A 57,671-nucleotide genomic window follows, 5' to 3' on the forward strand; every position below is an offset into this window, starting at 1 on the left:
GACGAGAGTGATCCGGATGTGTACAACATCAAACTGAGCCAGCACCTCGCTTCCATTAAAAACCATATTACGCAGCTGAGCCAGAAAGCTTATGATGATTACGGAAAGTCTCTGGACTTTGTTATGATGTTCATCCCAAGTGAACCTGCTTATATTGCAGCCATGCAGGCCGATCAAAATCTTTGGAACTATGCTTATGAAAAAAGGATCTTATTGCTAAATCCAAGCAATCTGATTACTTCTCTGAAACTTATTGCAGATCTCTGGAAACGTGAATATCAGAACAAAAACTCATTGGAAATTGCTGAACGAGGGGCCAAACTTTATGATAAGTTTGTAGGTTTTGTGGAAAACCTCGAAAAGGTGGGGAGAAACCTCGATCAGGCCAAAAATGTCTATAATGATGCTTACAAGCAGCTTCACACCGGCAATGACAATCTGATCATCCAGACCCAGAAATTGAAATCATTGGGGATTAAAAATAAAAAAGACCTTCCGCCAAGCCTTATTGATAACGGTAATATTGTAGAAACAGATAACCCACAATTATAAAAACCATAATTGAGACTGAAAGATTCTTTTTATAAAGCTAGCCTGCATCAATCATAAATTTTGCATAATTTTGCGGAATGTTGATAGAAAGCTTTCAGAACGATAAAATAAAAAATGTCACTAAACTCTTAGCTGACAACCGTTTCCGTAAAAAATCAAAAGTTTTTGTTGTAGAAGGAAAGCAGGAAAATGAAAGGGCATTAACCTACAGTTTTGAACCTGTAGAGTTTTTCATCTGTGAAAATATCTTTAAAGGAAAACTTCCTGATGCGAAAATTCATTACGTCAGTGAAAAAGTATATGAAAAAATAGCTTACAGAGGAACTTCTGAGGGAATCATAGGAATTTATATGGCGAAAGAAACCCTTTTATCTTCATTTAGTCCGAAAGAAAATGCTACGATTATTATCGTGGAAGGTGTAGAGAAACCGGGAAACCTAGGGGCTATTTTAAGAAGCTGTGAAGCTTTCGGTATTGATGCATTGATTGTAGCAGACGGAAAAACCGATTTTTACAACCCAAATGTCATCAGATCCAGCGTAGGCTGTCTTTTCGGAATGGAAGTTTACCAGGCTGAAAATGAGGAAACTCTTGAATTTCTTAAGAAAAACAGCTTCAATATCTACACTACTCTTATGGATGAAACCGCTGAAGATCTTTATAAAAGAGATTTCACGCAACGTTCTGCTGTATTATTTGGCACTGAACATTCCGGATTAAGTGATTTCTGGATCGGAAAAGGAAAAAACACCCTGATTCCAATGGCAGGAAGCATCGATTCTTTGAACCTGAGCAATGCCGTAGCCATAACGTGTTATGAATCTTTAAGACAGAAGAAAGGATAAATTTCAGAAAGGAAGGAAGATGGATGGTGGAAGAAGTTGTATCAGCCTGAGGAATAAAAACTGGCTGCTTCTTTTAAGAATTTCCCCATAACAATACATCAGGCGTAAAACTTAAAAGAAATTATTTTTTAGCCACACTGTTAAACAAAGATAAATAACAACAAAGCATAAAAAAACCGTCTCACTGGGTGAAACGGTTCTTTTATTATTTAAGCTTAAGCTAAAATTATTTCTTAGCAGCTTCTTTTGTAGCATCTTTAGCAGCATCAGCAGCTCCTTTAGCATCAGCAGCAGCTCCTTTAGCAGCATCAGCAGCTCCTTTAGCATCAGCAGCAGCTCCTTTAGCAGCATCAGCAGCTCCTTTAGCGTCAGCTTTAGCAGCATCAGCACCAGCAGCAGTTGTAGCAGCAGCAGCATCTTTAGTAGCTTCAACACCAGCAGTAGCAGCTGAATCGATTACTTTAGCAGCTGAATCAGTTACGTTAGCAGCTGAATCAGTAGTAGCAGCTGCAGAAGAATCAGTTGTTCCTTCAGTAGCAGTAGCTTCAGTTTTTTTACAAGCAACTAGAGAGATTGCAGCGATAGCAGCTACGAATAATGACTTTTTCATAATAAATTAAATTTAATTTTGTTAATATTGTTTTATAAAATTTTCTTCTGTTCTGTTATTTGAACAAGACAAAGGTATAGCAGATAGAAAAGTTGTTTATGAAAAATAATTGTAATACCTTTGTAAAATAGTTTTACAAAAAAACATAACTGATAATCAACAAATTAATTATTAAACAAAAAATTGACAGATTTAGATCTATTGCATTTTGAACAGCTTAAAAAGGACGTTCAGGCACAATATTTAAAAGAATACACTCCTTCCCATGATGATATTTCAAAATGGAAGGGGATTGACATTATCTATTTCCAGGAAGACCTCCGCAAAAAAGCGAAAGGCAACATCAGTGAGAAGTCATTTTACACTTATTTCAAAAACTCACCTGTAACCAAATTACCGAGAATTGATATGCTCAATTTACTGAGTATTTATGCGGGATATGATTCATGGTACGAGTTCAAAAAACAGCATCTTTTTGCCGGTGAATTGCTTCAGGAAAATGAAGAAACTGAGGAAGAAGAAATCAATGAACTGGAAAAAACAGTTACAAATGCTCCGGAACTTCCAAAAACTGAAATTCAGCCTCAAAAAACAGAAAGCAAACCTCAGGAAAACACTGATTTACAAAAATATAATACTGAAAATCAACCAGTTAATCAAAAAATATCAACAACTGAAAATACTGAAACAGCACCAGCATTACCAAAGAAAAATTTCTTTAAAAAACATGTTTGGGCTATTATCTCTTCAGTTTTAATTACGATTACAGGACTTCTTGGTTTTAAAGATGAAATTTTTTCCAAAACCTATAAATATTGTTTTGTAGATAAGGACAGGGGAACTTCTGCGATCAATACTCTTAATATTATGGTGATGAAAGACAATGAATCTCCCATCCTGTATAAAATAAAACCTAATGAGTGCTTTTATTATTCCACAAAGGATAAAAACCTGAAAATGGTAATCACCTCTCCCCTGTATGAGCCACTTACTGTAACCAGAAGCCTGGAAAATGCTCCGGAAGAAGAGCGTATAGAGCTGAAACCGGATGATTATAAAATGGCGGCTTATTATTTCTCGGTAAAAGATGCCAAAGGAAACCCGGAACTGCTTAAACAGAAAAGAAGCCAGCTGGAAAACCTGATCAGCAATACTGCGGTCATTTATCAGATTTATGATAATAATATTTACGGGATTGAAAGACTTGACAAACAAAAGTATATCACGTTGGTAACCACTCCTACTACTTCTTTAAAAAACCTGAATCTTATAGAAATGATTAAGGATAAAAAAGGAAAAATAATATCTATCAAATTTAAAATTGCATCCACAGATGAAAAAAATAAATAACTTTTTACTTCTAGCAGTACTTATTATTGCATTGGCTGCCTGCAATAACAAAAAAACAGAATCAGTCAGCGATCTTGATAAATTAAGAAACAGCAACAATACTAAAAGCTACCCTGCTGTACAGATAGACAGTATGCAGATCATCAACTCCATTACTCAGCAAAAAGTACAGGAACTTCTTGACCTCTCCACTCTTTATCTGACCGGAAACAGAAATACGGAAATAGACACCGCCATTTACTCCCAGATGGAAAGCTATTTTCACAAGCCGGATTCTTTGACATTTAAAAAACTGTTCAGAGAATTAGATAGTCTGAAAGTAAAATCGATAAAAGTAAATAACCTGAATGTTTATAAAGAGTTTTATAAAAAAGACACCTTAGATTATGCCAGATTCAATGTGGAATATTTCGATGACAAAAAGAAATCATTAGGAACTTTTGAAAAAAATGCCCAGTATATTCTGTTATTAACTCCGTCTAAAATGCAGAAAGAGTTTAAATTCTATTTCCTGGATTTCTACTCTGCCCCGCTGAAGAAAGACAGTACTTCTTCAGGCGTCACCAAATAGTCTAAAGGGATATCATTTTCCCAGATATCATCCACATATTCGTCGGGGTTAAAGTAATTGACCCCGATTTTTTTTGCATTGTGCGAAATATTTTGAAAAAGGCTGTCATAAAATCCCTTTCCGTACCCAATTCTGTTTCCATTAGGATCACAATACAGTAAAGGCGTAACCACAAAATCAAAATTAGTTTCTCCCGAATCTTCATTAGAAACAGGCTCTGAAATTCCCCAGTTATTGGTTTCAAAGGCTGAATCTTCAAAAATCTCAATAGCAATAAGTTTATCTTCAACAATTTTAGGCACATAAACCCTGATATTTTGTTCAAAAAAATAAGTAATGAAGATTTGTGTATTAATCTCATTAAACTTCTCAATAGGAATGAAAATATGTATTTTCTGACCGTCCTTCGGATTGAAATAATCTAAAAATCTGCTGAATATATTTTCTGATAACACGAAAGCCTCATCGGAAGACAAGGCTTTTCTTTTTTGCATGTATTTTTTTCTTAGTTCAGATTTTTGCATAATGACATCAAATAATCATTCATTAATCACGGACCAATATCTTATTACCGTCTATATCTTTGAACCAAAGAAATAATTCCGGACATAATGAGGGTCTTTAGGATAAAATCTTATATAATTTATCAGACAGACGAACTCTGAACGGAAGTTCAAAAGTGATCTGATCTCCTGGTTTCGCAGTCTTACAAGGTCCTCCCTGCACATACATTTCTGTAATGACAATTTCCTGTTCACCAGTCGTTGGTCCTGAAATCAATACTTTATCCCCTACTGAAAGTTCACTGTTTTCAAGTAAAAACTGGGCGATTTTTGATTTTGAATAATAGTGTTCTGCCTTGCCGATTAAAGTTTTTTTAACAGCAATTTTCTGGCGGATATTCTTTGTTTCAGCTTTTGCCAGAGGTTTTGTTGGTAAGTCTCCAGAATTTTTAAACTTCAAAGCATCTGATTTCCCTTTTCTGAACACTTTATTCCCAACCTGCAGTCCTTTTCTTAATTTCAGCTGCTCTTCTAAAGGCAGATGTATGGTTTCTAAACATTCTGTAGAACAGCAGTTTTCCATGGCTGCTTTACATTCATCACATTGGATAAATAATAAATGGCAGGCATCATTGGCACAATTGGTATGATTATCACAAGGCTTACCACATTGGTGGCACTGTGAAATAATATCGTCTGTAATCCTTTCTCCTAACCGGTGGTCAAATACAAAATTCTTTCCGATGAATTTACTTTTTATACCTTCTTCTTTAATCTGGCGGGTATACTCGATAATTCCGCCTTCCAGCTGATATACATTTTTAAAGCCCTGATGTTTGAAGTAGGCACTGGCTTTTTCACAACGGATCCCGCCTGTACAGTACATCAATAGGTTTTTATCTTCTTTATAATCCTGTAACTGATCATTGATGATTGGTAAGCTTTCTCTGAAATTTTCAACATCGGGAGTAATAGCGCCTTCAAAATGACCTACCTCGCTTTCGTAATGATTTCTGAAATCTACTACAATCGTATTAGGATCTTCAAGCAGATCATTGAACTCCTTTGCTTTTAAGTGAATTCCTTTATTGGTAACATCAAAAGTATCGTCATTCAAACCGTCTGCAACAATTTTGTTCCGAACTTTTATCGTTAATTTTAAAAAAGAGTAATTGTCCTGATCAACGGCTACATTCAGACGAATTCCTTTCATAAAATCATAAAATTCCAGCGTATTGCGAAAAGCCTCAAACTGATCCGCGGGAACACTCATCTGAGCATTAATTCCTTCGTGAGCAACATAAATACGGCCGAGTGCATCAAGGGCATTCCAGGCTATAAATAATTCGTCGCGAAATTTTTTTGGGTCTTCAATTTTGGCATACGCATAGAAAGACAAAGTAAGACGGTCTTTACCGGCTTCATCAATAAGTTGAGCTCTTTCTTCTGCGCTTAAGGTGTTATACAGTTGCATGCTATAAACGTTTTAAGTGAGAAAAATATTTTTGCAAAGATAATCATTTTCCGGTAAAGTAATGATGGAGGAACAAGCAGCCTTTTACAGAGGATCATTTTGTCATTATATTTTTACATCGTACCTTGTACAGGACATATCGTCCACTTTATCTTTAATAAATTTTTAAGTTTTGTTAATTGGAGCGGCTGCAATTATGACATAATATATAAAATCACACAATAGCCGTTAAATTTTAGTTAAAATTGAAACACTTAGCATTAATTGCATACTTATTTAGCATTAAATTTGCTTACAATAAAACAGAAATTAATACATAAAAAAAGAAAGATATACAATGAAGAGTACTTTAAAAAAACTATTACCATTTGCAGTAGTGGGAGTTGTCTCTGGAGCTACTACCGTTGGGACAATACAATATTTTGGACAGCATAATAACAACGGCGACCAGTCCTTTTTCACAACAGCAGCACCTACTGCATCATTTGTAGGAATGAATACGGGAGCTGTGGGTGATGATTTTGTAAAAGCAGCCAAGACTACGGTTCCGGCTGTGGTAACGATCAAAAATTATCAGAGCAGAACGAGCAGCAGAGCTTCTGAGCAGGACCTGTTTGATTTCTTCTTCGGAGATCCTTTTGGAGGTGGAGGTAGAGGCCAGCAGAAACAAAGGCAGCAGCAGGCTCCGGACAATATGCCTTCAGGAATGGGTTCAGGGGTGATTATTTCTCCCGACGGATACATCATTTCGAACAATCACGTTGTAGCAGGTGCCAATAAACTGGAAGTTGTATTAAGCAACAAAAAATCATACATCGCCACACTTGTAGGGACAGACCCTAATACAGATATTTCTTTACTAAAAATTGAAGAAAAAGGACTTCCTTATCTTAATTTTGCCAATTCAGACAATATTGAGGTAGGACAATGGGTACTTGCTGTAGGAAACCCGCTTGGGCTTAACTCTACCGTGACTGCAGGGATTGTTTCAGCAAAAGGAAGAGGAATCGGAATTCTGGGAAGCCAGGGGAAAGCAGCCAATCCTATTGAAAGCTTTATTCAAACTGATGCCGCAATCAACCCGGGTAACTCAGGAGGAGCTTTGGTAAATGTAGCTGGAGACCTTATCGGGATCAACTCTGCCATTCAGTCTACAACAGGGTATTATCAGGGATATGGATTTGCAGTTCCAGCTAATCTGGCAAGAAAGATTGTTGAGGACATCAAGAAATTCGGAATTGTACAGAGAGGATTCTTAGGCGTTTCATCATTAGACCTATCGAATGATCAGCAAGTTGCGGCTTATAACAAGCAAAATAAAACCACTCTGAAGGTAGGATCCGGAATATATGTTTTAGGATTTGGGGAGAATAGCGGAGCAGAAGATGCCGGTCTGAAAAAAGGAGATATCATTACTAAAATAGACACTTATGCCATCACAGATTTTGCAGATCTTTCAATGTCAATCGGAAGCAAGCGTCCTGGTGATAAAGTTGTGGTAACATATTCAAGAAATGGTAAAGAAGCTACGACCAGTGTTACTCTAAGAGACCAGAAAGGAGGAACTTCCACCAGAACAAAAGCAGACCTTAGCGTAACTGAAAAGATTGGTGCTGAGTTTGATCCGCTTACCGAAAGATTTAAAACAGAATACGGACTGAACAGCGGTGTAGTTGCCAAAGCTGTAGCAGAAGGCGGTGAAATGGCCAAAATAGGTATCGTAGATAATTATATCATCATAGAGATCAACGGAAAACCGGTCAATTCACAAAAGGATATAGAAAAAATCCTGGATAAGTATCAGGGGAATGTACAGGTGAAATTTGTAGACGACTATGGAAGAATCTATACCAAAGGATTCAAAATGCCTTAATCAATACAGACAATAGTCTTTTCATATTAATAAAAAAAACGCTGCAGTTGATGCAGCGTTTTTTTATTTGTTTTTGTTCATTTTCTCAGCGATTCTTTTCTTTTTATTCCGCTCATAAATTACTTCTACAATTTTTCCCCCTACCCATGAGAACGGGAAAAACGTAAGGAAAATAGAGATCTTATAAAAGGTAGGATGATAAGGAAATATGATAACATCCAGCATAGCGATGAAAAGCATAATAAAGCCGATAAGGATGGCATATGCTACCTTAGCATACTTCACAATGAGTGCTGTAGCCACACCTCCAATGGTAGTTCCCAATCCTGAAATAAAAAGCAGGAACCCAAAGAAGGCATTATCATCCTTCATACTGTAAAGAAAACGCTGCCAGTGCTCAAACGGAGCAAAAGCATCGAAAGTGATCCATTGCGGAAACGCTCTTATACCAAGAGTAATAATAAGCCCAGCTATACCAAGGCCTACGAGCACCGCAATTGTATTTCTTATAAAATTCATTAATCCTGATGTGCAATCATAGAAATTTCAATATCAACGTTCTTAGGCAGACATGATACCTGTACCGTTTCACGTGCAGGGTAGCTGTCTGCATCCAGATATGATGCATAAATATCATTCATTACAGCAAAATCATCCATACTCTTTAAGAAGATAGTAGCCTTTACAACGTTTTTAAAAGTCATTCCGGCTTCCGTAAGGATCGCTTCAAGATTTTTCATTACCTGATGCGTTTCTTTTTCAATTCCTTCCACCAATTTACCAGTTGCAGGATCTACAGGAATCTGTCCGGAGATATACAATACTCCGTTGGCCATATTAGCTTGTGAATAAGGTCCGATAGCTGCAGGCGCGTTCACTGTGTTGATTATTTGTTTCATTTAGAATTTATTTTTATTAGAATTTTATCTGGATGCAAATATAAAATTTATATTTTCAAATGCCAATCCGATCTTAGAAAGGGGCATTAGGCTGCGTGAAGCTTCTGTCTTTGTACTTCAGTGCATCGCTTAAGATATTGGCTTTGATTCCGATAAAGAAATCATATACTTTATACTGTCCGAAAGGAACCCAGTTGAAATTAATTGTAAAACTTCGCTGGTCTCTTGAAAATCCAATCCTTGTATAGGCCAATTCTTTGGATACAAGATCGTAGTGTGTACTTCCGTTGATATTCCAGTAAGGAGTAAGCTTGATACTTCCGTCAAGTCCTATGGAAGCGATTTTATTTCCTAATCTTGAAGTCCCTTTTGAATAAGCATAATTGGCGTTAACATTCAAAGTCCACGCCTGATCAAAATGAGCGTAATTATCATCATCAAAATAATAATTCTCATTTCTTACTTCTCCTTTTGAGGCATACTTTTTAGCATAATCTGTCTTTTCGCCGAACAGCTCGCTGCTTAGAGGATACGACATCTGAACATTGAAGCCCTGTACACTGAAATGTCCAAAATCTTCTGTTCTGACCCCAACATTTTCTCCCGGAGCAAAAGCAATTCTATACGGCTCTAAAGCAAGACTTGTATTAACGCTAAGTTTGTTGTTAAAGAAAGAAGACTGTCCGCTGAATGTAAATACAGACCATGGGTGTGTTTTCGCTGCAAAGTTATAGCTTCCGGAGAAATTCAAAGATTCAAAGATCTTAACCTTTTTTACTCCCGTAGAATCTTTTTTAGACCTTACTTTCATCTCGACGTTGTTCCCGATACTCAATCCCAGAGCTCCCTGCATTCCGCTTGGAGGCGTTCCTACAATTCCTTTTTCGAAGATGGAATATGGGGTAAGAGCTCCCTGCGCATTGTAAAAGTTTTTATAATATCCAAAGTTCGGACTTCCGAAATCCGGAGAGTAAGTAAACCCGATACTTGGTGTCATCATATGTCTTATCGCCTGTATAGCAGATCCTTTTTTAAACTTCATTCCACCATACAATGTTGTCTGAAGACTGGCTGTTGTAGAGAAAGTGGAATACCCTGCAACATTCTTCTGTATTTCGTCTACTTCAACATTTTTTACAGGGTCATAATATTTGTTCAGGGTTTTTGTCGTTAATGCGTTATCAATATTCGCACTTAAACTGAATGTAAAATATTTTGCCAGGGTTGTATTGGTTCCTAACGCAATATTATTTTTAAGTCCTGTCTGCATTTTATCCCACATCGCTTTAGTGAAAAGCTCATTTTCCTGAGTGTTGACAAAATTAGTCAGGTTAAAGCCTGTATTTACGGTAATATTTTCAAGAAGTCCCTGTCTTACTCCTGTTTTAGATTTAAATAAGTAAAACTGGTTAATAGCCACGTTCATCTGAGGAAGACGAAGGTCTGACAGTCCCGTTGCAAAATTCTGGGCATAAGAAGCTGTTCCCGTAATGGTCATAGGCAGTTTCAGGAATCTCTTGGTAAGGGTTACCGTTGAGTTCTGCTGTGTATTCAGCACGTTCTGGTTGAAAATATAGTTATTGTTCAGCGGATTATTATAAAACTTGGTACTTACAATATCCACAGAAGCACTGAATGTAAGGAATGGATTGGCTTTTGTATCCTGTGAATGATTCCAGGTAATTCTATAGGTACTGTTTTTGGTATAATCATCCAGTCCCTTAATTCCTCTGATCATTGTTCCAACATCTGCCGTAAAACTTCCGGAATACCGGTATTTTTTCAGATAATTCATTTGTGGACGTATATTCCAGCTTCCTTTGGTATAGATATCTGCGAGTACTTTAAGGTCAAAATGTTCCCCAATCGGCTGGTAGTATCCAAGTCCGTTAAGAAAGAATCCTACATCTTCCCTTTCCCCAAAACTCGGAATCAGGATTCCGGCAGCTCTTTTTGCTGAAAACGGAAGAACGGCAAACGGCAGGATTAAAGGTGTTGGAACCTTTTCTATATACATCTGGATAGGACCGGTAACGATCTGAGATTTTTCTTTGGATTTGATCAGCTTAATATTGGAAGCCCTCATAAAATAATCCGATACCGTATCTTTTTTCTTGATATAATAATCATCGGTTGTATAATCTGCATTCCTCATAGCGAACACAGAATCGTTATATTTTTTAGTCTTCTGTGCGGTAATTACCCCTTCGCTTTCTTCAGTTCTGGCATTGTAGGCAATAGCCTGTCTGGTTTTAGTATTATAACTGAATTCGTTGGTCTCATATTTTTTTCCGCCCTGCATGGTTATTACAGGTTCGATGATTTTCCCTAATGAATCCAGTTTTCCGCGGGCATAGATCACATTTTTATTATCATCAATAGAAATATAATCTGCATCAATCTGCATATCCTGGTATTTCACCTGGGCTTTTCTGTTCAGAAATGTCATTTTTTTAGGAACATCTCTTCTCTGGTCATCGGCTTTTGTACGAAGAACATCTTCTAAAGCTTCTTTCTTTACAACTATGGTATCCTTTTTGGAAATAGTATCATTAACCGCATTTTTAGGCAACTTTTCAGACGTTTTCTGTGCTAAAAAATTGTTAAAAATTAGGATAATTAAAATTTGTAATATATTTTTGAGGACGGTTTTGGCCAATTTTATTCTATATAATTAAGGCTCAAAATTAATATAATTTTTAAAACTGTAAGATGCACAAACAAAATTTTAAAATAATTTTATCATTTCTCCTTATCCTTACCAGCACTTTTATTTTTTCGCAAAAGAAATTTATCATCGTTTTAGATGCCGGACACGGGGGAGGTGATCATGGAGCTACCAGGAATTATTCTGATATAGGATTGGTAATGGAGAAGGATGTTACTTTAGGCATTGTTCTTAAACTGGGAGCCATGCTTGAAAAAAACAGAGATTTCAAAGTAATATATACCCGTAAGATTGATGAATACCCATCATTAACGGACAGAACCAATATTGCCAACAGAAACAAAGCTGATTTATTTATCTCTGTGCATGTTAATTCTTCACCAAGCAAATCGGCTACAGCAAAAGGAACGGAAACCTTTGTTCAGGGGCCTGCACAAAATAAAGAAAACTTGGAAGTAGCGAAGCAGGAAAACAATGTAATCTACCTTGATGAAAGGGATAAGGAAACCTTTGCCTCTTATGATGCCTCTTCTCCGGAATCGTTAATTGCTCTTAAAATTCAGCAAAGTAAATATCTGGAAAACAGTTTGACTATTGGAAGCTTTATTGAAACCAATTTCGCGGCAAGCGGACGTTTTTCAAGGGGGGTAAAGCAGGAAAATCTTCACATCTTAAGAAGAAGTGCCATGCCGTCTGTATTAATCGAGACAGGATTTGTTAACAATTATGATGATGCCCAATATCTGAATTCTGACAAAGGAAAAGACGAAGTTGCAGAAAACATCTACAATGCGGTTATTAATTATAAAAAAGCTCTCGATAGAAAATCAGGAGGACCTGTTGTTACCAAAAAACCAGAACCTGAAAGACCCGCAGAGTCTCCATTGAAAAATGACTTCAGAATATTACTGATGAGCTCTCCAACTAAATACAACGACGGAGATCCGGCTTTAAAGGGACTGAACTATATTCTTCCTCTTAAAGAAAACGGACAATATAAATACTATTACGGAGTAACCAATATGGCTTCTGTAAAAGACATCAACCTCAGAACAGCCAAAGATGCAGGCTTCCGAAATGCTTTTGCAGTAGGATTTATGCCGAACCAGAAACTTCTTACAGGCTATTATACAATAGAAGTCTATACCGGCGAAAAACTGAACGGAAATTCATTTATCCTTCAGACGCTTAAAGATGTCGAAAGGAATAAAGATAACGGTATATTCTACTATACTTACGGAAAAGTATACACTCTGGAAGATGCTGTAAAACTTCAGAAAGACCTTGATGCAAAAGGAATAAAGAATACGGTGATACAAAAGGTGTATAAGTAATATAATCTCTTTTTCAAATGAAAATATAACAAAGCGGCTATAAAGTATGGCCGCTTTGCTATTGCCCCCCATTCTTTAATGTAAATATTAAAATTATGTAACCTCAGGGATAAGAATTGTTGAATTTATAGAACTCGGAAGCTGGAAGAGGGAAGTTTTGAAACTCATCAATAATAGATTGCCATCTTTTTTAGCTAATTTGATTTCAGGTTATTTAAAGTTATTTTCTCCGGATTAAAGATCTTTTAATTCAAAATTCTTTATAAATTTATACTTTAACATGGCGCCAGTCTTTTGCGGGCTTTTTACCGCTCTAAGAAAAGGCTGGTTCCCTTGTAAAAAAGCATTTAACATAACAATATCAACATCAGTTATTTATAAATTATCACTCATAAAATATACAATGAACATTAAAAATAATTTTGAAGTTAAAAACTTAATCATTACTTTTGCAACCTCAAAATTTGGCCTATTCGTCTAGTGGTTAGGACTCAAGATTTTCATTCTTGCAACAGGGGTTCGATTCCCCTATAGGCTACCAAATTTGATATCATGCCGGATTTAAAAATACAAGAAGCGAAATTGCTTTTTAAGAAAATCCACTCTAACCCAAAAAGTTATGATTTACAAATCAATGAAGACGGGATTACAGGCAGGGATGATAAAATAAGTTTCAGACTTTACAGGACCGGAGAAAGGGTTGCTTTTGAAGTAGCAATAGATAACCTTACTTTCACCAATACTACTGGAGAATGGAACAATGCTTTGATTATGTTGGGAAACACAATCAAAAAAATAGAAAAAGAACAGGAAAATTTAAAAATAGAACAAGCAATAGATAAACTCAGAAAGTACCTGTCAGAAGAAAATTAAAAATTTCTGAAAATAAATTTGGTAGTTTGAAAAAAAGTTTATAGTTTTGCACTCACATTTGAACGATATGGCAAATCATAAATCAGCATTAAAGAGAATCAGACAAAACGAAACTAGAAGACTTCGTAACAGATATTATCACAAGACTGCTAGAACAGCATTGAAAGCTTTAAGAAGTGAAGAAAACAAAGCTGTAGCTACAGAGCAACTGCCAAAAGTTATCGCATTATTGGATAAATTAGCTAAGAAAAACATTATCCACAAGAACAAAGCGGCTAACTTGAAAAGCAAATTGACAAAACACGTTAATAAATTAGCGTAATACTATAGTAGGCCCGTTCGTCTATCGGTTAGGACCTCAGATTTTCATTCTGGTAAGAGGGGTTCGATTCCCCTACGGGCTACATATATTAAGAGTTGATACTTATAAAAACAAAAACTAACACATTACTTCGGTAGTGGAAGATAGAGGGCCCGTTCGTCTATCGGTTAGGACCTCAGATTTTCATTCTGGTAAGAGGGGTTCGATTCCCCTACGGGCTACAAATTAATAAAAAACAGTTTCTGACATCAGAAGCTGTTTTTTTATTTAAAAATACCATTGATTCTGGTTTTTTCAATAGGAATCACCTTTCCTTTTTGAAACAGAATCCCTATCTGATATTAGAACTCTTCGCGTTCCAAGAATACTTAATATAAGGAAAGTTATACTCTTTTATTATCGTAAACATCAATTACCTAGGCATTTCTGTCGGTTGAGAATACTTCTTCTTTTACCCATTTATTTGAACTGATATTTAAGTAAAAGAATTACTATGATAATAATTTTTTTATTTGATTTATCTGATGCAATTCTTTCAAAAATTTTTTAAAAGTTTTTTGTAATCAATTTTAATACGACGAGTTCTGTCGCTGCGCAGCAATATCTTTGCTTTAGAAAACAACAGGATAGCGCTCACTGTTATTTACTTTTTTAACCAATTAACCTAACACTATTATTTATTATGGAAAGAATGCCATTCACTCCGGAAGGAGTACAAGCAAAACAAGCAGAAATTAACGAATTAGCTTTTGAGGAAAGACTTATGATTTCTGATAATGTAGCGAAAGACCCAGCTTTATTCATCCGAGAAAACTTCGAACTAACCGACGAACAAAACGAATACCTGTCTTCTCTTGAAATTGCAGATTTAAGAATCACTGGGTTTAGTTTAGCAATTGGACTTTTAGGACAAGTTCCCATTGAAATGCAGGACACCACGCCTCCTTCAGCATTTGCTGCCAGAGGTAAGAAGAAAAAGAAACTTTCAGTCGGTATCACCACGACGACAAATCCTCAAACAGGTGCTACTACTGTAGGTGGTAATATATCTTATACCTGGGAGTGGTAACAATTATTTAAACCCATTCAGAGACTGCCTTTAGGCAGTCTTTTTCAGAATACAAAATACTTTTGATGTGGAAATCAGAGGTTTCATTTGGCATCAAGAGGTGTACAGCGGATAGGTTTTAGGACATTTTTACATTAATATATTTTAATGTGTCAATTCAAATTATTGCAATACGCAATCATATTCACCTTACAGCAAATCTTTCAATAATTTTTTATTTTTTCTTGTAATCAATTTTAATACGACGAGTTCTGTCGCTGCGCAGCAATATCTTTGCTTTAGAAAACAACAGGATAGCGCTCACTGTTATTTACTTTTTTAACCAATTAACCTAACACTATTATTTATTATGGAAAGAATGCCATTCACTCCGGAAGGAGTACAAGCAAAACAAGCAGAAATTAACGAATTACCTTTTGAGGAAAGACTTATGATTTCTGATAATGTAGCGAAAGACCCAGCTTTGTTCATCCGAGAAAACTTCGAACTAACCGACGAACAAAACGAATACCTGTCTTCTCTTGAAATTGCAGATTTAAGAATCACTGGGTTTAGTTTAGCAATTGGACTTTTAGGACAAGTTCCCATTGAAATGCAGGACACCACGCCTCCTTCAGCATTTGCTGCCAGAGGTAAGAAGAAAAAGAAACTTTCAGTCGGTATCACCACGACGACAAATCCTCAAACAGGTGCTACTACTGTAGGTGGTAATATATCTTACACCTGGGAGTGGTAACAATTATTTAAACCCATTCAGAGACTGCCTTTAGGCAGTCTTTTTTTAATGTATTATATTTGTTATATGTAATAACCTAAAAATGAAAAAATATCTTTTTATCATCACTTTCCTTTTACCTTTCTTTTTAAAAGCAGCAACAATACCTTTTGAAATGATAGAAGGCAAAATGGTTATTAAAGTAACCATTGAAAACGAGCTTCATAATTTTGTTTTTGACACAGGTGCTTTCACGATTATATCGTCAGAGCTTAGAGACAAGATTGCTTCAAAGAAAACCAAAATTATTTTTGAAGGGATAGACGGAAACAATGTAAAATCAAAGATGGATGTCTTTTCAATAAAAAATATACAGGTCTCTAATTTAAATATCAAAGAGGCAAACTTTTCATTTGCTGATATAGGTTGGATAAGCTCTCGTGCCTGCATGAAAATAAGCGGAATTTTCGGGGCTAATCTGATGAAAGATAAGATATGGCAGCTTGATTTTAAAAATAAGAAAATTGTAACTTTTGATAAAGCGGATAACAGCATTTATTCAAACACAACAGCATTTCCATTTATTACGGAAAGTTTTACAGAGGTTCCGAAAGTTAATCTTACAATAAGAAACCAGAACATAGAATATGTATTTGATTCCGGCTCCGGCATGGGACTTACGCTAAACCAGCAGACATACAATTTAGTAAAAGATGATAACTTTTTAATTTTTGAAGGATTTTTGGCACAATCTATTAACAGTGTAAGTAAAGGTGAGCGACAAGTGGATCTAATGGAAGTTGAAATGAATAATACCTCATTTGGCAATCAAATAATAGACAGCAGTACCAGTGCAAGAAATCTTATAGGCACTCGATTTATGCAGAATTATTTGATAACCCTTGATTTTATCAATAAAAAAATGACGTTAATTCCAAACGGAAACAAACCGGAATATAAGACTTTTGGGATTGCATTGGCTCCTATGAAAGATGATTTAATCATTGTCAATAAGCTTCAAATATCTCAATTAGCGGAACTAAATTTATCAGACAAAATTATTAAAGTAAATGGCATTGATATTTCAAAAATAACTCCCGAGATATTCTGTGAGGTAAAAAAGACGCTTGACACTAGCCAGACTATCACAATAGAAAATGCAGAACACAAAAAAATAACTTTAGAAAAGAAAAATGTTCTGCAATATTTAAATTAAATAATAGTTCGAGTTTAGAACCCAAGGGTAAAAAAGGGCTTTATATAAAGTCTTTTTTTTGCTTCTATACATTCGTATCGTTTATTTTACCCTAAAGTTATCACTATTTAATTTGTAAACTTAATTTACAATATTTAAATTTGATTAAAACGACACCCACTTTTCAAAAAACTAATTCATGAAAAAAATACTTATTGGCGCGTCCCTGTTTGTAAGCATTACTTTTTTCGCACAAAGCTTTGAAACTACAGCTCATCCCAAGGTTTCAGAAATTCAAAAAAACTTCAGGTATAAGAAATATCCGAAACCTGCGCTTGAAGAGTTTTCAAAACTAGCGGGAGCAGAGCCTAATGAAGCCATCATCATGACAGAGTGCATTCCGGGCGAAATCATCAGTTGGCGGAATGACCGGGGAAGCTTTTCTACTTCCCAACATTTCAGGATAGAAAAAACTAAGCTAATAGAAATACTCACCATTCCAGAATCAAATGATTTTTTAGCTAATCTTGAAAAATATGCACCAACCAATCATACATTTGAATTTAATGCTGTGAGTGGAAGGACTTATGATCCGGAATTTATCAAAAAACAAAAAAATGGAAAATATTTACTGACCGTAAATCTTGTAGCTATAAAAAAAGGATCTGTAAACGGCAACGATCTTTATGAGCTGGAATATGAAACCTCTGATTTCAAAACCTTTAAACCGCTGCGTATTAAAAACACCGAAGAGCAAAACAGCAAGTGGCAAACCATAAATTAATCCCCTTTCAGTATAAAATTCATAAAAAACCACTCAAAAAATCACGAACTAAACAAATCAATTAAATCCGGTAGTTGTAAAAAACTATCGGATTTTTTTATGATCTACAAATTAAAAACAACACTAAAATAATTCATTTTCAATTACTTAAATAAAAATAAAATTAAACAATTATATTATGCTAACATTAAGTAATCACACAATTATGAAATAATTTACTTAACATAATTATTTTATGATTACATTTGCATCAATTGAATACCAGAAAACTAAATTTTAACATATGAAAGCAAATTTATTTGTAAGCCTGTTTATGAAGAAAGCAGTAGTATTGGCTTCTACTCTGTTCCTGATGAGCACATCTTTTGCTCAAATCACTAAAATCTATGCTAGCAGTCAAACCAATCAGGTTGTTGGGATCTGTTTAGGTTGCGGCGTACTCAATCCTCAAAATGCAGTAGGAAGTAATGAAGATGATTATTCTACTATTCAGGTTTCTGTAGGATTGTTAGCAAGAACTGAACAGGTCTTGATTTTCCCATCTACCAACATTGCTGCTAACACCAACAAACTTGTCATTGGAATCGGATCAGATCAGACCATGCTGGCGGCACAGCTGATCAGCGGAATTTCTATTGAGACATTCAACGGCAATGTATCTAATAATGACTACCAGAATCTTAACAACAATGCTATTAAACTAGGAGGTACAGACCCAAGCAAGGCAGAAATTGAATTGACGATGAATATACCTTTCGATCGTATTAAAATTAACCTTAACGGCGGTCTTCTTAGTGTGAATGGCGCCCTTAGAGTTTACTATGCTTATCAGTATAAAGATCCGTTTATCAATTTTATGGCTCACAGTCAAAACGGACAGATCACACTTGCCGGTGATGCTTCTTTTGAAGGATCAAAGGTTACTCTGACCAATACTTCAGGAAAAGAGGTATTTAACTCTACCATAAAATCCAATACTTTTGAAGCAAGACAACCTGAAGGGATTTACATTATGAATATTGAGACAAAAGACAAAAAGACTTATTCTAAAAAGATCAGAATTACCCCATAATTCTAAGGAATATTGTTATGATAAAACAGAATCGGCGGCCCGTTGGGCCGCCGATTCTTATTGAAATAAAAGTGAATATGGTTTATTTTTTGATCAGTTTCTGCTGATAAACTGCTTTATCTGTAACTGCTTTCAGAATATACATTCCGTTCGGAAGCGTGCTTACATTCACCTGTCCGTTTTGGAATGGAGCATTTACCTGTTTTCCGGAAATATCATAAACTGAAACATTCAGAACTTTATCCGGAGTTTTGATGTTCAGCATATCGGAAACAGGGTTTGGATAAATACTGAACTCCAGTTTCTTCACTTCTGCAGTAGCCAGACTGGATGTTGTGCTGGTTACGGTGAGTGTTTTTTCAACTACTTTTCCGTTAGAATTGAAGCTGATTACGATATTTGAAGTTCCACTTGTAACAGGAGTAAGAACAAGTTCATCATTTCCATTGATCACTGCGGAAACCACAGCTGGATTAGAGTTTGATTTCAATGTCTTCACCACTGAAGCGCTTATATTATCCTCATCGGCAACGGCTGTTTTCAGATCAATAGTTGTTACATTTCCTACTGAAGCCTGGGAAGGGAAGGTAGAACTTATTACCGGAGCACTGTTATCTGGGAACACTGCCACTGCAGGGAACCAGTAATAATCATTAAGAGTCTTTGTATTGATCAGATTTCCGCTGGCATCGAAAGTATGGATCCAGTTTTTCTGATAATGAGCACCAAAGCCACTTTCGGTCGTATTAAGAATTAATTCATCGGTTACCGGGCTCACTCGCAGTCCGGCACCATAAGGAATCTGTTTGAATTGTCCCGTTTGTCCTGGAATAGCGGCAAAATTTTCATTGAACGTTTTAGTCGTTACATCAAACTTTACGATCTGCGTTCCGGAAACAAAGCTATTAACCGAATTAATCCAATACAATACATTCTGCTTTGTACTTGCTGTAAAGCTTCCGGCATTCCAGGCTCCCCATGATCCTAGGTATTTTGTCACAGGAATATTATATACTGTTACTGCAAAAGTACTCTGGTCAATATTCACCAGCTTTTGATCCTGAATCGCCCATACACTTCCATCTTTCGCCTGAACAACTGAGTGATAGGCTCCTGAAATGGTAGAAACTACCGTATCCGTATTAGGGTCAATTACCAGAATTCCTGCAGACTGTTTTACTGCAAAAACATATTTTGAGGTACGAATCATATTTCCGATCTGCCCTGCATACTGACTTCCGCCTCCGGTTCCGGTGATTAAACTTCCTACCTGAAGATTGTCAATATTAAATGTATAAATTCCGTTAGAAGCTCCGATATACCCTTTGTGCTCATTCACACCTAAGAAAGATCTTCCGTCTCCTCCACCTATATCATTGAATCCTGCAATTTTCTGCATGGTCTGTGCATTGGCAACTACCAATCTTCCGCCAGGGGTATATTGAGTATCATTGCCGTCTGCTGCCTGTTTTGAGATAAAATAAAATTTATCTCCGTAAATTGTTCCGTACTGGGTAGTGGCTCCAAAAGCCTGATTATTATTGGCATTACTGTAAACACGGTAGCTGATCTGGCCGTTGTTATGTACAAAATTCACAGAGCCATTGGTATGTCCGAACCAGTCTTCATTCACCATAAAGAATCCGTTAGTAAAATCTGTTGAAGATACATAAGGGGAAACGGGTGTCATGGTAGATGAAATAGGAGCTTCACTAAAAGCAACATTAAAATTCCATACATCCCATGAACCATTCTGTAAGTTACGGGAAGAAGCGCCTAACCCTGAATACCCAAAGTCACTATCTGTAGGATCTTTCACCCAGTACGACCAGTATCCATTGGTGGTCCATCCGGACTGCCAGTGATCATTGGCATCTGCAGCCGCATAACTGTCAAAATCATATGCTGTTGTGTTGATGATTCCACTGGCCGGATAAAGCGGATAGGTTGTATTTCCGTTTTTATAAAGCGCATTAGTATTCTGCCCGTTCAGATCAAAACCTAAACCTCCTATTGCCGTTCCAAACTGGGTTCCCTGATAAAGAAGTGAAAAAAAACGGTGATCAGCCTGTGCAATGGTCTTCAGCATATCTTCACCTGTAGCATTTCCGTTCCATCTGAATCCCCAAACCATAGCGTCCGGGTTTTTGCTGTCATTCCACTGTACAACAAAAGCAGCTTCATTAGAACCTGTTCCCACCCAATACTGGATATCCGAAAAGTTAATATTGGGAGTTAATGTGGTATTAAGCTGTTCATTTCTCTGGATATCATTCCGGGGAACGCCCTGCACGGTAACCTGTGCATTCGCCAAAAATGCGAACAGGAACAGCATTGTAAAAAGGTAAAACTTTTTCATTTTAATAAGTATTTAAATTTATTTATATTTCGATCTGTTAATTAAGATGCAGGTCATAAGCACCCGCTACTTCTGTAGAAACTTCGCCCAGCCATCCGGCTTCCTGATTCACCCCGGTATATACTTTAATAAAATCGATTCCGGGAAGCTTAACGTAATTTCCGTTTCTGTCTACTGCCCATGAAATATCAATATTGGAAGCCTCATCATTATTCGGTGCGTTATCTGCATATCCATAATCATAGGAGGTTCCTACCCAATAAGCCCCCGTTCCGCTCTGGTCGTAAAAATTATCCTTCAGTCTGGTTCCTGTAAAGCTGTAAGAAGCCTGGGAAAGCCATAAAGGATAATAGCTTTGTGCATGGAAGGTATTTTTAGTTTTAAATCCAGAAGTCCCATTATTATCCTGCCATTTGATGTACTCCACATCAGTCTGCCAAAACTCACTTCCGGGAACGGGAGGTTTATTTTCATTGGGTTTGAAATAGGTTATACTGTAATTTTTAAGAGTGGTATTCTTAAAATATTCACTGCCGGCGATTTCGTACCATTCGTCTTCATCCGGTTTTCCGTTTTTGTTTTTATCATAAGCCACCATGATGATTCCCGGTTCACATGATCCGGATCTGGTAGCATTGGCACTATTTCCCCAGAAGGCATTTCCAAGAATTTTAAAATCTCTTCCTTCCAGATTAGCAATGGTATGATCGAAGCCGAAAGCAACATACCCTCCGTATCCGCCAAGGGTAATCATCGTAGAGCTTCCGCCGATAAGAGATTCTTTTGCCTTTCTGATCATATCAGCTTCTGTATTTCCGTTCAGATATTCAGGCATTTCATTGATGAACTGCCCTACTGCCGGACGATAATCAAAAACATTGCTGATATATTTACTGTAAGGCACTGCTTCCTGGTTCACAATGATGGATGATTTGTAAATTTTCACAGCTCCTTTTGCCTCAACCTTCAAAGTCAATGGGTATGTTTTGGTAACAGCACTTACAAAATCCAGCTGAAGGTTTTCAGAAATAATAGAATCGTTGATGCTCCAAGTCAGCTTTCCTTCGATCTTCGGATCGATGTTTAACAACTTAAGCCTGTCAATCGTATAAGATTCTTTCAATACTTCTGAAGGAAAAGTTACTTCTTCCACGATTTCTTCAGTGTCACTTTTACAGGCTGCTGCTCCTAACAGAACAGAAGAGAAAAGTACTGTTTTTATGATATTTATAGTTTTTCTTTCCATTTTTTCATTTAATTATTTGTATAAAAAAGCAAAATGGGCAGGAATATTTCCGCCTTCGGTTTTCCATTTGAATTTTCCGCTTTTATCAAAACAGTATACATATCCCGTGGTTACATAATTCCGGGCATCGGTAAGGTAGATGTCTTCAGTATAAGGATTAACCGCAATACCATAAGGTGCTTTGATCTCGTCGGCGTACTGCTGGTCTATGATTTTAGTTGCGATTACCTGCTCTGTTTTTACATCAATGATCCCAAAAGTTTTAACATAACTATGGGTATTGTAATTGAATTCATTGCCATAGTAATACAGTTTGTCATTCACAATCGTCATTCCGCTTACGGCAACATGAAAGTCTTTTTTAACCGCTCCGGTAGCAGCATCCACGAGAAACAGGCTGGATGGTATGTTGTAATAATCACCTCTGGAACTCACATAAAGATCTCCGTAATTATCTTTTCTAATGCGGTGAAGGTTAATGGCTACATCAATTTTTTTGGTCTCTGTAAAACTGTTAAGATCAATCACAGAAACTGTTTTGTCATAATTCGGGAACATATAGCCCCCGGAATTGGCTACATAAAGTTTATCTCCAATGATTTCCATTTCTTCAGGCTGATAACCTACCACTACCTGCCTTTCAATGGCCAGGGAAGCCGTATCAATTTCCACCACTTTCCCTGGTGGCGAATTCGGGTTTAATTCAACAGGACCGGCATAACTGCTGGCATACACTTTTCCTCCTTTGAATTTCATATACCGGCAGTTCTGCAGCTGTATCGTTTTGATACGTTTAGCCGTCTTGGCATCCAGCACTTCAATTTTGTTGGAAACATTCACCACTACATACATTTTACTTCCGTAGATCATAATATCATTTCCTACATCACCAAGCTCTTTAACCACATTCGGGTTGATCTCTCCATAGATATTCCGTTGATACGTTCCACTGGCATAATCATAATAATCAAGGGTACACTTGTTACTCCCCATGTTTCCTTCGTTCAGAAGATAAAAACCTTTGATGGGTGTATCTTCTCCGGCACCTACCTCTTCTTTTTCCGAGGGGATAACATAATCATCCGTCCGGCATGAGAACAAACAGAGCATGGAAAAAGCCAGAAGGCAAAAGTTTAGTTTTTTCATAATGTAAAACTTACAATGAGTTTAAAATTTCTTCCGGGCATAGGATAATTCCTTACCACGTCATAATATTGATTGAGGACGTTGTTGACTTCGAAACCGGCTTTGATCTGATGGAAATGCCAGTTGAATTTTTTCTGAACAGAAAGATCATGGGTATACCACGGCTGAAGATAATTGGCCCGGATGTTATTCAGCTGAGCATCGTAACGTTCTCCGGTATACATAAAACTGTAATTGAAACTCCAGTCTTTATAATCTGCCATCATGGAAAAAGTCAGGGCATGCCATGGTACGTAAGAAATCTGATCTCCGTAATAGTCTTCTTTTTTATCGGTATAATCCCCGGCTCTTTGATAAGTATAGCTTAGCAGAGGTTTCAGTTTCACTTTATTGATATCGAATTCAGCCTGAACATTGACATCCGCCCCCAGGATTCTTACTTCTCCGAGATTCGTCATCATCCACCTGAACAGATTGGTAGTAGGAACTGCGATGATCTTATTTTCCACTTCATTATAATATCCGTCTGCCTTCACATAAATTCCTTTAAAAAACTCATGGTCATACAGTTTCTGATAAGTAAAACCAACATCATACTGTCTGGTAAATTCAGGTTTAAGCATGACATTTCCGATCATGGTGTAATACAGATCATTGAAAGTAGGCATCCTGAAAATCCTTTTATAAAATGCCCTTACGGTAAAGTCTTTTGAATCAAAGGGCTGATAGCTCAGAAATGCAGAAGGGGTCCATTCCGTTTTATCGGGAGATTTTGCATTTTTTTCTACATTTTCATGTACAAAGGTTCCGAGTACACTTCCCAGAAATTTAAACCTTCTCCACTGATAGGTTGTAGCAAAGGCCAGTAATGAAGTATATCGGGTAGGAAATGAAAAATCCCTGAGACTGGCATCCAGATTATTGTACTGAAAATCAAAACCTGCGCTTACATCCCAGTCTTTAGTAATGGAATAGATATTAGATGAAGAAAGATAGAATTCCCTCTGAGTATAGGTATTATCGATACGAAGTGCTGTTGTTGATACATTAACTGTATCCAGAAATCTGGAATAATCGTAAGCAAATTTGGCTTTCACCTGAGTCTCAAATTTTGGGAACAGTTTTTTTCTGAAATTGGCCTGAATAAAATAGTTTTCATCCAGCATCTGCTGCCCTTTGGGACCGAAATCATTATTCACAATAGCTGTAGGAATTCCACGGTCTGAAATATATCCGTAACCCCGTACACTCCAGCTTCCGTCATTAAGGGTTCCGTTAAAACCGGTTTCAAAACGTTTGGCCCGGATGTAAGAATCATATCTTCTGGCAATGGTATCATTGGCAACAGAACCATCAGCATTTTTCTTTTCGTATTTATACTTGTACAATCCTTTGCTCTGAACAAATTCTGAACTGAAACTTGCGGAAACCCGATCTGAAATCTTCTGTTCTAAACGGAATGAAGGATTAAAGAGACTGATAGACCCTAATTTCAATCTAACCGTTACGTTCGTTTTTTGATTTCCTTTAAATACAGGTGTTTTAGGTTGTAGATAAATAGATCCCGAAGATCCGAAATCCTTTGCCGGCTGAAAAATTTCACTTTTCTGGCCGTTATATAAAGAAATTGACTCTATATCATCAAGGGAAAATTTTCCGAGGTCCACCACTCCGTTCTGTGCGTTTCCGAGTTGAATTCCATCATAAAAAACGCCGACATGCTGGCTTCCCATACTCCGGATATTCACCGTTTTCAGACCTCCCATTCCACCGTAATCTTTGATCTGAACACCGGAAAAATACCGAAGGGCATCTGCCACCGACTGACTGTTAAGTCTTTCCAGTTGTTCCCCCGAAAGAATCTGTGCCGGAAGAATTTCTTTAAAATCTTTTTTATAAATCTGAATAGGAAGAATCGTTTTCTCCCGGATGCTGTCCTTAGACTGTGAGAATACAAGATGAGAGGCTGCCACAAAAATTGTGATAGCTCCCTTTTGAATCAGAGAAGCAATAAGTTTTGTCACCATTAGCTCATTTAGAATAATGATGACGCTAATGGATATAAGAAAGCAACGACAAAGCACAGCATTCACTGCACAGAATCATTGTAGTCCTAAGCTTTATTCCACGAAAGCGTCAAACGTTCATCATCTGGCAGGTCTTCTGACTTACTCCGTTTCTGAAATCCTTCCCATTAAAAAACAGTGGATATATTATTCAAAAACTTTAGTGTGGAGCTTACAGCAGCGGGTCTGTCCCGGATTTTCACCGGATTCCCTTTTAAGCGCTTTTTACGGCTCACCAGATTCCGGCAAAGATAAACAATTATTAACACATTCAAAACATGAAATAACAAAATGATTTTCAATGGGATAAAAACATTTAACAATAACCTGTTGCCAGCAAAAGATAAACCCTACAGATAAAAAAATATCTGTAGGGTTTCACTTAAAAACACCTCTTCCCAAGCGATCAACTGTTCATCAAATCCCGATATTCAGAAAAATACTGAAACGGGATTTTGCCTCAATATCTCCTCCTGCCAGGTTGGTGTAAGCAGGCAGCATAATCTCGCTCCCGAGACTAAACTTTTTATAGGATGCTTCAAAGCCCAGCTTCCCATACAAAGCGCTTCCTGACGTGCGGGGTAATGCTTCTCCGTACTGTCGGTTGGTATCATATACTTCACCCTGAAATCCAGCCTTGGCAGATAAGATGGTTTTCTCGTTCCCTGCAACCTGATAAAATCCTGTTGCGGCATAATTCCATTGGTTTCCGAACTGATAATGCTTTTTATTTTCCGTTTTGATGGTATAATCCGTATTAATCAGAACTGCCAGCTTATTTCTCTGGAATTTATAATTCAATGCAGCCTGATAATCCCAGCTCCCTGTTCCCAGCTGAAAACTCGGATTAACTCCGGACATCCCTTTTTCGTCAAATTTACCTAAAGGAACTTTTATTCCCAGACCTCCATTAAGCTGATGGACATTCTCCTTTGAATTAACGATCTGATAAATTCCCATCAGGTTCAGATCTCCTATTCCATTGATACGGATGTCTCCCTGCATTGTTTTCTTTCCGTGAAAATGGAATGGCAGACTGGCATAAACACTCAGTTTTTTTGTCAGAGGAATTTTTCCCCAAAGCTGAAGCGTATTGAAATACTGATCCTGTGTAAGATCTTTCACAAACAAATTTTCTTTTGCCTTATAATGCTGGGCAAAATATTTAATCCCGATAAACTGAGGATTCAGCAACGATTCAAAACCTGAAGAGCCATTTCCGGCCGCACAACCGCAGGCATCGCAGTCATCAAGCAGTATTATTCTATTAGCATTATTGGAAACCTCCATGCTATCGTTAACAGTTTTAGCCTGAAATCCAACAGATACAACCATTCCTGTCATTACCATTATTGTTTTCGTGTTCATTATTCAGAAAATTTGGGGTTAGAAATAAAGTTTTTATCGGAAAGCGTTTTCAGAAAAGCAACAATAAACTGCTTTTCCTGACTATTCATAGCTATTCCAATATGACCGTTCTGTTTTAGCTCCGGATCCAGATTAGGATTGTCTTCTACTCCGTCCGAATAAAAATTAAGAACGGCTTCCAGTGTATAGAACCTTCCGTCATGCATATAAGGTGCTGTATATTCTACATTTCTAAGACTTGGCACTCGGAATTTCATCCAGTCGTTCTGGTCGAGGGTTACCCGGTAACGCCCAGGATCTTTAAACTGCGAATTATAATACATACCCGTATTTCTGAAACTTTCATCTGTAAATAGTTCTCCGCTGTGGCAGGAAGCACATTTCTGCTGGAAGAGAGTCATTCCCTGGGATTCTTCTGTAGTCAACTTTACTTTTCCCTGTCTGAAACTGTCATATTTTGATTCTGCTGAGATCAGGCTTGCCATAAACTGAGATAATGCTTTCAGTACCCGTTCTCCTGTAATATTTTCATCTCCGTAGGCAGCAGCAAAAAGTTTTTTATATTTCGGATCTTCTTTCAGTTTTGTAATGGCTTCCGGCATCGAGCTGTCCATTTCATTCACATCTGTAATCGGAATAATGGGCTGTTCATTCAGATTATGGATCACTCCATCCCACATATACCTTTTCAGGAATATCATATTCTGGATGGGTGGTGCATTCCGGATTCCTATTCTGTCGTCTACGCCATGGCTTACATTATGTCCGTGGTGGGTAAAAGCATTTTCCTGAATATGGCAGAACCCACATGAAATGGTATTATTCCGGGAAAGTTTGCCTTCATAAAATAATTTCCGGCCTAGCTCAACACCATTTTTAGTAACCGGATTGGAAGTCTTATCAAAAGTCATATCAGGAAAATAAGAAGGAAACTGCAACGGATAAACTTCGTCTTTGTCCAATGGCTGTATCACCTCCTCTGAACAGGCTGTAAAACTCATCAGAGCAGCTAGGAGCAACACTATTCTTGGTAGCATATTAATCATTGTGAACATGGTCTACTTTAAATATTTTCGTGAGATTATCCGTTACGTCTACCAAATGTTGGTTTGAACCCATCGCCATATCATTGTCTGTAGTCAATGTCAGGTTTTTGGTTCCGCTCAGAAACTGGTTAAGATCAGCCAGAACGTGGATAGATGGCTTGATCTGGTTGGTCACCCTGGCCGTAACGGGAAGGTTCAACGTAATTTCCCGGTAAAGATCAGGCGTATTGTTAGCCGCTACATTTCCCATATTTCCGGTGTGGTTCATAAATTCTTTATCTGCCGATGCATTTCCATATTTCCCTTCCAGCTTTACGAACACATACCCGGCAGCCCAGGACCACGACATTCCTTTCTGTTTAGCCCTATTCCAGAATTCTGCCTGCCCGTCCTGCCCCAGCAGATAAGCTTTCTGACTGAGCCCAAGTCCGAATTTTATTTTCTTATAATTATTTTTAGGAATACCGTTCAGATCCAGATAGATCACTCCTGCTTTGGCATCTGCCTGATCGATAATGAAAGCCCCTTTGTCCGGATTATTTTCGTTGTATTTGAATTCATTTCCATTTTCATCGATCAGACTGATATTACTGATGATATATTTCAATGTTGAAAATTTATGTTTCTGCCCTGCTGCAGAAGTCTGTACCGTTTGATCCAGCACAATATTTCCCAGATTATTAAACCCGTTTTCAAATTTTACCTGAATATTTCCTGCTAAAGAATCCTGAGGATCCTCGTCATCCCGATTTTGACACGATGTAAAAGCAGCCAGCGTAAAGGCTACAAAGAATAATGATAAAAATTTATAGATTTTCATTTTGATTTTTTAAGTTGAATTTTTGAAATAAAAGTAGTGCTGAATGTGCGAAAACATTCAGTTTTTTTGATTGACAAAAGACAAAAGATATTTTAACACTTATGCTATTTTAAGTGATGAAATAAGAGCAATTAAACTTTTGAAATAAAAACTTCTGTGATTTTTGCTGTTAGTCTTTCGAATAAAAATAAATAAAAACTTAAAAAACCGGTGGTCTGAAAATGTGTTTCAGAAACAGAAATGAATAGGCTTCTTCGTAGATGAAGCTAAAGTTGAAAAAAGGTATTTTTTCAGTGGTGATAACTTCCGTAATACCGGAAGGAATATAAGTATCGAGAATTTTCTGCCCTGAAGTTTTGGTTTTATTTAAAGGAGAAGAATCGGTATCGTTTGTTTTGGCAAGCTCTTTAGTGAGGTAACATTTTCCGTTACAGTGAACTTCCGGCCTGCTTTTATTGATACACAACACTTTTGAGATATAATCATAATTTACAGCATACTCCGCCAATGGGATCAGGGGTCTGAACACCATGTAAAGGGTAAGGAATATGCTGCAAATTAAATTCATTGATTATTTTTTGCTTACGGCTTCATCATATCTTCTGCTCACTTCTTTCCAGTTCAGCACGTTCCAGATTGCAGTAAGATAATCCGCTCTTTTGTTCTGATACTTCAGGTAATAAGCGTGTTCCCAGACATCAATTCCCAGGATTGGGGTTCCTTTTTCCTCAACAACATCCATCAAGGGATTATCCTGGTTAGGGGTTGAAGAAACGAATAGTTTCCCGCTTTTATCAACGGAAAGCCATGCCCATCCCGAACCAAAACGGTCAGCTCCTGCCTTGCTCATTTTTTCTTTAAAAGCGTCCAGGCTTCCAAAGGTTTCATTGATCGCTTTCAATAATTTAGCTGAAGGCTGCGTATTTTTTTCAGGGGTAAGAACCGTCCAGAAAAGTTCGTGGTTGTAGTGTCCTCCGGCATTATTTCTTACAGCAGGCGGAAGTTTGGAAACTCCCGACATGATCTGAAACAAAGTCTGTTTTTCCTGTGGAGTTCCTGCAATGGCTTTATTCAGGTTAGCAACATAAGCTGCTGCGTGTTTTGAATAATGGATCTCCATCGTCTGTGCATCAATATTTCCCTCCAGCGCGTTGTATGCATATGGCAAAGGGGTCTGCTTAAACTGGGCAAAAGCGAACTGAGCAGCCAATACTGCGCTTAAAGCCGCTATTTTCAAAATCTTCATAACGTTTTGTTTTTATGGTTGAACAAATTATTTTTTATTTGAGAAAGGAAGATGGAGGCTGGAAGAAGGAAGTTTTAATTAGTCTTCTTAATCAGAAATCATTAATCCTATCAAAAATTCCCTATCGTTTCCTCCTGTCTTACTACTTCAGCAGTTTTTTAATATCCTCAATTAATATTTCGCGGTCTGGGTGGTATTTTCCGTTAAGCTTTGGAGTTTTCCCTTCCGGATCTTCGTAATTCAGTCCTGAATAATACAGGATCGGCATATTGTCTTTATTGTACCTGCATCTGATGTTTCCTTCCTGATCTACAAGGGCAATCATTCCACTGTGATTCAGGCTTTCGCTCTCATCTTCTTTATCACCTACATAAATATTGAACTGATCTGCCAGCTTCCCGATATAATCCCGGTCTCCGGTTAGAAAATGCCAGTCGGGAGATTTTGCGCCTACACTTTTAGCATGTTTTTTTAACGCTTCAGGCGTATCGTTTTCCGGATCAATGCTTATGGATATGATCCCAAAGTCCGGACTGTTGATCTCGTCTTCAATAGCTCTCATATTCCGGTTCATTACCGGACAAATTGTAGGACATTTGCTGAAGAAAAACTCTACCAGATACACTTTTCCAAGCATATCTTTATTGGTGATCTTTTTATTATTTTGATCCGTCAGTTCAAAATCCGGAACCTTCATTACGGTATAAAGATTCTTTTTAAAATATCCCATTCCGACACCTATTCCTATAAAAAGTAAAGCCATTACAGCGATAGGAATAATCACTTTTGTTTTAGCTTTGGTTTCCGTCTTTTTATTCCTGGACATATTTCTGAGGATTTTTCTTAAACTCGTCTTTACAGTAGGTATTGCAAAAACCGTACGTTTTATTTTTATAGACTGTTGTATCTTTTAAAAATTCGGCTGTTTTCATATGGCAGACAGGGTCTTCAGCATTGACTACTTTTACATTTTTCAGGTTTTCTCCGGAAGTACTCATCGATTTTTTATGTTTTACTTTATGGGTTTCCTGAGCACACGAAAACAGGGATATTGACAGCAAAGCCGTCAAAATAATTTTTGATTTCATTTTAATCTTAAATTGAAATTAATGATAGGATGAATGAAGTCTTTTGATTTTAATACAAACCTGCTTTAATGGCATCAAATGCTGTCACAAGGCATTTCAGGATCTGTAAATTAAAATCAACTAAAAAATTAGTTTAAAAGAAAATCTAAACCAGCGGAGGATGAAATATTTTTGAAAAATATTCTGAAGTATGGAAACTATTGGAGTTTGAAATACTTTTCCCGGAGGAAATTAAATACCCCTGTATGGGATTAAAAGAAACAATATCATTGAAAATAAAAGCATCCAGTCCTGCAATTTTTATAGTTTGAGAATTATTAGACTGCTTTTCTGTTTTGGCCAGCTCTTTTTCAACATAACATTTTCCCTTACAGGTTGACTGGGGAATGCTCTTCTTTTCGCAAAGGTTCTTTACAATATAGTCGTAGTTTACAGCATAATTGACCAGTGGCAGAACAGGGCGCACTGCAATGGTAAAAATGATGAATATGGAAATAAAAAACCTCAACGATTCAGTTCTGTAGTACAAATATACTATTCAAAATTAGTTTATGCCTTATTCCTGATGAATGTCATTGATTAATTTTGGTTAAAATGGTTAAGGTGTATAGATTTTTTTGCCGCGAATGCACAATTTTTTTATCCATTATGGATTTGCGGATTAACTGTATAAGTTTTGGCTAAAGCCAATGGATTATTTTTTATTATTTAGGTGGACAAAAGTCTACCTCTATTGAATAAATTCTCCGGATTATCAGATGTGTATCAAGATTTTTTAGAAGTTTTATTTCCCATGGATTGTCCAGATTGCATGGATATTTTTAATACTCGCTGATTGGTCAGATGACGCAGATTTATTATTCTGAGATTAATAGACATCTTCGATTTTTAAAACTTTTGGGCTTTTTGTGGTTTAAAGAAAATCAGATAGATTATTGCGCTTAATTTTTGTTTTTATACGCAAAGGTTCATGTATAGGCAATATTGATTTTAAGGGAGCAAAGTGTAGAATCAACTCCGTTGATTCGATGAAGCGATGGATTGGCCTTCGGCCAATTCTAATTCTTACAATGAAGGATTATAATTCTAAAAACCTTTGCGGCTCTTTAGCGTTAGGTCAACAAAAAAACTACTTAATCAGCAAGAATATTTTTTCTAAACCTTATAGGTTTCAAAAACCTATAAGGTTTGAGACTATCTTATCAACAGAAATCATATATTGAGTTGTTTTAAAGCTGTAACTGCGTTATCCAAATTTCATCCTCTGAATTCTCACCGCATTTAAGATGGCCAGCAGAGCTACTCCTACATCTGCAAAAACAGCTTCCCACATGGTAGCCAGACCTCCAGCTCCTAAAACCAGAACGACAGCTTTTACAGCAAAGGCCAGGATAATGTTCTGCCATACGATCTTTTTCGTTTGCTTTCCGATATTAATTGCCATCGGTATTTTGCTGGGTTTATCATCTTGAATCACAACATCAGCGGTTTCAATGGTTGCATCGCTTCCCAGTCCACCCATTGCAATTCCTACATCACTTAGGGCCACTACAGGTGCATCATTCACACCATCTCCTACAAAGGCTACCGTTTGATTTTTAGCCTTGATCTCTTTTACTTTATTGACTTTATCTTCAGGCAGCAAATCTCCGAATGCACTATCTATACCCAACTGATCAGCGACATATTTTACGACTGTACTTTTATCGCCACTCAGCATGGTTGCTTTTACGTTCATTTTATGAAGGTTATCCACCGTTTCTTTGGCATCACTTTTTATACTGTCGGCAATGGTGATAAATCCTGCAAACTTTTTATCATAGGCTATGGCAATAACGGTGTAAACAATATTCGCATGGTTTACATCATAGCTGATATTGAATTTATCCATCAGCTTAAAATTTCCTACCAGCAGTTCTTTTCCTTCTATGGTTGCCTTTAAACCGTGTCCTGCTATTTCTTCAACATTGTTCATGGGAAGAGAGTGATCAATTTCTCCAACATAATTGTGAATGGCTGTAGCTACAGGGTGCGTGCTTTTGCTTTCCAGGGCATTTACCATTTTCAAGATCTGATCTTTATTGAATTCAGATGTAATATTTACTTCCTGCACTTTAAATACGCCTTCGGTCATGGTTCCGGTTTTATCCATTACCACATTCTGAATTTCTGCAATACTGTCTAAGAAATTACTTCCTTTAAACAAAATTCCGTTTCGGCTGGCGGCTCCGATTCCTCCGAAATATCCTAAAGGGATAGAGATCACAAGTGCACACGGGCAAGAGATTACAAGGAAAATTAATGCTCTGTACAGCCAGTCTCTGAACTGATAATCATCCACAAAGAAATAAGGCAGCAGACAGATTCCTATGGCCAGAAAAACAACGATCGGAGTATATACTTTTGCAAACTTTCTGATGAACAGCTCAGTTGGTGCTTTTTGCGCTGTAGCATTCTGCACCAGCTCGAGAATCCTGCTCAGTTTACTATCTTCATAGGCGGTATTTACTTTTACCAGAGCAATACTGTTCATATTGATCATTCCGGCCAGCACGGATTCTCCCTTATTTTTGGTATCCGGTTTACTTTCTCCTGTCAGGGCTGCGGTATTAAACGATGCCGAATCTGAGAGAAGTTCTCCGTCTAAAGCCAGTTTTTCTCCGGGTTTCAACTGAATAACGTCTCCTATTTTGGTTTCTTTAGCTTTAATAGTTTTCGGCTGATTATCTTCCATGATCGTCACCTCATCAGGACGCTGATCCAGCAATGCTTTTATATTTCCTTTTGCCCTGGATACGGCCATTCCCTGGAAAACTTCTCCTACGGAATAAAAAAGCATAACAGCCACCCCTTCGGGATATTCCCCGATCACAAAAGCACCTACTGTAGCGATTCCCATTAAGAAAAATTCAGAAAATACATCACCCTGAACTATACTTCTCCAGGCTTCTTTCAAGACAGGAAAGCCAACAGGCACATAAGCTGCCAGGTACCACACCAAACGTATCCAGCCTGTAAACCATTCTGTTTTGATATAATTATCCAGCGCTATTCCTATCAGCAAGAGTACGAACGATACTATCGCGGGAAGAAACATCTGAAAAACGGTTTTATCTCCCGTATCATGAGAGTGATCATGCCCATCTCCTTCTGAGTGATCGTGCTTATGTTGTTCTTTTTTTAGTTTTGTACTGCAACATTCTTCCATAACTGATATTTTGATGTAAAATTAAAGGTAAACCCAATGCAATGCTATTGCAAACTTTCAAGACAGCTTTCGCAGATTCCTTTGGCAAAAAGTCTTATTTCATCAATCCGGAAATTGGTCTGTATGTTTTCCGGAAATGAAATATCTTCCCTGCATGTGGTTTGTTTGCATATTTTACAATAGAAATGCAAGTGCCAGTCTTTGTGTGTTTTTTCATCACACTCATCGTGACAGAGTTTGTATTTTGTAGTTGTATTTTCCTGTATGCTGTGAACAATCCCTTTTTCTTCAAAGGTTTTTAAGGTTCTGTAGATGGTGGTTCTGTCAGCATTCTTAAAGTGGGATTCAATTTCAGAAAGGGAAAGTGCCATTTCCTGGCTGCTTAAAAAATCATAGACCAGAATCCTCATGCTGGTCGGCTTGGTATTTTTATCTATAAGTTTTGTTTCTATATCTTTTCTCATTTCTTAATCATTTTAAAGATGTATTTCCTGTTCTTCATAGCCTTCTTCTTCGATCTGAAAAGTGGTATGGCTAATTTTAAAATTCTCTGTTGTCACTTCTGTTAATCTCTTCAGTAACGGATTATGTCCGGTTACCTTATCCCTGACAATATGGGCACTCATCGCATTCACTCCTGAAGTAAGTGACCATACATGAAGATCATGGACATTTTCCACGCCTTCCGTATTTTCCAATGTTTTTCGCAATTCATGAATATCTACATCTTTCGGTGTTCCTTCCAGCAGTACGTTAACCGCTTCCTTCAGCAAACGCCATGTTCTTGGAAATATCAGAAGTCCAATTGCTGCAGAGATCAGCGGATCGGCATAATACCATCCTGTTGTCAGCATGATAGCTCCCGCAATCATTACGCCAATGGAAGTAAGCATATCTGAGAGTACTTCAAAGTAGGCGCCTTTCATGTTCAGGCTTCCCTCTGAATCTTTCCTTAGGATTATCATTCCGATAATATTGACTACCAATCCTATTCCGGCCACGATCAGCATTGAGCCGCTCTGCACTTCCGGCGGATTCTGAAACCTCTGATAGGCTTCATACAGCACATAGACAGAAATTCCCAAAAGCACCACAGCATTGATTACCGCAGCCAATATCTCAGTACGGTAATAGCCGAATGTTTTAACGGCATCTGCTTTCCGTTCACCAATTTTTATAGCGATGAATGCAAGAAATAAACCTACAACATCCGTCAGCATATGTGCCGCATCTGCAAGGAGTGCAAGACTTTGGGTAATAAATCCCCCAATGACCTCAGCTATCATATAGGTTCCGCTCAGGCACAGTACAATCAGCAGGTTTCTTTTGTGGCTGCTGGCTGGTGAAACGGTCTGTATTTTTGTTTCTTCCATGATCTTTGAGATTTTACAAGTTACATTTCGTAGTACAAAGGATTTTCTTTTTTGCCCGGCACATTCTGTTCTCCGATCATCTGCCTGATATTAGTTTCTATAGTCTGTGCCAGAGAGGTTACCGGGGTATCAACAGGTCTGTTTTCGAAAGGGTCCTGCATCATGATTGATGTTTTTTCGATGGCAATAAATACCACAGGGATCAGAAAGGTAATGACAATTTCTACGGCAAGCTGTGAGTCATCAAGCCCAAACGGGAGTACTGCTGCGAAAACATAGATCAGAGTATGCAGCAAAAGGCTATATGCCCTTGGAAAAACGGTATTTTTTAGTCTTTCGCATTTACCCATACTGTCACATAGCTTTGTCACCATATCGTTCACCTGCATCTGCTGAAAGTCTGTTAATCCTTTTGATGAAGCCGTTTCTCTAATTTGTTCTGAATGGGCATCTAAAAGTGCATTGGGAATATTCATTGCTTTTATCCGGTGTTCATTCAGATAATTATCAACTTTATCTGAAAAGGGGAGTTTTCTTAAAGACTCTCCCAGTGCGTAGGTCCAGATGATCTGTCTTTCTGCAAATTCTTTGACAATCTTTTCTTCTCCTTCCGGATAGAACTGTTTCACCAGTCTGATAAAAGTCCGGGAATCATTCACGATGGCTCCCCATACGGTTCTTGCTTCCCACCATCTTTCATAGGACTGGGAAGTCCGGAAGGCCAGCAACAAGGATACTGCTGTACCCAACAATGCCGGAATATTCAGAGGAAGTGAGATCTTCCGAAACCATGGCAGTAAATCCAGTAATCCAATAGACACCGCAAATATGGCCATGAATACAATCTGGGATCTTATTTCACGGATGAAATACCAGACGGATATTTTTTTATTTAAAAGCATAAATGAATGGTGTTTTTACAATCTTGATGATTCTGTTTTTTTTTGCTTCTTTTCCTCATCAGTTCTAATTTAAGCATAAAAACCGGGACTTTTTTACCTATAATTTTAAAATAGGTTATCATTTCCTAATGGCCGTGATCTCCGGAATTAGAAAGTTTTGCATTGATAAAAAAGGCTCCTTTCACCACTACTTTTGCATCTGCAGGAATATTGGAGACTGAAGTAATTGCTGTATAGCCCATATCTGAAGTTCCTTTGACCACTTCTACCTTTTCAAAATTCATATTTTTAGCCTTCTGTTCTGCGTGCTGTCCGGCTTCTGATTCATTTTTATGGGCATGGGCTGCTTCTCCTTCATCATGGCCGTGGCCGTGATCATCATGAGCTCCCTCTTCTGCATGTTCTTTTGCTATTTTATCTGTTTGTATAAAAATATAATACTTCCCGTCTGCTTCTACGATAGCTTCATTCGGCACTGCAGGGGTTGTATTTTTATCAAGGCTTACGATTCCTGTGATATTCATTCCGTCAATAAGTCCCATCTTATTTCCAGTTACAGCCGCATGTATGGAAACGGTTTTGCTTTCGTTTTCAAATGAGGAACCTACGCTGTAGATTTTTGCATCGTATTCAGTTTCCGGATTATTGGTCAGTTTGAAATGAACAATCTGCCCGATTCTCATTTTAGGAAGATCCCTTTCAAAAACCTGCAGGTCAAGATGAATTGAATTGTTATCGATAATCTCAGCTACCGGAGACGAAACATCCACATAACTTCCGATCTGGGCAGCGATACTGCTGACTGTGCCACTGATCGGTGCGGTGATTACCAATCCTGATCTCATGTTTCCATTGTTTACTTTTCCGGGGCTTATTCCCATCATCTGGAGCTGCCGTAAAAGGGAAGCTTTACGGGTTCTGAGTGTTCTGAGTTCAGCATCGGCACTCTGCAGGTTCTTTTTGGCTCCGGCATCGTTATCAAAAAGTTCTCTCTGACGTCTGTATTCCTGTTCTGCATAAGTAATCCTACTATTCGTGGTCAGATAATCTTCCTGTAGCTGAATAAATTCCGGGTTTGCGATGGTTGCTATTACCTGGCCTTTTTTAACGATGCTTCCTACCTGAACGTTCAGGGTTTTAATGACACCACCGTACAGTGAGGTTACTGTCGCTTTATTGTTATTCGGAACTCTTAGAAGGCCGTTGGCTTTAATGGTAGCGGTCAGCTCTTTCATTTCTATGGTTCCTAAGGTTATTCCAACTGATTTTATCTGCTCTTCTGTAAGGGCAGCAATAGTTTCAGAGCCTTCTTCATGCTTTTCTTCAGCCTGTTCGGTTTTAACTTCAGATTTTTCTGCCGGAGCTTCTTTTTTTCCACAGCTGATGACTAATAGGGCAATGACGCTAAGATATATGATATTGTGTTTTACTTTCATGTTATTTATTAATGATTGAATTAATGGTAACTACAGATTGGTTGACCTGCTGGATGGACTCTAAATATTTAAGCTGGATATTGGTGGCAGTCTGCAAGGCAAAGAGGTATTCCACATAAGATATTTCTCCTGTTTTATAGCCTAGCTGGGCTGCTTTTACAATTTTCTCTGCATTCGGAACAGCTTGTTCTATATAGTAGTCATACTGCTGTATATCCTGTTGATATTGACTAAATGCATTTTCAAGCTGTGCAGAAAGCTGCTGTTTCATCATACGAGCATTGGCTTCCGCGGCCTGCTTTTCATATTCTAAAGACTTCATCCTTGCCTTTGTTGCCCCAAAAGTTAATGGAATGGCAACTCCTACAGAGAATGAATTGAAGCGGTCTCCGGCATTGTAGAATTTTTCCTGACCGTTTTTGGTATGAAACCCAATCAATGACTGGCTTGTTAGTCCGAGGCTGAATTCAGGAAGTCCCTGTGCTTTTTCAACATTCTTATTTTTCTCTGCTATTTCCATTTCATTATAAAAAGCTTTCACTGCCGGATTATTGGCTACAGCTGTACTGTCGAGAATATTTTCGGCTTTTAAAGGCTCATAGCTGTTTTTGAAGGGGACTTCAAAATCATCCGGAGTATTCAGCAGGGTCTTTAAATTTTTATAGGCATTGTTCAGATAAACTTCATTCTGCTTAAGTAAGAGGTTGATTTCGCCTTTTTGAGTTTCGGCGGTATTAATTTCAATCTTTTTAATATCTCCTGCTTTGAACCTTACGGTAGCAATCCTGATGAAATCCTGGTAAAGACTGTCCAGGTTTTTCAGCTTTGACTGGTTGTACTGAAGATATTCAATCTGGTAGTAATATGTCCGTACCTGTTTCACCAGCTCATTGGCTGAAACTTCCCTATCGATCTGACGACTTTTTACGTTTTCATTAATCAGCTCTCTTCGTGCTTTAAAAAGTGTTGGAAAAGGAATGCTCTGCGAAATGGCAAATGACTGATCGAATTTCGGACTGTTGTATTGTCCCAGCTGCGCTTCAAAATTGAGTTTGGGAAGTTCTTTTGCTGTTCCTCTCAATGCTTCTGCAGATTGTATGCTGAGTGCTTTTGATTTTAAAGTCAGGTTATTTTCCGTTGCTATTTCTACCGCCAGTTCAACGGAGATCTGGCGGGTCTGTGCATTAAAAAACTGTCCGAACATCAAAAATCCAAATACGATCACCTTTACAGAAGGTTTGATTTTGAAGTTTCGTCCTGAAATCTTGCTATTAAAAATGATATAAAGCATCGGTAAGACGAATAAAGTAAGGAAGGTTGCGGTAACTAATCCACCGATCACTACGGTCGCCAGAGGTTTCTGTACTTCAGCTCCCGCTCCTGTGGAAATAGCCATCGGAAGGAATCCTAATGACGCGACAGTGGCCGTCATCAAAACGGGTCTCAGCCTGGTTTTGGTGCCTTCATATACTCTCTTCATCACATCGGTTTCTCCTTCTTTCTCCAGCTGGTTGAATGTTCCGATCAGAACGATCCCGTTAAGTACGGCAACTCCGAAAAGGGCAATAAATCCTATTCCTGCACTAATACTGAATGGCATATCTCTTAACAAAAGGGCGAATACACCTCCAATGGCACTCATCGGAATAGCGGTAAAGATCAAAGCAGCCTGCTTGAATGAACGGAACGTGAAATACAGCAGCATAAAGATCAGGAATAAGGAAACCGGAACGGCAATCATCAGACGCTTGCTTGCTTCCTGAAGATTCTCAAACTGACCTCCGTAGGTAAAGTAGTATCCTGAAGGCAGTTTAATTTCTTTATCCAGTTTTGCCTGAATATCTTTTACTACACTCTGTACATCACGGTCTTTTACATTAAAACCTATCACGATTCTTCTTTTCCCTTCTTCACGGCTGATCTGTGCCGGCCCCAGCTTATAACTGATATTAGCCACCTGAGACAATGGGATCTGTGCTCCTGAACCGGCTGAGATCATCAGATTATTCACATCATCGATATTAGTTCTGTGAAGGCTGTCGAGACGGACTACGAGATCAAAACGTCTTTCATTTTCAAAAACCTGACCTGCTGCTTTTCCTGCAAATGCTGTACTTACGGCGTTGTTTACATCTTCAATATTCAGTCCGTAGTTGGCCATTCTCGTTCTGTCGTATACCACATTGATCTGCGGAAGTCCGCTTACTCTCTCGATCTGTGGGGCTGTAGCTCCGTCAACCGTCTGAATGATCTTTCCTACTTTATCTGCATAGATGGAAAGGGAGTCTAAGTTTTCACCAAAAATTTTTACGGCAACGTCCTGTCTGATTCCTGTCATCAGCTCGTTGAAACGCATCTGGATCGGCTGGTTCTTTTCAAAGAAAACTCCCGGAATGGTTTCCAGTTTTTCGCTGATCTCATCTCCCAGTTCTTCATAAGATTTCTTCGATTTCCATTCGTTTTTTGGTTTCAAAACGATGATCATATCAGTAGCTTCGGGAGGCATGGGATCGGTAGGAACTTCGGCGGAACCGGTTTTTCCGACTACCATTTTCACCTCATCAAACTGTTTGATGATCCTTGAAGCCTGCATAGAGGTTTCTATACTCTGGCTCAATGAACTTCCCTGAGGAAGAATACAGTGGAAGGCATAATCTCCTTCCTGCAGCTGAGGAATAAATTCTCCACCCATATTTTTGAAAATAAAAGCGGTAATGACGAATATGAAAACAGTCGCTGAAACAATGATATATTTTACTTTGATGGCTCTCTGCAGCAATGGCTGATAGATCTTTTGCAGACGATTCATCATTTTATCTGAAAAAGTTTCTTTATGGGATATATTTTTAGACAAAAACAGGGCACTCATCATTGGAATATAGGTCAGTGAAAGGATCAATGCCCCTAAAATGGCAAATCCTACTGTTTTGGCCATCGGAGTAAACATTTTTCCTTCTACTCCCACTAGGGTAAGAATCGGGATGTAAACGATAAGGATGATAATCTCTCCAAATGCAGCACTGTTACGGATCTTGGATGCTGAAAGAAAAACTTCTTCATCCATTTCACTTTGGGTAAGTCTTCCTACGGATTTCCTAATTCCTAAATGATGCAGGGTTGCTTCCACAATAATCACGGCTCCGTCTACGATCAGACCGAAATCGATAGCTCCGAGACTCATTAAATTGGCACTCACACCAAATACATTCATCATTCCCAAAGCAAAAAGCAATGACAGCGGAATGGCAGAAGCTACAATAAGGCCTGCTCTGAAGTTTCCAAGAAAGACTACCAAAACGAAGATAACGATCAATGCGCCTTCAATAAGATTTTTTTCTACGGTATTGATGGCTCTTCCTACCAGATCTGTTCTGTCCAGGAACGGTTCTATCAACACATCATCGGGAAGGGATTTCTGAATGGTAGGAATTTTAGCTTTGATATTGCTTACGACTTCGTTACTGTTGGCACCTTTCAGCATCATAACAACGCCACCTACAGCGTCTACTTTTCCGTTATAGGTTAACGCACCATAGCGTACAGCACTTCCAAGCCGTACATCTGCCACATCTTTGATAAAGATCGGAACGCTTCCTGTTTCATTTTTTACAGCAATACTTTTAATATCGTCCAGAGATGTTACAAAACCGATTCCCCGGATAAAGTAAGCATTTGGTTTTTTATCAATATAAGCGCCTCCCGTATTCTGGTTGTTTTTTTCCAGAGCGGTAAAAATATCGGTGATGCTCACTCCCATTGCTTTCAGACGATCCGGATTAACAGCTACTTCATACTGTTTTAATTCTCCTCCAAAGCTGTTTACTTCTGCTACTCCCGGGGTTCCGTTAAGCTGCCTGCGAACGATCCAGTCCTGCATGGTACGGAGTTCTTTGGCATCGTATTTCTTTTCGCTTCCTTTTTTCGGATGGAGGATATACTGATAAACCTCTCCCAGTCCCGTACTTACGGGAGCCAGTTCGGGTGTTCCTACTCCTTTGGGGATTTCTTCTGCAGCCTGTTTCAGGCGCTCATTCACCAGCTGCCTGGCAAAGTAAACATCCACATTTTCTTTGAAAACAACGGTAATCACAGAAAGTCCGAACCTTGAGATACTTCTTGTTTCTTCTATATCCGGAACGTTGGCAATGCTCTGCTCAATAGGAAAGGTTACGAGCTGTTCTACTTCCTGTCCTGCCAGTGTAGGACAGACTGTGATAATCTGCACCTGATTGTTGGTAATATCCGGTACGGCATCTATGGGAAGTTTAGTAGCGCTCCACACTCCCCAGATAATCAGCAGCAAGGTCATGATACCAACAACGACCTTATTTTTGATACTGAATTTTATGATTTTATCTAACACAATGTATTTTAATTTTTATGAATAAATAACTGTACAGGAACGGTATTCCGGTACAAATATATCATGAAGGCCTCTGCAATGAAATTGCAAAGTTCATGTACTCAGAAAGCATGACTTCCTGATTATCAATAAAAATTAAATCTTGGGAGGCTGCCAGATGTGGTCATACACCTGATAAGCGAAATTGTTTTTCTGAAAAAGAATTTTCTTAGAGAAATAGGCCGGAATATGATCCGGAATTTTCAGCAGGGAATGCATTTTAAAAGCAGACACTGTGATCTGACAGCAGCTGCATGTACAAAGCGGTGAGCAAATATCTCCTTTGTCTTTGGAATGAGACTCCTCCATATTAAAGGTAAGCTTCACATCCTCTGAACCGGAAGGACGGTGCACATCTTCGCATGGCATGAGTGACAATGCCATAAAATAGAATGCTAATATCCATCTGAACAGGTTCATATCATACAAAGGTAAACATTTTTTATGAATGAGATTTTTAATTTCATTCTATTAAAGCAGATAATCAATGAAAATGATCCATCAATATATGAGTAAAACCTGTTCAAAAATTGTTCCGGATTGTATCAATAAAAATAATAGTTTTGTAATTGTATAAGCCCTATCTATCTTCACAAAAGGTATCATCAGCCCTTGTTGAGGAAAAAACACATTAATTGAATGGAAAATAATACCCCTATAAAAATAGCTGATCTGAAAATATTGTTTGAAATTTTTCTTTCAAAGCTAAACAGTCTGGACAACAACCAATCAATAACTCCGGATAAAGATCTATATTGGAATATACTTGATGAAGAATTATATGATCCTTATAAAGATCCTGTAGGTTTGACAATGGGAAGCCTTACAGATGATTGGGAATTTTTACAGAAAGTAATGAGTGGAGAAAGAGACATGATAGATTACGATCTTTATAAGCTGGCAGCGATACTGAGATGTTTGGGGAGTAAAGAAATTATTGCAAAAGAGTCTTCAAATTGATGAATTACATTTCAATAAAAAAGCCATCGCACTAAGCGATGGCTAAAAAAAATCAAATCTAATTATTACAGGTTAGGATTGTTCTCTATTTCCTTCTGCGGAATACTGAACAGATAATATTTGCTGTTCGGGACAAAAGAGCTTTGATCCGGGAAATTCAGGACTGAGTGCCCTCTTCCGTTGACCGTTTTTACCGTTCCGTCCGGAGTGGTTACCTGAACTTTGATCGGTTTTCCTTCATCATCCACAAAAGCTTTTCTTTCTACAGCTCCCTGGGTACGAATTACGTCTGAAAGGGAGAATCCTTCCCCGAATAATTCTTTTCTTCTTTCAATCAGGATGGCCTTTACCACTTCATTCTGGTCCAGCGATCCACTGTAAGGATTAGCGTGTCTTGCTGATTTCAGCTGGTTCAAAGCAGCTATGGCGTTAGTGATATTTCCGGCTCTGGCTTCTCCTTCCGCTTCAATCAGATACATTTCCGCCGCTCTCATCAGTACAATGTCTGCGATAAGATTGGCCTTGAATTTAAATTTAGCATATCTCAGCAGCCCTTCTCTTCCCGGAAGACCATCCCAGGAAAATAACTGTGATCTTATATCATTTGTGTCAAATAAATTTTTAAAATAAGGATCCGCCATAAAGCTGTAATAATAACTTCCTGAAGAAGATACATCCAGATAATGGAACGCATAACCTGCATCTGACTGTTCCTGGGTTTGTCCGTGGCCCCAGATCCATTCTCCATTGCTGATATCATTAAAGCCTTCCTTATATTTTTCAGGAGTCATTAGAGGGAAACCATTTCTTGCTGTTTTTGCCGCTTCAACAGCCTTACTCCACTCTCCTGTATTCAGGTAAGTTCTTGCCAGAAGACCATTGACTACGGATCTGTCGATTTTATCTTTGTTATTTCTGTTATAGTTTTTCAGCAGGTTATCAGCATCCGTCAGGTCACTTTTGATTAAAGTGTAGATTTCTTCAAGACTTGCTCTTTTCTTCGGAACGGAACTTATCGTTGAAGGTTCTGTATAGATCGGAGCTGTTAAAGCTGTTTTATCTTTAAGGTAGCTGAACTGGTAAAAGCTGGCCAGATTAAGATAACAAAATGCACGAAGTGCTTTGGCCTGCCCTTTCACCTGATCTTTTTTGGCTTGGCTTCCTTCTGTTCCATCAATACGGGTGATCACATTATTCATGTTGTTGATGGTGGAATACAGCATTGTCCAGATAAACTGCGGACGTCCTACGGTATTGTTCACCATTTCGGCAAAAGCGTAGGCCGTAGGAAATCCATATTTGTTAGTCAGCACCGCAACATCACTACCCATGGCATCGCTGGTTCTGAGTACCGTTGAATATCCAATGTTCGCAAACGTTGTTCCGTCATCATTAAATTTAGCCCAGGTTCCGTTGATGACAGTTTCTGCACTTTCAGCGGTTTTAAAAACTTCTGCACCATTAGCCTGATCCGTTGGAGCCGTTTCCAACTCACTTTCGCAGCTGGTAAGAGACCATACTGCGATAAGAGCAAAAGATAAATATTTTAATTTTTTCATTGTTTCAATTTTAAAAAGGTTAAAGCGTTGCCTGAAGACCGAAAGTTACCGTTCTCATGGCCGGATATCTGAAATAAGTCGTTCCGTCCAGTGATTGTTCAGGGTCAAGACCTTTATGTTTGTAGAAGGTCAGCAGGTTTTCTGCCTGGATATAAATTCTGAATTTCTTCAGTCCCAGTTTTTCAAAATAATCTGAAGGAAGTGTATAGCCCAGATTGACGTTTTTAAGCCTTGCATACGATCCGGAATACAAAAATCTTGAAGAACTTGAGTTCCAGTTATTTGTGGTTGTGCTTAATGAAGGAACATCCGTATAAGGGTTTTCCGGGGTCCATCTGTTTAGCATTTCAGTACTCCATGCCCTTCCGCCGGAACTTCCGTTATACATCAGGGAAGTATAATCCGTATCCAGGATCTTTCCTCCCAAACTAAAAGAAAGCAGTGCAGAGAAATCAAAGTTTTTATAGGCAATACTTGTGGTAACTCCTCCTGTTAATTTCGGCAATGCGGATCCCTGCGGGGTTTTGGTTGCTTTTCCATATTCTGAAGTCGTTCCGTCTATCGTATTTCCGTTTTCATCCTGATAAATATATCTCCACAACGGTTTTCCTGTACTTGGGTCTACTCCTTTCCATTCCTGAATAAAGAAGTCATAGATAGAACCGCCTTCCTGCATACGTTTTGTTCCGCTGATTACGGTTCCTTTAGGTAATTTCAGGATTTTATTCTTCAGGGTACTCAGATTCACATCAATATTCCATTCAAAATCATCATTTTTGATGGGTGTTGTGAAAAGTGAGAATTCAAAACCGGTATTCTGGATCGTTCCAATGTTGGCCGGGAAATCACTGATTCCCAAAGACGGAGCCGTCGGCATATTGAATAAAAGATCCTGGCTTTTTCGTTGAAAATACTCTACATTCCCTTTAACTCTGTTATTAAGAATGGCAAACTCAAGTCCGGCATTGAAATTAAGATTGGTTTCCCATTTCACGTCGTTCGTTGCCGTTTTGGTAAGAACCGTTCCGGGTTCCCCTAAGTTATTGTAAAACTTATACAGTTCCTGATAAGCATAAAGTGTTCCCAGTTTATCATTCCCCTGACCTCCGTAACTCGCACGTAAAGTCAGCTGGTTGAAGAAGTTCAGATCTTTGATAAAGTCTTCGTTGGAAGCTTTCCATGAAGCCCCTACCGACCAGAATTTCCCCCATCGGTTATCTCCGTAAAAACGGGACGAGGCGTCTGTTCTTGCTGAAGCTGAAAGGAAATACGTATTTTTAAAATCATACTCAGCTTTCCCTAAGAAGCTCAGTAATGTCAGTTTATCACTTTTCCCTGTAAAACTTCCTAACAAAGCTGCTGCACTTGGTTCATAATAATACGGCAGGGAAAACTGGCTTCTGGAACCGGAAATCGTCTGATAATCATATTTATAAAACTCCTGCCCTGCCAGAATATTGAAATGATGCTGTCCGAATTTCTTATCATACGTCAGGATATTACTCGTTGTATATGAAAGTGTTCTGGAATTTGAACGGCTCACTGAACCTCCTGTTTCTTTCCCCAATCCTAAAATGGGGTTGGTATAATAATGTCCGTTGTAGTTAACCAAATCTACCGAGAAGCTGGATTTAAATTTCAATTCCGGAAGGAAAGTAAAATCAAGAAAACCTTTTCCTGAAAAGTTATCTTCTCTGTTTTCATTTTTATCCAAAGGTAGTGTTGCTGCTAAATTCTGATTCTGAAGCGCATTACTTGGCCTGTATTTTCCGAAATCAAACACCCTTTCTCCATCAGCATTCAGTCTATAGCTTCCGTCTGGATTTCTTTCATAATACGGATAAAAAGAAGGAATTGTTCTTGCAGCCTGAATCACATTGCTTGATTTGGAATCTGAAGAAGTCGGAGCCTGCTGAATACTGTTGGTATAGCTTAAATTCACTCCTACATTCAGCCATTTTTTCACTTCTGAATTCAGTTTTAAACGCGTACTGTATTTTTTGAAACCGGATTGAATCGCAATTCCTTTATCATCCAGATACCCTAATGAAAAGAAATAATTGCTTTTATCACTTCCTCCGCTGACATCAAAATCAACCTGATTTCTGGAAGCCATTCTCTGAAGAACATCTCTCCAGTCATCATTCCATAAAGCTTTTGCACCCGGAAGAAGTTTACCGTCTGTTCCTACAGGATTGGGATATCCCAGTCCGTACGGATTAATCCCCAAAGAAGAAACGAGGTTATCTGACGCCATCTGTGCGGCCTGCTGAGAAGATATTTTATCAGATTTATATCCATTTCTCAATGCTTCCCAATGCAGCTGGAAATATTGATCTGTACTCACCTGTTCATAATCTTTAACGGCTCTTCCGGAAAATCCCTGGCTGATATTGAAGTTGATTTTCGCTTCTCCTTTTTTACCGGATTTAGTCGTAATGATAATGATTCCGTTGGCACCTCTTGATCCATACAAAGCACTTGCTGTAGCATCTTTCAATACACTGATGGATTCAATATCATTCGGGCTGATGGAATTGATATTTCCATCAAAAGGAATTCCGTCTACCACAAAAAGCGGATCACTGGAAGCACTTACGGAACCAATCCCCCGTATTCTAATTGAGGCCGTAGAACCCGGCTGCCCTGAAGCACTTGCCGCCTGAATTCCCGGAACCTGTCCTTCCAGTGCTTTTGTAATATTGTTTACAGGTCTGTTGTTGATCTTGTCACTTGAAATGGTAGCTACAGATCCGGTATAACTGTTTCTTTTCGCTTTACCATAAGCCACGACCACTACTTCATCAATTTCTTTTTCGCGGATCGTATCTTTTTTCGGTTTGGCTTCCTGTGCGTTTACACTGACAACCCCTAAGAAAAATACAGCAACGGGAGGAATCCAAATTTTAGATTTAATTAAACTTTTACCAATCATAATCAATTTTATTTATCATATATTAAAATTTTGCCCTTTGCAGAAAAGTCAGCAAAGGGCATCGAAAAATACGATTAACCAATTGCTTATTTTTCCTTTAAAGGCTGAATGTAACACCTTGCACCGGGGCAGGTTGTTAAGACTTCACAGGGTCAGTTCCCTCCATCTTTCTTTATAAGCCGATCGAAATATGACTGCAAATCTAAAAACAATTAGTCCACAAAACAAGTAGACTTATGAATTTTTAATGAAAAATTTTCAAAAATTAACTTAATTTTTAGCTAAAACCTGTTACAGCAAAGCATTACATCATTATCAAATTCACAAACATGATAAATATCATTATCAATAATTCAAAAAAGAAAACATGAATGAAGAAAAAAAAATAGTTCGTCAAATGAACTAAACTTTATACATTTATAGAATGAAAGTTTTAATCGTAAACGGACCCAATCTGAATCTTCTGGGCACAAGAGAACCTGAAATCTATGGAAGCATTTCTATGGAAACCTGCTTTACAGAACTGAAAAATGAGTTTTCATCCCACAAACTGGATTATTACCAATCTAATATTGAAGGGGAAATCATCAACAGGCTGCAGGAAGATGATTTTGATGCGCTGGTGATCAATCCGGGAGCTTATACTCATTATTCCTATGCAATCGCAGACTGTTTAAAGAATATCAGGAAGCCAAAAATAGAAGTGCATATCAGCAATATCTATAAACGGGAAGAGTTTCGCCAGAAATCTGTAACCGCAGCTCATTGTGATGCAGTATTGTCCGGATTTGGAATGGATGGTTACAGATTAGCCATTTTAAGCTTAAAATAATACTGAATGTATTATTTTGCTCGCTAATTACACAGATTTTTTTAGTGTTGGTATACGCAAAGTCGCTAAAATATTTTTATGCTGCATTAATAAGGCGCAATGATTTTATCTCCGATAAAATTTGAACCCATACTATTTTCATTCCAAAAAACTTGTTGAAAATCTTGGATTTTCTAGCGCCTTAAAAGCAGCCTGATGATTTAAAATCTTAACGCATTGCATTTTTCAACCTAGTTATAATGTAAACCACATAAAAAAGCCCCATCAATGATGAGGCTTTAATTATAATATATTTTAAATTATATTAGATCGTCTGTTCCTGAAGCTGAGGTCCTGAAGCGATTAACTTTCTTCCTTCTTCAGTATCACAATACTGCTCAAAGTTTTTGATATATCTTCCAGCAAGATCTTTTGCTTTTTCTTCCCATTCTGAAGCGTTGCTGTATGTTTCTCTAGGATCAAGGATTCCTTCGGAAACATTTGGAAGCTGAGTTGGAATTTCAAGGTTCATAATAGGAACTCTTGTTTTAGGCGCACTATCAATAGAACCATCGATGATCGCATCAATAATTGCTCTTGTATCTTTCAGAGAGATTCTGTTTCCTGTTCCGTTCCATCCTGTATTAACAAGGTAAGCTTTTGCTCCATGTTCTTTCATTTTACCGATCAGTGTCTTAGAATACATCGTCGGGTGAAGGGTAAGGAATGCTTCTCCGAATGCAGGAGAGAAAGACGGCTGAGGTTCAGTAATTCCTCTTTCTGTTCCGGCTAACTTGGAAGTATATCCGCAAAGGAAGTGGTACTGTGCCTGATTATCATCTAAGATGGAAACCGGAGGAAGTACTCCGAACGCATCTGCAGAAAGATAAACGATCTTTTTAGCATGTCCTGCTTTTGAAGGAAGGACAATTTTATTGATATGATAAATAGGATAAGATACTCTTGTATTTTCAGTGATAGATCCGTCTTTATAATCTGCAACACCGTTATTTACCACTACATTTTCTAAAAGTGCATCTCTCTTGATTGCTCTGAAAATATCTGGTTCTTTTTCTTCTGAAAGATCAATTACTTTAGCATAGCATCCACCTTCGTAGTTGAATACTCCGTTGTTATCCCAACCGTGCTCATCGTCACCGATAAGGTATCTTTTAGGATCAGCAGATAAAGTCGTTTTACCTGTTCCTGAAAGACCGAAGAAAAGAGCTACATCTCCTTCTTCACCTACGTTTGCAGAACAGTGCATAGATGCCATACCTTTTAATGGAAGATAGTAATTCATCATAGCAAACATTCCTTTCTTCATTTCACCACCGTACCAAGTACCACCGATAATCTGAAGTTTTTCCGTAAGATTGAACATGATGAAGTTTTCAGAGTTTAATCCCTGAGCTTCCCAGTTCGGGTTGGTTGTTTTGGAACCGTTGATTACTGTGAAATCAGGCTCTCCGAAGTTCTCAAGCTCGTAGTGAGACGGACGGATGAACATATTTGTAACGAAATGGGCCTGCCACGCTACTTCAACGATGAACCTTACTTTTAGTCTTGTATCTGCGTTGGTTCCGCAAAAAGCATCAACAACATAGATTTTCTTAGCTTCAGCAAGCTGGTTCAGCACTAATCCTTTACAAGAGTCAAAAATTACTGCTGTTGTAGGAAGATTTACTTTTCCGTCCCAGAAAATCGTATCTCTTGTAACATCATCCTGAACAATATATCTGTCTTTAGGTGAACGACCTGTGAAAATACCTGTTTTTACCGATACTGCACCTGATTCCGTAAGCTCAGCTTTCTCAAAGCCTTGATTTTCAGGAGATACTTCAGCCTGATATAATTCCTCATAAGAAGGGTTATATACCACCTCGTAATTTCCTTTAATCCCTAATTTTTCTAAATCCTGGATGATTTTAGCGTGTTTCATTTTACTTATATTTTCTATTTCTTTATTGGGTTCAACAAAATTAATATTAATTATTTGTTAAAGGTGGTTTAAATATAATGATATAAGTCAGAATGACAAATAAAAAAACAGGATTATAAATTACTGATTACGAGTTTATTATTTCAGGCCATTCAAAAACACGGGTGAAACCTTTTCCCCAAAAATAGTCCTTAAAGCCTTCAAATTTGGCGCTCATTACAAAATCTCCGCCCCAAGCCCCTAAACTTTTAACAAAAACCGGGCAATCTGCGAAAAATTTCTCTTTAACTGTAGGAATTCCAATGAAATCGGAAATTTTATGCTCATGAATCATCATCAGTTCAGAAAAATTTTCCAATTCATTGCATAATAAAACTTTTTTTGTTAAATCCGAAAATTCACGAATCATTTCCGGAGACTTTATTTTTGATTTGTAAAGATTAATTCCTTCGCGGCTATCCTGCTTCTGATTTAAATGAATAAAAATAAGCTCATTTTTGAAGGAAGGGCTGAATTCTGTTTTTTCATACCAGATTTCCGGCTTACTTTTAAACAAAACAGCTGATTTCTCTTTGGCCACCGCAATATCATATCCGCTTCCTCCAAGACTGATACTGTTTAGGTGAAAAGGATCAATTCCGGACCATTCGGCAAGGTTGTTCATTAATGTTGAACTGCTTCCTAATCCGTAATCTGCGGGAAACTGAAGGTTGGTCTTTAAATAATAAGAAAAATTGCTCTTGAACCGGGTTTCAGAAAGCTGCTGAACATTTTTAAGGGTGTTAAGAATAAATTCAGCGGCAGAAGGCAGATTCGTTTCGAGGATCTTCCAGTTTTTATAATTGATGACTGCTTTCAGCCATAATTTGTTCTGATGATAAGCTTCCCATAAAACAAGGGAATTTTCATCATCTTTTTCTTCAAAAAAAAACTCTTGTCCCAGCAGCGTTGGTACTGCCAGAACAAGAGCTCCGTCTATTGCGAAATATTCTGAAGTAAGCATAAGCTTTCCCGGTGAAAATATTTCGCCCATATGATTTTAATTAGATTGCTGAAGCCACTTCCACAGACGCATCAATTTTCTTGATCAATCCCTGAAGTGTTTTTCCCGGACCTACTTCCACAAAATTAGAAGCACCGTCTTTGATCATGTTCTGAACAGACTGCGTCCATTTCACAGGCCCCGTAAGCTGAGCGATCAGGTTTTGCTTGATCTCATCAGGATTGGTAATCGCTGTAGTGGTAATATTCTGATAAACCGGTATGGTTGCTTTTCTGAATTTTGTTTTTTCAATAGCAGCTGCCAGTCTTTCCTGTGCCGGCTGCATTAATGGTGAATGGAATGCTCCGTTTACAGGAAGTAATAATGCTCTTCTTGCACCAGCTTCTTTAAGTTTTGCACAAGCTTCTTCCACTGCCGGAGTCTCCCCTGAAATAACAAGCTGACCAGGACAGTTATAGTTAGCAGGTACTACGATCCCATTGATCGAAGCACAAATTTCCTCAACTTCAGCATCTTCAAGACCTAAAATTGCTGCCATAGAGCTTGGATTGGCATCACAGGCTTCCTGCATTGCTTTTGCTCTCTCGGAAACTAATTTCAGTCCATCATCAAAAGATAAAACTCCATTGGCAACCAATGCTGAAAATTCTCCTAGAGAATGTCCTGCAACCATCTCAGCTCCAAGACCATTTACCGCTTTTAAAGCAGCTACTGAATGTATAAATATAGAAGGCTGGGTAACCTCTGTTTTCTTAAGATCTCCATCTGTTCCGTTAAACATAATGGAAAGAATGTCGAAACCTAAGATTTCATTGGCAGATTCCATAAGATCTTTGATATCTTTTCTGGAATCATACAATTCTTTTCCCATTCCGACAAACTGAGAACCCTGCCCAGGAAATACAAGTGCTTTCATGTATTGAATTAAATATTATGCAAATATAAATATAATGTTAAAATAATTCTGTTAAAGAAACATAAATCATTTATGGTACCAATCGGATGACACGGTAACCTGTATTTACATACGCTCCGTTTGCTTTAGATTTTACAAATTCGAACTTGGTAGCCAGCTGAGTCTGTACTTTGTTCATCTGTTTAAAGATCTCTCCTTTTTTGTTTTCTCTCGTCAGCATATCATTGACTACATCAAAACCTACAACAGCATATTTAGGAGGCGTCTTACAATATTTTGTTTTATACGCTGCCAGAATTTCCTTTTCAAAATTCCCGTCGGTATTGATTTTTCTGTCCATCAAATATACAAGGCTTGCCTGGCTTAACTCGTCAACTTTCTTTTCAAAAACCGGAGAATAATACATACTGAATGCTTTTACCCCCTGAACTTCTTTGGAAAGACTGATCATTTTAGTTGCAAAAGCATCTCCTGCCGCATCTGCATCACTTGCTAAAATAGCGATAACCGGTGCAGACTGTCCTGTCATCATATTCTGATCCAACTGGATATCTGCAGGAGAATTCACGATGATAACATTTGGATTTTTAACGGCTTTTTCAAGCCCGCCTTTGATGTAGCCTGCAATTTCTTTTTTGCTGTCAGCAACAACATATATTTTCTGATCTGAATAAACAGATTTAACTTCTTCTACAATTTTATCAGCATACGTCTGGTCATTGGTTTCTACAATGATCAGGTTGCTGTAGTTGTACAGTTCCGGTGAGTTGGCAAATGGTGCAACGATAGGAATTTTTTGATTTTTAGTAAAATCAAGAACATCAATTACGTTGGATTTAAAGAACGGACCTATAATAAGGTCGGTATTCTCCGGGTTGATCTGCGTTAGTGAATTTCTGAATGACGCCTCATTTCCTGAATCCACGATTTTGATGTCCAGCTTTTGTCCTCCTCTGGCATTTCTCTCAATAGCAAGTTTAGCTCCTGTAAGGAAATCCATAGCCATTCCTCTGTACTGGGTTTCATTGGTACTGTATCCAAATGGAAGCATTAATACTACACTTAGAGCATCTCCATTTTTCTTTACGTAAGCAGGATCTTGTTTTTTGATTTTTAACACCATTCCTGCTTTCAGTCCGTGGGAAAGATCAGGATTAAGTGCAATCAGCTCATCAATGGAAATTCCAAACTTGTTGACAATTGAGAAAACGGTGTCTCCCTGTAGTACAGTATAGGTAACATAATCATCAGCTGCGGCAACAGATCCGGCTGAAGATCTTTCATTCCCTGAGTCTATTTTTGTTTTCGGATTCACTGCTTCTGAAGCGGTTTCCGTATTTGATTTTTTAATATTAATGGTTTCACCAGGTTTCAGACCTTTTTCTTCTAATCCAGGATTTAAAGCAAAAAGTTCCTGTTGGCTGACTCCAAACTGTTTTGAAATTCTGTAATAATTATCTTTTGGCTGAATAACATAAGTCCCTTTCTCTGAAGAACCTGTAGTTACTGGTGTTTCTGCTGGTGCCTCGACAGGTTTAACCACCACAGGAGCAGTCTGCTGCCCTCCGCCATATTTCTTTATACTCTCAAGAGGTAGTGTAATTTCGTCACCAATCTTCATATGAGAGTCCAATTCAGGATTCAGTTTTCGAAGATCTGTTTCAGAAATGCGGTATTGCTTTGCAATTCCATAAACGGTTTGTTTTGGCTGTAATACAATTTTACCTAGTGATTGCCCCGTATTCGGTTTTGCTTTTTCAACAGAAACAGGTTTAGAAACCGGAGTTGTATGTTTTTCAGCTTTTACTGTAAGAACATCACCAATAGCCAGTTTCCCATCTTTGAATTTTGGATTCAGCTTTAACAATTCGTCTACAGTTATCCCGTACTTTTTAGCGATATTGTAAGGATTATCTCCTTTGGCAACGGTGTGTGAATTTTGAGCAGACACCCCCAAAACCATACATAAACTGGACAGAATAAAAAACCTCTTTATCATATTCGATAATTATAATTTACAAAAATACTTCTTTAAAATTAAATGGCAACAATTATTAATTTGGATTCTTGAACCACCATTTCTTCCAAACAATTTTCAAGCCATGAGTACCCGTAATCTGAAAAGAATACGCTGAAGTTATATACCCTCTCCTGCCAGGTCTTAGAAGGATGGATATCCAAAAATAGTCTTTCCAGTCTTTCCAGCAGTTCGTTTTGTTTTATTTTTTCGGCATGCAGGAGTCTCTTTTTCATTCTTTTGAAAGATTTCAGCTGTCTTACTTCTTCTGCTTTCACCATATTTCCGAAAGACTTTTCTGTAGTTTCCGCAATAGCTTTCAATTCTGAGAAACTTTTTTCCAAAAGGGCTTCTTTTTCTTCCAGTAATTGTAAGACATTGCTGCCTTCTAAAATTTTCTGATTGGTGATGCCGGTAAAGCTTCCAAAAAAGTCTTCAATCTTAAGATTCAGTTTCCCTACTTTCCCCAGCGTTTTTTCAGGAAGGAAAAGCATTGAGTTTCTCGGAATCAAAATGGGAAACGGAATATTGAGTTTTGAAAAGTAATCTTTGAGTTCAAGCCAATACATAATTTCTGCATTTCCTCCAATATAAGCAAGATTGGGAAGTACTTTTTCCTGATAAACGGGGCGCATCAGGGCATTCGGGCTGAACTTTTCAGGATGATTTTCCAGTTCATTCAGAATTTGATCCTGTGTGAATATGGTGTCTGTATCCACTATTTTATATCGGTGACCATCAAAATCTATTCTGTCTCTTGTTTCTGAAAGATAAAAAAGATTTATTTCTCTTGGATTGACCTGGACTTTGCCATATTTTTCCGTTAGAAAATTAACTTTTTCATTTGAATTATTGTAAAGACTGGAATTCAGAAGTTCATTTTTGAAAACTTCTTTAATCTGTGTTTTGAGTACTCTGGAATCTCCGTCTATAATTAACAGTCCAAAATCTGAGAAAAGTCTGTTGACCAGGATTTTTATCGCTTGAGTAAGCGTATTACCTGTTTTATAAGCTTCTTTCAGCATCAGGATCAGTTCTGTTCCGAAAACGGAATCTTTGAACTCTTTCTCAAATTCTGAGACGAAAAAGGTATCACTGATTTTGATTCTACCTACAGGCCCACCAGATTTCTCGTTGATCTCATAATAATTATTCTCTGTTTTGAAATGATTGATCTCTGCAAAATCATGATCTTCCGAAGCCATCCAGTATACAGGAACAAAATTGAAATCCGGAAAATTTTCTTTCAGATATGTACATGTTTTGATGGTCTGCAAAATTTTGTAGACAAAGAAAACAGGTCCTGAGAACAGGTTCAGCTGATGTCCGGTTGTGATGGTAAATGTATTGGGCAATTTCAGCCTATCCAGATTTTCTTTTTGCCTTGAAGAAAGATGTAAGTCTTCCAGCTGTTTATTTAGTTCATCCGACAATATATTCCTCTGATCTTGAGTAAAAGCGTCTTTTTTAAGATGAATCTGGTTTCTGAAATGCTCTAAAGAAAAGGTATTTTCTTCAAATCCCTCAATTTTTTGGTTCAGAAAATCTTTCACCAGCTGAGGAATGCTTTCTATGTCGTTAAATGATATTTTATTAATTGTTTTCAACTTGTTTTTCTTTTAGTTGAACAAATACCACACAATTCCGATGTTCAGCCTGAAATCATAAACCGGATAGTGTGGAAATGCATAAGCTTTATTACTGGAAATTACAGTTCCAATCTGTTGTCCTTCTACGTAAAAGAACATTTTTTTAACCTTCATATTGATATAAAGATCGGCAATAGGCTGCCCTCCGATTGAGAATGCATTTGCATTGGGAAGAATATATTCATTCAGGATCGGGAAGTAATCTCTTGAGGCAAATTTAGAGAAGTAATACACTTTTAATCCGGCCTGAATTTCAGCAGCTTTTTTGAATGCGTGAGTCTGATAGAAGAAGTTAGCTCTACCGATAAAACTTGGAAGAGGAAGAAGTTCTTTATTCGTTAGTGTATTCTGGAAATGAAGTCTTGTGTTCAAATGAAATTTACCAAAGCTGAAGGTAGCATCACCTCCGATCTGAGAAATGTTCAGTGAGCTTTCGCTTTGTTTTGGGTTGGCATTGCTGTCAAAATACGTATAATTTTCTATTCTGAAGTAGTTAGCAAAAAGTTCGGTTTTGAACCATTTCAGGTTTACACTCCCTCCGATTTCTGTTACAGATTGGTTTTTAGCATTCTCAAGATAATAGTTGAACCCATTATAAACAGAAGTATTCAATAAATAATTAAAAGAAGGGTAAGCACTTTGGAAATTTACTTTGGCATTAACAAAATAATCTTTTATAGGTTCAAACTTAAGATTGTTGGTTGTTTTTAGATAACTTCCGAACTGGCTCCCATTTGAAAATTCTAAAAAGGACTTTAGCTGAATTTTATCCCAAAGTTTGACCTGAAGATTTCCTACAGCTCCTATTCTATTTTCTTTCAGCTCTCCCGGAAGAGCGGTTCCATTAATCGTTGCCAGGTCTCTGACCCCAAATTTCAGCATCTGATAACGAACTCCTCCATCAAGCTTGAATTTTTCATTATTAAAAACAAGACTTACTGTATTGCTAAAGTTATCTGAATATTTTTTGGTTGTCAGGGGGAATCCACTAGTTACCTGAGTAGCGGCGTCAGTATACCAGTAAGGCTCAAGCTGTCCCTGATTATAATAATATTTATTTCCCTGATGGAAAACGGTATGCCTTATACTGAAAGGGAATTTCTCTGCATTAAACGGCGTAAACTGATGGCTTAAGTAATATCTTCTATAAGAGAACTGTGAGCTGGACGATGCAAGGTTCACCTGAGCATTCTGCCTGTTCTTGTAATTGCTGTCTCCACTCTGGAATCTTGCGTCATCTACAATCCCTCCGCTTTCCTGATTGTTAACGTTCTGATGCAGGTAATGGGCAAAGAGTTCATAGTTCCCGCTTTTGGAAACATAATGCCCGGAAAATATGGTATTATTATTAGCTGCCAGTGAATTTCTATAAAATCCCTGAGAACGTAATCCCATATACTCAATGGCAAAGTTGAATCTTTTTCCGATATTCTGAGTGTAGGTAGAATTAAGAGCGGCACCGTT

At 37.9% G+C, this 57,671-nt stretch carries 48 protein-coding genes, 3 tRNA genes and 2 riboswitches (2 of these 53 cut by a window edge); of the genes, 18 read left to right on the plus strand and 33 right to left on the minus strand.

Annotation, left to right across the window (positions count from 1 at the left end):
* Together rmuC and J2Y40_RS18180 are read left to right on the plus strand one after the other, a co-directional pair.
* Positions 1–552, plus strand: partial view of a DNA recombination protein RmuC gene (gene rmuC / locus J2Y40_RS18175; RefSeq protein WP_310000591.1) — the 3' end only. Its footprint begins 954 nt before the window's first position; only the last 552 of its 1,506 coding nucleotides appear in the window; the start codon falls outside the window, past its left edge; its stop codon occupies positions 550–552.
* A gap of 77 nt (positions 553–629) precedes the next feature.
* Positions 630–1,397: an RNA methyltransferase gene (locus J2Y40_RS18180; RefSeq protein ID WP_153397585.1), complete on the plus strand. Its 768-nt coding sequence runs from the start codon at positions 630–632 to the stop codon at positions 1,395–1,397.
* 226 nt (positions 1,398–1,623) lie between these two features.
* On the opposite strand, the gene J2Y40_RS18185 is transcribed toward J2Y40_RS18180, so the two are convergent.
* Positions 1,624–2,007, minus strand: coding sequence for a hypothetical protein (locus tag J2Y40_RS18185; RefSeq protein WP_310000593.1), 384 nt, complete (start codon positions 2,005–2,007; stop codon positions 1,624–1,626).
* A 183-nt stretch (positions 2,008–2,190) separates the two neighbouring features.
* Here J2Y40_RS18185 and J2Y40_RS18190 point away from each other — a divergent pair, with 183 nt between their 5' ends.
* Together J2Y40_RS18190 and J2Y40_RS18195 are read left to right on the plus strand one after the other, a co-directional pair.
* Complete coding sequence (locus J2Y40_RS18190; protein WP_310000595.1) at positions 2,191–3,357, plus strand: hypothetical protein; 1,167 nt, start codon at positions 2,191–2,193, stop codon at positions 3,355–3,357.
* Positions 3,341–3,928 carry a hypothetical protein gene (locus tag J2Y40_RS18195; protein ID WP_153397579.1) on the plus strand — a complete coding sequence of 196 codons (588 nt, stop codon included), beginning with the start codon at positions 3,341–3,343 and terminating at the stop codon, positions 3,926–3,928. The genes J2Y40_RS18190 and J2Y40_RS18195 overlap by 17 nt, the downstream gene beginning before the upstream one ends.
* Here the strand turns inward: J2Y40_RS18195 and J2Y40_RS18200 are convergent.
* The gene (locus J2Y40_RS18200) at positions 3,877–4,422 is read right to left on the minus strand and encodes a 5-formyltetrahydrofolate cyclo-ligase (protein WP_310000600.1); all 546 of its coding nucleotides are present in this window, start codon (positions 4,420–4,422) and stop codon (positions 3,877–3,879) included. The two genes, J2Y40_RS18195 and J2Y40_RS18200, sit on opposite strands and share 52 nt — an antisense overlap.
* A gap of 127 nt (positions 4,423–4,549) precedes the next feature.
* On the minus strand, positions 4,550–5,905 hold the full coding sequence (locus J2Y40_RS18205) for a rhodanese-related sulfurtransferase (protein ID WP_310000603.1): 1,356 nt from the start codon (positions 5,903–5,905) through the stop codon (positions 4,550–4,552).
* 337 nt (positions 5,906–6,242) lie between these two features.
* On the opposite strand from J2Y40_RS18205, the gene J2Y40_RS18210 reads away from it, so the two are divergent.
* Positions 6,243–7,778, plus strand: coding sequence for a trypsin-like peptidase domain-containing protein (locus tag J2Y40_RS18210; RefSeq protein WP_153397573.1), 1,536 nt, complete (start codon positions 6,243–6,245; stop codon positions 7,776–7,778).
* Positions 7,779–7,841: 63 nt separating this feature from the next.
* Here the strand turns inward: J2Y40_RS18210 and J2Y40_RS18215 are convergent, their stop codons facing one another.
* The 3 genes from J2Y40_RS18215 to J2Y40_RS18225 form a co-directional block, all read right to left on the minus strand.
* Positions 7,842–8,297, minus strand: a complete 456-nt coding sequence (locus J2Y40_RS18215) for a hypothetical protein (protein ID WP_310000605.1) — start codon at positions 8,295–8,297, stop codon at positions 7,842–7,844.
* A complete protein-coding gene (locus J2Y40_RS18220; RefSeq protein WP_062700765.1) occupies positions 8,297–8,677 on the minus strand; it encodes a RidA family protein in 381 nt (126 codons plus the stop codon). Before J2Y40_RS18220 ends, J2Y40_RS18215 begins: the two co-directional genes overlap by 1 nt.
* 73 nt (positions 8,678–8,750) lie before the next feature.
* Positions 8,751–11,336, minus strand: a complete 2,586-nt coding sequence (locus J2Y40_RS18225) for a putative LPS assembly protein LptD (RefSeq protein ID WP_153397569.1) — start codon at positions 11,334–11,336, stop codon at positions 8,751–8,753.
* 53 nt (positions 11,337–11,389) lie between these two features.
* Here J2Y40_RS18225 and J2Y40_RS18230 point away from each other — a divergent pair, with 53 nt between their 5' ends.
* The 11 genes from J2Y40_RS18230 to J2Y40_RS18280 all read left to right on the plus strand — a co-directional run bounded on the left by J2Y40_RS18230 (position 11,390) and on the right by J2Y40_RS18280 (position 18,709).
* Entirely contained in the window at positions 11,390–12,679 is a 1,290-nt protein-coding gene (locus J2Y40_RS18230; protein WP_153397567.1) for an N-acetylmuramoyl-L-alanine amidase, read from the plus strand.
* A 466-nt stretch (positions 12,680–13,145) separates the two neighbouring features.
* A tRNA-Glu gene (locus J2Y40_RS18235) sits at positions 13,146–13,220 on the plus strand.
* An 11-nt stretch (positions 13,221–13,231) separates the two neighbouring features.
* On the plus strand, positions 13,232–13,552 hold the full coding sequence (locus J2Y40_RS18240; RefSeq protein WP_153397565.1) for a hypothetical protein: 321 nt from the start codon (positions 13,232–13,234) through the stop codon (positions 13,550–13,552).
* Between the two features lie 67 nt (positions 13,553–13,619).
* Positions 13,620–13,874 carry a 30S ribosomal protein S20 gene (rpsT, locus tag J2Y40_RS18245; RefSeq protein ID WP_153397563.1) on the plus strand — a complete coding sequence of 85 codons (255 nt, stop codon included), beginning with the start codon at positions 13,620–13,622 and terminating at the stop codon, positions 13,872–13,874.
* A gap of 10 nt (positions 13,875–13,884) precedes the next feature.
* Positions 13,885–13,956 (plus strand) — tRNA-Glu (locus J2Y40_RS18250).
* A 67-nt stretch (positions 13,957–14,023) separates the two neighbouring features.
* Positions 14,024–14,095, plus strand: a tRNA-Glu gene (locus J2Y40_RS18255).
* A gap of 461 nt (positions 14,096–14,556) precedes the next feature.
* The gene (locus tag J2Y40_RS18260; protein WP_310000609.1) at positions 14,557–14,943 is read left to right on the plus strand and encodes a hypothetical protein; all 387 of its coding nucleotides are present in this window, start codon (positions 14,557–14,559) and stop codon (positions 14,941–14,943) included.
* Between the two features lie 349 nt (positions 14,944–15,292).
* The gene (locus tag J2Y40_RS18265) at positions 15,293–15,679 is read left to right on the plus strand and encodes a hypothetical protein (protein WP_153397561.1); all 387 of its coding nucleotides are present in this window, start codon (positions 15,293–15,295) and stop codon (positions 15,677–15,679) included.
* Between the two features lie 82 nt (positions 15,680–15,761).
* Positions 15,762–16,874: a retropepsin-like aspartic protease gene (locus J2Y40_RS18270; RefSeq protein ID WP_310000611.1), complete on the plus strand. Its 1,113-nt coding sequence runs from the start codon at positions 15,762–15,764 to the stop codon at positions 16,872–16,874.
* A gap of 178 nt (positions 16,875–17,052) precedes the next feature.
* A complete protein-coding gene (locus J2Y40_RS18275) occupies positions 17,053–17,637 on the plus strand; it encodes a hypothetical protein (protein ID WP_310000613.1) in 585 nt (194 codons plus the stop codon).
* 283 nt (positions 17,638–17,920) lie between these two features.
* Complete coding sequence (locus tag J2Y40_RS18280; RefSeq protein WP_153397555.1) at positions 17,921–18,709, plus strand: DUF6383 domain-containing protein; 789 nt, start codon at positions 17,921–17,923, stop codon at positions 18,707–18,709.
* A gap of 82 nt (positions 18,710–18,791) precedes the next feature.
* Here J2Y40_RS18280 and J2Y40_RS18285 read toward each other — a convergent pair whose 3' ends face one another.
* The 19 genes from J2Y40_RS18285 to J2Y40_RS18375 all read right to left on the minus strand — a co-directional run bounded on the left by J2Y40_RS18285 (position 18,792) and on the right by J2Y40_RS18375 (position 42,835).
* Positions 18,792–21,068 (minus strand): DUF5074 domain-containing protein, encoded by a 2,277-nt coding sequence (locus J2Y40_RS18285; protein WP_310000616.1) that lies wholly within the window; start codon positions 21,066–21,068, stop codon positions 18,792–18,794.
* A 37-nt stretch (positions 21,069–21,105) separates the two neighbouring features.
* Entirely contained in the window at positions 21,106–22,314 is a 1,209-nt protein-coding gene (locus J2Y40_RS18290) for a cell surface protein (protein ID WP_153397551.1), read from the minus strand.
* A gap of 12 nt (positions 22,315–22,326) precedes the next feature.
* Complete coding sequence (locus J2Y40_RS18295) at positions 22,327–23,460, minus strand: YncE family protein (protein WP_153397549.1); 1,134 nt, start codon at positions 23,458–23,460, stop codon at positions 22,327–22,329.
* Complete coding sequence (locus J2Y40_RS18300) at positions 23,457–25,487, minus strand: TonB-dependent receptor domain-containing protein (RefSeq protein WP_310000618.1); 2,031 nt, start codon at positions 25,485–25,487, stop codon at positions 23,457–23,459. Before J2Y40_RS18300 ends, J2Y40_RS18295 begins: the two co-directional genes overlap by 4 nt.
* Positions 25,488–25,595: 108 nt before the next feature.
* A riboswitch (cobalamin riboswitch) is annotated at positions 25,596–25,781 on the minus strand.
* Positions 25,782–25,943: 162 nt separating this feature from the next.
* Complete coding sequence (locus tag J2Y40_RS18305) at positions 25,944–26,894, minus strand: transporter (RefSeq protein ID WP_153397545.1); 951 nt, start codon at positions 26,892–26,894, stop codon at positions 25,944–25,946.
* The gene (locus J2Y40_RS18310) at positions 26,894–27,931 is read right to left on the minus strand and encodes a cytochrome-c peroxidase (RefSeq protein WP_409017720.1); all 1,038 of its coding nucleotides are present in this window, start codon (positions 27,929–27,931) and stop codon (positions 26,894–26,896) included. Before J2Y40_RS18310 ends, J2Y40_RS18305 begins: the two co-directional genes overlap by 1 nt.
* 1 nt (position 27,932) lies before the next feature.
* Positions 27,933–28,760: an MbnP family protein gene (locus tag J2Y40_RS18315; protein ID WP_153397542.1), complete on the minus strand. Its 828-nt coding sequence runs from the start codon at positions 28,758–28,760 to the stop codon at positions 27,933–27,935.
* A gap of 199 nt (positions 28,761–28,959) precedes the next feature.
* On the minus strand, positions 28,960–29,328 hold the full coding sequence (locus tag J2Y40_RS18320; RefSeq protein ID WP_153397540.1) for a hypothetical protein: 369 nt from the start codon (positions 29,326–29,328) through the stop codon (positions 28,960–28,962).
* Between the two features lie 3 nt (positions 29,329–29,331).
* A complete protein-coding gene (locus J2Y40_RS18325) occupies positions 29,332–30,006 on the minus strand; it encodes a superoxide dismutase (RefSeq protein ID WP_153397538.1) in 675 nt (224 codons plus the stop codon).
* 142 nt (positions 30,007–30,148) lie between these two features.
* Positions 30,149–30,832 (minus strand): SCO family protein, encoded by a 684-nt coding sequence (locus J2Y40_RS18330; RefSeq protein WP_310000624.1) that lies wholly within the window; start codon positions 30,830–30,832, stop codon positions 30,149–30,151.
* Positions 30,819–31,094: a YHS domain-containing protein gene (locus tag J2Y40_RS18335; protein ID WP_153397534.1), complete on the minus strand. Its 276-nt coding sequence runs from the start codon at positions 31,092–31,094 to the stop codon at positions 30,819–30,821. Before J2Y40_RS18335 ends, J2Y40_RS18330 begins: the two co-directional genes overlap by 14 nt.
* 145 nt (positions 31,095–31,239) lie before the next feature.
* Positions 31,240–31,623: a hypothetical protein gene (locus J2Y40_RS18340; protein WP_231128719.1), complete on the minus strand. Its 384-nt coding sequence runs from the start codon at positions 31,621–31,623 to the stop codon at positions 31,240–31,242.
* Between the two features lie 717 nt (positions 31,624–32,340).
* A complete protein-coding gene (locus J2Y40_RS18345) occupies positions 32,341–34,302 on the minus strand; it encodes a heavy metal translocating P-type ATPase (protein ID WP_310000626.1) in 1,962 nt (653 codons plus the stop codon).
* Positions 34,303–34,346: 44 nt separating this feature from the next.
* Complete coding sequence (locus J2Y40_RS18350) at positions 34,347–34,766, minus strand: Fur family transcriptional regulator (protein ID WP_153397531.1); 420 nt, start codon at positions 34,764–34,766, stop codon at positions 34,347–34,349.
* 12 nt (positions 34,767–34,778) lie between these two features.
* Positions 34,779–35,675, minus strand: a complete 897-nt coding sequence (locus J2Y40_RS18355) for a cation diffusion facilitator family transporter (protein ID WP_153397529.1) — start codon at positions 35,673–35,675, stop codon at positions 34,779–34,781.
* Positions 35,676–35,695: 20 nt separating this feature from the next.
* Positions 35,696–36,577 (minus strand): bestrophin family protein, encoded by an 882-nt coding sequence (locus tag J2Y40_RS18360; RefSeq protein ID WP_153397527.1) that lies wholly within the window; start codon positions 36,575–36,577, stop codon positions 35,696–35,698.
* A gap of 125 nt (positions 36,578–36,702) precedes the next feature.
* The gene (locus J2Y40_RS18365; protein ID WP_310000629.1) at positions 36,703–38,013 is read right to left on the minus strand and encodes an efflux RND transporter periplasmic adaptor subunit; all 1,311 of its coding nucleotides are present in this window, start codon (positions 38,011–38,013) and stop codon (positions 36,703–36,705) included.
* A 1-nt stretch (position 38,014) separates the two neighbouring features.
* The gene (locus tag J2Y40_RS18370) at positions 38,015–42,376 is read right to left on the minus strand and encodes a CusA/CzcA family heavy metal efflux RND transporter (RefSeq protein ID WP_310000631.1); all 4,362 of its coding nucleotides are present in this window, start codon (positions 42,374–42,376) and stop codon (positions 38,015–38,017) included.
* Between the two features lie 135 nt (positions 42,377–42,511).
* The gene (locus J2Y40_RS18375; RefSeq protein WP_153399961.1) at positions 42,512–42,835 is read right to left on the minus strand and encodes a DUF6660 family protein; all 324 of its coding nucleotides are present in this window, start codon (positions 42,833–42,835) and stop codon (positions 42,512–42,514) included.
* A 219-nt stretch (positions 42,836–43,054) separates the two neighbouring features.
* Between J2Y40_RS18375 and J2Y40_RS18380 the strand changes: the two genes are divergently transcribed.
* Entirely contained in the window at positions 43,055–43,375 is a 321-nt protein-coding gene (locus J2Y40_RS18380) for a hypothetical protein (protein WP_310000633.1), read from the plus strand.
* 65 nt (positions 43,376–43,440) lie between these two features.
* Here the strand turns inward: J2Y40_RS18380 and J2Y40_RS18385 are convergent, their stop codons facing one another.
* Together J2Y40_RS18385 and J2Y40_RS18390 are read right to left on the minus strand one after the other, a co-directional pair.
* Complete coding sequence (locus J2Y40_RS18385; RefSeq protein ID WP_310000634.1) at positions 43,441–44,934, minus strand: RagB/SusD family nutrient uptake outer membrane protein; 1,494 nt, start codon at positions 44,932–44,934, stop codon at positions 43,441–43,443.
* A 19-nt stretch (positions 44,935–44,953) separates the two neighbouring features.
* Complete coding sequence (locus tag J2Y40_RS18390) at positions 44,954–47,869, minus strand: TonB-dependent receptor (protein WP_310000635.1); 2,916 nt, start codon at positions 47,867–47,869, stop codon at positions 44,954–44,956.
* An 83-nt stretch (positions 47,870–47,952) separates the two neighbouring features.
* A riboswitch (SAM riboswitch) is annotated at positions 47,953–48,050 on the minus strand.
* Positions 48,051–48,293: 243 nt separating this feature from the next.
* Between J2Y40_RS18390 and J2Y40_RS18395 the strand changes: the two genes are divergently transcribed.
* A complete protein-coding gene (locus J2Y40_RS18395; protein WP_153397515.1) occupies positions 48,294–48,701 on the plus strand; it encodes a type II 3-dehydroquinate dehydratase in 408 nt (135 codons plus the stop codon).
* 304 nt (positions 48,702–49,005) lie between these two features.
* On the opposite strand, the gene pckA is transcribed toward J2Y40_RS18395, so the two are convergent.
* From pckA to J2Y40_RS18425, 6 genes are all read right to left on the minus strand, one after another.
* Complete coding sequence (gene pckA / locus J2Y40_RS18400; protein WP_310000637.1) at positions 49,006–50,622, minus strand: phosphoenolpyruvate carboxykinase (ATP); 1,617 nt, start codon at positions 50,620–50,622, stop codon at positions 49,006–49,008.
* A gap of 127 nt (positions 50,623–50,749) precedes the next feature.
* Entirely contained in the window at positions 50,750–51,655 is a 906-nt protein-coding gene (locus J2Y40_RS18405; protein ID WP_153397510.1) for a GYDIA family GHMP kinase, read from the minus strand.
* Positions 51,656–51,665: 10 nt separating this feature from the next.
* Entirely contained in the window at positions 51,666–52,541 is an 876-nt protein-coding gene (gene fabD, locus J2Y40_RS18410) for an ACP S-malonyltransferase (protein ID WP_153397508.1), read from the minus strand.
* Between the two features lie 70 nt (positions 52,542–52,611).
* A complete protein-coding gene (locus tag J2Y40_RS18415) occupies positions 52,612–54,540 on the minus strand; it encodes a LysM peptidoglycan-binding domain-containing protein (RefSeq protein ID WP_310000639.1) in 1,929 nt (642 codons plus the stop codon).
* Between the two features lie 38 nt (positions 54,541–54,578).
* On the minus strand, positions 54,579–56,165 hold the full coding sequence (gene bshC, locus J2Y40_RS18420; RefSeq protein ID WP_153397504.1) for a bacillithiol biosynthesis cysteine-adding enzyme BshC: 1,587 nt from the start codon (positions 56,163–56,165) through the stop codon (positions 54,579–54,581).
* A 12-nt stretch (positions 56,166–56,177) separates the two neighbouring features.
* Positions 56,178–57,671, minus strand: the 3' portion of a protein-coding gene (locus J2Y40_RS18425; RefSeq protein ID WP_310000640.1) for a putative porin. It continues 444 nt past the right edge of the window; 1,494 of the gene's 1,938 nt are visible here — the last part of the coding sequence; the start codon falls outside the window, past its right edge — the gene reads right to left on this strand; its stop codon occupies positions 56,178–56,180.

This window comes from Chryseobacterium sp. 2987 (assembly GCF_031456375.1).
In the GTDB taxonomy this organism is placed as follows: Bacteria; Bacteroidota; Bacteroidia; order Flavobacteriales; family Weeksellaceae; genus Chryseobacterium; species Chryseobacterium vaccae.

Coding starts and splice junctions, on each gene's coding strand:
- J2Y40_RS18270 (WP_310000611.1), top strand. CDS start 15,762: ATGAAAAAATATCTTTTTATCATCACTTTCCTTTTACCTTTCTTTTTA.
- J2Y40_RS18395 (WP_153397515.1), top strand. CDS start 48,294: ATGAAAGTTTTAATCGTAAACGGACCCAATCTGAATCTTCTGGGCACA.
- J2Y40_RS18385 (WP_310000634.1), bottom strand. CDS start 44,934: ATGAAAAAATTAAAATATTTATCTTTTGCTCTTATCGCAGTATGGTCT.
- J2Y40_RS18205 (WP_310000603.1), bottom strand. CDS start 5,905: ATGCAACTGTATAACACCTTAAGCGCAGAAGAAAGAGCTCAACTTATT.
- J2Y40_RS18310 (WP_409017720.1), bottom strand. CDS start 27,931: ATGCTACCAAGAATAGTGTTGCTCCTAGCTGCTCTGATGAGTTTTACA.
- J2Y40_RS18345 (WP_310000626.1), bottom strand. CDS start 34,302: ATGGAAGAATGTTGCAGTACAAAACTAAAAAAAGAACAACATAAGCAC.
- rpsT (WP_153397563.1), top strand. CDS start 13,620: ATGGCAAATCATAAATCAGCATTAAAGAGAATCAGACAAAACGAAACT.
- J2Y40_RS18350 (WP_153397531.1), bottom strand. CDS start 34,766: ATGAGAAAAGATATAGAAACAAAACTTATAGATAAAAATACCAAGCCG.
- J2Y40_RS18360 (WP_153397527.1), bottom strand. CDS start 36,577: ATGCTTTTAAATAAAAAAATATCCGTCTGGTATTTCATCCGTGAAATA.
- J2Y40_RS18380 (WP_310000633.1), top strand. CDS start 43,055: ATGGAAAATAATACCCCTATAAAAATAGCTGATCTGAAAATATTGTTT.
- fabD (WP_153397508.1), bottom strand. CDS start 52,541: ATGAAAGCACTTGTATTTCCTGGGCAGGGTTCTCAGTTTGTCGGAATG.
- J2Y40_RS18335 (WP_153397534.1), bottom strand. CDS start 31,094: ATGAAATCAAAAATTATTTTGACGGCTTTGCTGTCAATATCCCTGTTT.
- J2Y40_RS18275 (WP_310000613.1), top strand. CDS start 17,053: ATGAAAAAAATACTTATTGGCGCGTCCCTGTTTGTAAGCATTACTTTT.
- pckA (WP_310000637.1), bottom strand. CDS start 50,622: ATGAAACACGCTAAAATCATCCAGGATTTAGAAAAATTAGGGATTAAA.
- J2Y40_RS18390 (WP_310000635.1), bottom strand. CDS start 47,869: ATGATTGGTAAAAGTTTAATTAAATCTAAAATTTGGATTCCTCCCGTT.
- J2Y40_RS18220 (WP_062700765.1), bottom strand. CDS start 8,677: ATGAAACAAATAATCAACACAGTGAACGCGCCTGCAGCTATCGGACCT.
- J2Y40_RS18265 (WP_153397561.1), top strand. CDS start 15,293: ATGGAAAGAATGCCATTCACTCCGGAAGGAGTACAAGCAAAACAAGCA.
- J2Y40_RS18330 (WP_310000624.1), bottom strand. CDS start 30,832: ATGTCCAGGAATAAAAAGACGGAAACCAAAGCTAAAACAAAAGTGATT.
- J2Y40_RS18320 (WP_153397540.1), bottom strand. CDS start 29,328: ATGAATTTAATTTGCAGCATATTCCTTACCCTTTACATGGTGTTCAGA.
- J2Y40_RS18195 (WP_153397579.1), top strand. CDS start 3,341: ATGAAAAAAATAAATAACTTTTTACTTCTAGCAGTACTTATTATTGCA.
- J2Y40_RS18230 (WP_153397567.1), top strand. CDS start 11,390: ATGCACAAACAAAATTTTAAAATAATTTTATCATTTCTCCTTATCCTT.
- J2Y40_RS18300 (WP_310000618.1), bottom strand. CDS start 25,487: ATGGTGACAAAACTTATTGCTTCTCTGATTCAAAAGGGAGCTATCACA.
- J2Y40_RS18305 (WP_153397545.1), bottom strand. CDS start 26,894: ATGAACACGAAAACAATAATGGTAATGACAGGAATGGTTGTATCTGTT.
- J2Y40_RS18185 (WP_310000593.1), bottom strand. CDS start 2,007: ATGAAAAAGTCATTATTCGTAGCTGCTATCGCTGCAATCTCTCTAGTT.
- J2Y40_RS18180 (WP_153397585.1), top strand. CDS start 630: ATGTTGATAGAAAGCTTTCAGAACGATAAAATAAAAAATGTCACTAAA.
- J2Y40_RS18290 (WP_153397551.1), bottom strand. CDS start 22,314: ATGGAAAGAAAAACTATAAATATCATAAAAACAGTACTTTTCTCTTCT.
- J2Y40_RS18355 (WP_153397529.1), bottom strand. CDS start 35,675: ATGGAAGAAACAAAAATACAGACCGTTTCACCAGCCAGCAGCCACAAA.
- J2Y40_RS18200 (WP_310000600.1), bottom strand. CDS start 4,422: ATGCAAAAAAGAAAAGCCTTGTCTTCCGATGAGGCTTTCGTGTTATCA.
- J2Y40_RS18240 (WP_153397565.1), top strand. CDS start 13,232: ATGCCGGATTTAAAAATACAAGAAGCGAAATTGCTTTTTAAGAAAATC.
- J2Y40_RS18215 (WP_310000605.1), bottom strand. CDS start 8,297: ATGAATTTTATAAGAAATACAATTGCGGTGCTCGTAGGCCTTGGTATA.
- J2Y40_RS18365 (WP_310000629.1), bottom strand. CDS start 38,013: ATGAAAGTAAAACACAATATCATATATCTTAGCGTCATTGCCCTATTA.
- J2Y40_RS18375 (WP_153399961.1), bottom strand. CDS start 42,835: ATGAACCTGTTCAGATGGATATTAGCATTCTATTTTATGGCATTGTCA.
- J2Y40_RS18405 (WP_153397510.1), bottom strand. CDS start 51,655: ATGGGCGAAATATTTTCACCGGGAAAGCTTATGCTTACTTCAGAATAT.
- J2Y40_RS18210 (WP_153397573.1), top strand. CDS start 6,243: ATGAAGAGTACTTTAAAAAAACTATTACCATTTGCAGTAGTGGGAGTT.
- J2Y40_RS18285 (WP_310000616.1), bottom strand. CDS start 21,068: ATGAAAAAGTTTTACCTTTTTACAATGCTGTTCCTGTTCGCATTTTTG.
- J2Y40_RS18280 (WP_153397555.1), top strand. CDS start 17,921: ATGAAAGCAAATTTATTTGTAAGCCTGTTTATGAAGAAAGCAGTAGTA.
- J2Y40_RS18295 (WP_153397549.1), bottom strand. CDS start 23,460: ATGAAAAAACTAAACTTTTGCCTTCTGGCTTTTTCCATGCTCTGTTTG.
- J2Y40_RS18415 (WP_310000639.1), bottom strand. CDS start 54,540: ATGATAAAGAGGTTTTTTATTCTGTCCAGTTTATGTATGGTTTTGGGG.
- J2Y40_RS18260 (WP_310000609.1), top strand. CDS start 14,557: ATGGAAAGAATGCCATTCACTCCGGAAGGAGTACAAGCAAAACAAGCA.
- J2Y40_RS18325 (WP_153397538.1), bottom strand. CDS start 30,006: ATGAAGATTTTGAAAATAGCGGCTTTAAGCGCAGTATTGGCTGCTCAG.
- J2Y40_RS18315 (WP_153397542.1), bottom strand. CDS start 28,760: ATGAAAATCTATAAATTTTTATCATTATTCTTTGTAGCCTTTACGCTG.